Source organism: Hahella ganghwensis DSM 17046, from assembly GCF_000376785.1.
GTDB lineage: Bacteria > Pseudomonadota > Gammaproteobacteria > Pseudomonadales > Oleiphilaceae > Hahella > Hahella ganghwensis.
Window position 1 is genome coordinate 1 of record NZ_AQXX01000113.1, and the last position, 57231, is coordinate 57231.

59 protein-coding genes (1 of these 59 only partly in view) are annotated in these 57231 nt (G+C 48.7%); 24 read left to right on the forward strand and 35 right to left on the reverse strand.

Annotation, left to right across the window (positions count from 1 at the left end):
• From F566_RS0113165 to F566_RS0113175, 4 genes are all read right to left on the reverse strand, one after another.
• A partial coding sequence (locus tag F566_RS0113165; protein ID WP_020405679.1) for an IS5/IS1182 family transposase occupies positions 1-222 on the reverse strand: 222 nt, incomplete at its 3' end.
• Positions 223-477: 255 nt separating this feature from the next.
• Complete coding sequence (locus tag F566_RS36335; protein WP_083921082.1) at positions 478-765, reverse strand: helix-turn-helix domain-containing protein; 288 nt, start codon at positions 763-765, stop codon at positions 478-480.
• 31 nt (positions 766-796) lie between these two features.
• Complete coding sequence (locus F566_RS0113170; RefSeq protein ID WP_020407460.1) at positions 797-1039, reverse strand: hypothetical protein; 243 nt, start codon at positions 1037-1039, stop codon at positions 797-799.
• Between the two features lie 487 nt (positions 1040-1526).
• Entirely contained in the window at positions 1527-1967 is a 441-nt protein-coding gene (locus F566_RS0113175; protein WP_026179978.1) for a VOC family protein, read from the reverse strand.
• 387 nt (positions 1968-2354) lie between these two features.
• Here F566_RS0113175 and F566_RS35450 point away from each other — a divergent pair, with 387 nt between their 5' ends.
• Positions 2355-2621 carry a MerR family transcriptional regulator gene (locus F566_RS35450; protein ID WP_020407462.1) on the forward strand — a complete coding sequence of 89 codons (267 nt, stop codon included), beginning with the start codon at positions 2355-2357 and terminating at the stop codon, positions 2619-2621.
• A gap of 87 nt (positions 2622-2708) precedes the next feature.
• Positions 2709-3167 carry a GyrI-like domain-containing protein gene (locus F566_RS34865; protein ID WP_157496777.1) on the forward strand — a complete coding sequence of 153 codons (459 nt, stop codon included), beginning with the start codon at positions 2709-2711 and terminating at the stop codon, positions 3165-3167.
• Here F566_RS34865 and F566_RS0113185 read toward each other — a convergent pair.
• Positions 3159-3824, reverse strand: coding sequence for a hypothetical protein (locus tag F566_RS0113185; RefSeq protein ID WP_020407464.1), 666 nt, complete (start codon positions 3822-3824; stop codon positions 3159-3161). The two genes, F566_RS34865 and F566_RS0113185, sit on opposite strands and share 9 nt — an antisense overlap.
• Entirely contained in the window at positions 3821-4075 is a 255-nt protein-coding gene (locus F566_RS0113190; protein ID WP_020407465.1) for a transcriptional regulator, read from the reverse strand. The genes F566_RS0113185 and F566_RS0113190 overlap by 4 nt, the downstream gene beginning before the upstream one ends.
• 77 nt (positions 4076-4152) lie before the next feature.
• Here F566_RS0113190 and F566_RS35455 point away from each other — a divergent pair, with 77 nt between their 5' ends.
• Positions 4153-4803: a LexA family transcriptional regulator gene (locus tag F566_RS35455; RefSeq protein ID WP_157496778.1), complete on the forward strand. Its 651-nt coding sequence runs from the start codon at positions 4153-4155 to the stop codon at positions 4801-4803.
• A gap of 37 nt (positions 4804-4840) precedes the next feature.
• On the opposite strand, the gene F566_RS0113200 is transcribed toward F566_RS35455, so the two are convergent.
• Positions 4841-5746, reverse strand: coding sequence for a LysR family transcriptional regulator (locus F566_RS0113200; RefSeq protein WP_020407467.1), 906 nt, complete (start codon positions 5744-5746; stop codon positions 4841-4843).
• Positions 5747-5827: 81 nt separating this feature from the next.
• On the opposite strand from F566_RS0113200, the gene F566_RS0113205 reads away from it, so the two are divergent.
• On the forward strand, positions 5828-6739 hold the full coding sequence (locus F566_RS0113205; RefSeq protein WP_020407468.1) for an EamA family transporter: 912 nt from the start codon (positions 5828-5830) through the stop codon (positions 6737-6739).
• A gap of 56 nt (positions 6740-6795) precedes the next feature.
• Here F566_RS0113205 and F566_RS0113210 read toward each other — a convergent pair whose 3' ends face one another.
• The 13 genes from F566_RS0113210 to F566_RS0113265 form a co-directional block, all read right to left on the reverse strand.
• Positions 6796-8007, reverse strand: coding sequence for a hypothetical protein (locus F566_RS0113210; protein ID WP_020407469.1), 1212 nt, complete (start codon positions 8005-8007; stop codon positions 6796-6798).
• A 122-nt stretch (positions 8008-8129) separates the two neighbouring features.
• Positions 8130-8771: a hypothetical protein gene (locus F566_RS0113215; protein ID WP_020407470.1), complete on the reverse strand. Its 642-nt coding sequence runs from the start codon at positions 8769-8771 to the stop codon at positions 8130-8132.
• Positions 8772-8993: 222 nt separating this feature from the next.
• Positions 8994-9878 carry an SEL1-like repeat protein gene (locus tag F566_RS0113220; RefSeq protein WP_020407471.1) on the reverse strand — a complete coding sequence of 295 codons (885 nt, stop codon included), beginning with the start codon at positions 9876-9878 and terminating at the stop codon, positions 8994-8996.
• Between the two features lie 138 nt (positions 9879-10016).
• A complete protein-coding gene (locus F566_RS37730; RefSeq protein ID WP_020407472.1) occupies positions 10017-10307 on the reverse strand; it encodes an ion channel in 291 nt (96 codons plus the stop codon).
• On the reverse strand, positions 10304-10948 hold the full coding sequence (locus F566_RS34870) for a pentapeptide repeat-containing protein (RefSeq protein ID WP_245555244.1): 645 nt from the start codon (positions 10946-10948) through the stop codon (positions 10304-10306). Before F566_RS34870 ends, F566_RS37730 begins: the two co-directional genes overlap by 4 nt.
• A 354-nt stretch (positions 10949-11302) precedes the next feature.
• Positions 11303-11623, reverse strand: a complete 321-nt coding sequence (locus F566_RS0113230; protein WP_020407474.1) for a hypothetical protein — start codon at positions 11621-11623, stop codon at positions 11303-11305.
• Between the two features lie 206 nt (positions 11624-11829).
• Positions 11830-12495 carry a phytanoyl-CoA dioxygenase family protein gene (locus F566_RS0113235; RefSeq protein WP_020407475.1) on the reverse strand — a complete coding sequence of 222 codons (666 nt, stop codon included), beginning with the start codon at positions 12493-12495 and terminating at the stop codon, positions 11830-11832.
• Between the two features lie 27 nt (positions 12496-12522).
• Positions 12523-13038, reverse strand: a complete 516-nt coding sequence (locus tag F566_RS0113240; RefSeq protein ID WP_020407476.1) for an O-acetyl-ADP-ribose deacetylase — start codon at positions 13036-13038, stop codon at positions 12523-12525.
• Between the two features lie 20 nt (positions 13039-13058).
• Positions 13059-13766 (reverse strand): hypothetical protein, encoded by a 708-nt coding sequence (locus tag F566_RS0113245; RefSeq protein WP_020407477.1) that lies wholly within the window; start codon positions 13764-13766, stop codon positions 13059-13061.
• Positions 13767-13781: 15 nt separating this feature from the next.
• Positions 13782-14453 carry a hypothetical protein gene (locus F566_RS0113250; protein WP_020407478.1) on the reverse strand — a complete coding sequence of 224 codons (672 nt, stop codon included), beginning with the start codon at positions 14451-14453 and terminating at the stop codon, positions 13782-13784.
• Between the two features lie 35 nt (positions 14454-14488).
• Positions 14489-15103 (reverse strand): hypothetical protein, encoded by a 615-nt coding sequence (locus tag F566_RS0113255; protein ID WP_020407479.1) that lies wholly within the window; start codon positions 15101-15103, stop codon positions 14489-14491.
• Between the two features lie 170 nt (positions 15104-15273).
• A complete protein-coding gene (locus tag F566_RS0113260) occupies positions 15274-16704 on the reverse strand; it encodes a nicotinate phosphoribosyltransferase (protein WP_020407480.1) in 1431 nt (476 codons plus the stop codon).
• Between the two features lie 78 nt (positions 16705-16782).
• The gene (locus tag F566_RS0113265; RefSeq protein WP_026179983.1) at positions 16783-17823 is read right to left on the reverse strand and encodes a bifunctional nicotinamide-nucleotide adenylyltransferase/Nudix hydroxylase; all 1041 of its coding nucleotides are present in this window, start codon (positions 17821-17823) and stop codon (positions 16783-16785) included.
• Between the two features lie 343 nt (positions 17824-18166).
• Here F566_RS0113265 and F566_RS0113270 point away from each other — a divergent pair, with 343 nt between their 5' ends.
• From F566_RS0113270 to F566_RS0113290, 5 genes are all read left to right on the forward strand, one after another.
• A complete protein-coding gene (locus F566_RS0113270) occupies positions 18167-18901 on the forward strand; it encodes an NUDIX hydrolase (RefSeq protein ID WP_020407483.1) in 735 nt (244 codons plus the stop codon).
• 421 nt (positions 18902-19322) lie between these two features.
• The gene (locus F566_RS0113275) at positions 19323-21740 is read left to right on the forward strand and encodes a hypothetical protein (protein ID WP_020407484.1); all 2418 of its coding nucleotides are present in this window, start codon (positions 19323-19325) and stop codon (positions 21738-21740) included.
• 205 nt (positions 21741-21945) lie between these two features.
• Positions 21946-22923, forward strand: a complete 978-nt coding sequence (locus F566_RS0113280) for an omptin family outer membrane protease (protein WP_020407485.1) — start codon at positions 21946-21948, stop codon at positions 22921-22923.
• Positions 22924-23072: 149 nt separating this feature from the next.
• On the forward strand, positions 23073-23855 hold the full coding sequence (locus tag F566_RS0113285) for an SGNH/GDSL hydrolase family protein (protein ID WP_020407486.1): 783 nt from the start codon (positions 23073-23075) through the stop codon (positions 23853-23855).
• A gap of 66 nt (positions 23856-23921) precedes the next feature.
• Positions 23922-24989, forward strand: a complete 1068-nt coding sequence (locus tag F566_RS0113290) for a hypothetical protein (RefSeq protein WP_157496779.1) — start codon at positions 23922-23924, stop codon at positions 24987-24989.
• A 95-nt stretch (positions 24990-25084) separates the two neighbouring features.
• Here the strand turns inward: F566_RS0113290 and F566_RS0113295 are convergent, their stop codons facing one another.
• On the reverse strand, positions 25085-26098 hold the full coding sequence (locus F566_RS0113295) for a LacI family DNA-binding transcriptional regulator (RefSeq protein ID WP_033416242.1): 1014 nt from the start codon (positions 26096-26098) through the stop codon (positions 25085-25087).
• A gap of 572 nt (positions 26099-26670) precedes the next feature.
• Between F566_RS0113295 and F566_RS0113300 the strand changes: the two genes are divergently transcribed.
• The 8 genes from F566_RS0113300 to F566_RS0113335 all read left to right on the forward strand — a co-directional run bounded on the left by F566_RS0113300 (position 26671) and on the right by F566_RS0113335 (position 38072).
• Positions 26671-27591: an ABC transporter substrate-binding protein gene (locus F566_RS0113300; protein ID WP_020407489.1), complete on the forward strand. Its 921-nt coding sequence runs from the start codon at positions 26671-26673 to the stop codon at positions 27589-27591.
• Between the two features lie 101 nt (positions 27592-27692).
• On the forward strand, positions 27693-29204 hold the full coding sequence (locus F566_RS0113305) for a sugar ABC transporter ATP-binding protein (protein ID WP_020407490.1): 1512 nt from the start codon (positions 27693-27695) through the stop codon (positions 29202-29204).
• Positions 29188-30174: an ABC transporter permease gene (locus F566_RS0113310; RefSeq protein ID WP_020407491.1), complete on the forward strand. Its 987-nt coding sequence runs from the start codon at positions 29188-29190 to the stop codon at positions 30172-30174. Before F566_RS0113305 ends, F566_RS0113310 begins: the two co-directional genes overlap by 17 nt.
• Positions 30175-30360: 186 nt before the next feature.
• On the forward strand, positions 30361-31440 hold the full coding sequence (locus F566_RS0113315; RefSeq protein ID WP_245555246.1) for an alcohol dehydrogenase catalytic domain-containing protein: 1080 nt from the start codon (positions 30361-30363) through the stop codon (positions 31438-31440).
• An 11-nt stretch (positions 31441-31451) separates the two neighbouring features.
• Positions 31452-32987, forward strand: coding sequence for an FGGY-family carbohydrate kinase (locus tag F566_RS0113320; RefSeq protein WP_020407493.1), 1536 nt, complete (start codon positions 31452-31454; stop codon positions 32985-32987).
• Positions 32988-33035: 48 nt separating this feature from the next.
• Complete coding sequence (locus F566_RS35465; protein WP_020407494.1) at positions 33036-34106, forward strand: transaldolase family protein; 1071 nt, start codon at positions 33036-33038, stop codon at positions 34104-34106.
• 317 nt (positions 34107-34423) lie between these two features.
• Positions 34424-36712, forward strand: coding sequence for a PEP/pyruvate-binding domain-containing protein (locus tag F566_RS0113330; protein ID WP_020407495.1), 2289 nt, complete (start codon positions 34424-34426; stop codon positions 36710-36712).
• The gene (locus tag F566_RS0113335) at positions 36669-38072 is read left to right on the forward strand and encodes an outer membrane protein assembly factor BamB family protein (RefSeq protein WP_020407496.1); all 1404 of its coding nucleotides are present in this window, start codon (positions 36669-36671) and stop codon (positions 38070-38072) included. The genes F566_RS0113330 and F566_RS0113335 overlap by 44 nt, the downstream gene beginning before the upstream one ends.
• 104 nt (positions 38073-38176) lie before the next feature.
• Here the strand turns inward: F566_RS0113335 and F566_RS0113340 are convergent, their stop codons facing one another.
• Together F566_RS0113340 and F566_RS0113345 are read right to left on the reverse strand one after the other, a co-directional pair.
• Entirely contained in the window at positions 38177-38911 is a 735-nt protein-coding gene (locus F566_RS0113340) for a siderophore-interacting protein (RefSeq protein WP_026179988.1), read from the reverse strand.
• A 62-nt stretch (positions 38912-38973) separates the two neighbouring features.
• Complete coding sequence (locus F566_RS0113345) at positions 38974-39423, reverse strand: MarR family winged helix-turn-helix transcriptional regulator (protein ID WP_020407498.1); 450 nt, start codon at positions 39421-39423, stop codon at positions 38974-38976.
• A 263-nt stretch (positions 39424-39686) separates the two neighbouring features.
• Between F566_RS0113345 and F566_RS0113350 the strand changes: the two genes are divergently transcribed.
• On the forward strand, positions 39687-40391 hold the full coding sequence (locus F566_RS0113350; RefSeq protein WP_020407499.1) for an SGNH/GDSL hydrolase family protein: 705 nt from the start codon (positions 39687-39689) through the stop codon (positions 40389-40391).
• 72 nt (positions 40392-40463) lie between these two features.
• On the opposite strand, the gene F566_RS0113355 is transcribed toward F566_RS0113350, so the two are convergent.
• On the reverse strand, positions 40464-41570 hold the full coding sequence (locus tag F566_RS0113355; RefSeq protein ID WP_020407500.1) for a DUF2860 family protein: 1107 nt from the start codon (positions 41568-41570) through the stop codon (positions 40464-40466).
• Between the two features lie 81 nt (positions 41571-41651).
• On the opposite strand from F566_RS0113355, the gene F566_RS0113360 reads away from it, so the two are divergent.
• The 3 genes from F566_RS0113360 to F566_RS37930 all read left to right on the forward strand — a co-directional run bounded on the left by F566_RS0113360 (position 41652) and on the right by F566_RS37930 (position 42575).
• A complete protein-coding gene (locus tag F566_RS0113360; protein WP_026179989.1) occupies positions 41652-41900 on the forward strand; it encodes a hypothetical protein in 249 nt (82 codons plus the stop codon).
• Between the two features lie 58 nt (positions 41901-41958).
• Positions 41959-42291, forward strand: a complete 333-nt coding sequence (locus F566_RS0113365) for a hypothetical protein (RefSeq protein WP_020407502.1) — start codon at positions 41959-41961, stop codon at positions 42289-42291.
• 152 nt (positions 42292-42443) lie between these two features.
• Positions 42444-42575, forward strand: a complete 132-nt coding sequence (locus F566_RS37930; protein WP_020407503.1) for a hypothetical protein — start codon at positions 42444-42446, stop codon at positions 42573-42575.
• A gap of 84 nt (positions 42576-42659) precedes the next feature.
• Here F566_RS37930 and F566_RS0113375 read toward each other — a convergent pair whose 3' ends face one another.
• Entirely contained in the window at positions 42660-43508 is an 849-nt protein-coding gene (locus F566_RS0113375; RefSeq protein ID WP_033416245.1) for a DNA ligase, read from the reverse strand.
• A gap of 231 nt (positions 43509-43739) precedes the next feature.
• Between F566_RS0113375 and F566_RS32830 the strand changes: the two genes are divergently transcribed.
• Positions 43740-44735: a patatin-like phospholipase family protein gene (locus F566_RS32830; RefSeq protein WP_020407505.1), complete on the forward strand. Its 996-nt coding sequence runs from the start codon at positions 43740-43742 to the stop codon at positions 44733-44735.
• Between the two features lie 84 nt (positions 44736-44819).
• Here F566_RS32830 and F566_RS0113385 read toward each other — a convergent pair whose 3' ends face one another.
• From F566_RS0113385 to F566_RS32835, 5 genes are all read right to left on the reverse strand, one after another.
• Positions 44820-46742 (reverse strand): DEAD/DEAH box helicase, encoded by a 1923-nt coding sequence (locus F566_RS0113385; protein WP_020407506.1) that lies wholly within the window; start codon positions 46740-46742, stop codon positions 44820-44822.
• A 74-nt stretch (positions 46743-46816) separates the two neighbouring features.
• Positions 46817-47254 (reverse strand): hypothetical protein, encoded by a 438-nt coding sequence (locus tag F566_RS0113390; protein ID WP_020407507.1) that lies wholly within the window; start codon positions 47252-47254, stop codon positions 46817-46819.
• A gap of 17 nt (positions 47255-47271) precedes the next feature.
• Entirely contained in the window at positions 47272-48678 is a 1407-nt protein-coding gene (locus tag F566_RS0113395) for a hypothetical protein (RefSeq protein WP_020407508.1), read from the reverse strand.
• A 92-nt stretch (positions 48679-48770) separates the two neighbouring features.
• On the reverse strand, positions 48771-49562 hold the full coding sequence (locus tag F566_RS0113400; RefSeq protein WP_020407509.1) for a S1/P1 nuclease: 792 nt from the start codon (positions 49560-49562) through the stop codon (positions 48771-48773).
• Positions 49563-49639: 77 nt separating this feature from the next.
• Entirely contained in the window at positions 49640-51157 is a 1518-nt protein-coding gene (locus F566_RS32835) for a bifunctional metallophosphatase/5'-nucleotidase (protein ID WP_020407510.1), read from the reverse strand.
• Between the two features lie 356 nt (positions 51158-51513).
• Here F566_RS32835 and F566_RS0113410 point away from each other — a divergent pair, with 356 nt between their 5' ends.
• Entirely contained in the window at positions 51514-52314 is an 801-nt protein-coding gene (locus F566_RS0113410) for a substrate-binding periplasmic protein (protein WP_211210664.1), read from the forward strand.
• Positions 52315-52392: 78 nt separating this feature from the next.
• On the opposite strand, the gene F566_RS0113415 is transcribed toward F566_RS0113410, so the two are convergent.
• The gene (locus F566_RS0113415) at positions 52393-52899 is read right to left on the reverse strand and encodes a COG4315 family predicted lipoprotein (protein ID WP_020407512.1); all 507 of its coding nucleotides are present in this window, start codon (positions 52897-52899) and stop codon (positions 52393-52395) included.
• A 450-nt stretch (positions 52900-53349) separates the two neighbouring features.
• Here F566_RS0113415 and F566_RS0113420 point away from each other — a divergent pair, with 450 nt between their 5' ends.
• A complete protein-coding gene (locus F566_RS0113420) occupies positions 53350-53922 on the forward strand; it encodes a hypothetical protein (RefSeq protein WP_020407513.1) in 573 nt (190 codons plus the stop codon).
• Positions 53923-53998: 76 nt separating this feature from the next.
• On the opposite strand, the gene F566_RS0113425 is transcribed toward F566_RS0113420, so the two are convergent.
• From F566_RS0113425 to F566_RS0113445, 4 genes are all read right to left on the reverse strand, one after another.
• On the reverse strand, positions 53999-54526 hold the full coding sequence (locus F566_RS0113425) for a COG4315 family predicted lipoprotein (RefSeq protein ID WP_020407514.1): 528 nt from the start codon (positions 54524-54526) through the stop codon (positions 53999-54001).
• A gap of 183 nt (positions 54527-54709) precedes the next feature.
• The gene (locus tag F566_RS32840; RefSeq protein WP_020407515.1) at positions 54710-55267 is read right to left on the reverse strand and encodes a DUF2059 domain-containing protein; all 558 of its coding nucleotides are present in this window, start codon (positions 55265-55267) and stop codon (positions 54710-54712) included.
• 285 nt (positions 55268-55552) lie between these two features.
• Entirely contained in the window at positions 55553-56419 is an 867-nt protein-coding gene (locus tag F566_RS0113440; RefSeq protein WP_020407517.1) for a metallophosphoesterase family protein, read from the reverse strand.
• Positions 56420-56421: 2 nt separating this feature from the next.
• Positions 56422-57231: the 3' portion of a sodium:solute symporter family transporter gene (locus F566_RS0113445; protein WP_020407518.1), read on the reverse strand. It continues 609 nt past the right edge of the window; the window shows 810 of its 1419 coding nt (coding positions 610-1419); its start codon lies off the right edge, out of view — the gene reads right to left on this strand; it ends in the stop codon at positions 56422-56424.

The window sequence follows — 57231 nt, forward strand, 5'->3', positions numbered from 1 at the left end:
AGGATCGCTGAGGTTATAAAATAGCTGCATGCAGTGGACACGAAGCATGGTGGATAACGGATACGGAGGGCGGCCGTTCTCGCCCTTGGGGTAATAGCGGGCGATCTTCTTTTCCATGCGTTTCCATGGGATCAGCTTATCCATTCGCTCCAGAAAGATTTCCCGGCGGGTCTTACGCTTCTTATTCTGGTATTCAGCTTCGGAGAAAGTCATCTGATCCATGGATAGTATTCCTGATGAGTGAAGTTGGCCGTATTATGACTGATTTGGGGAGTTATTCAGAGCCTCCCTAGTTTTAGTATTGGCTTTGCATCGTGTGTAGGTCTTGGGTCACCGTTCTTTTTTTGTAATTTTTTTCCCGGTTTATAATATTTATCAATATTTTCAGTTAGGTAGCGCAGCTCATCTTCGCTGATTGATAGTATGGACGCTAGTGAGCTGGTATTGGAAAGAGGAGGGATTTTGATTATTGGGTATCTATCCCTTTGCATTGCTCATCAAATCCATAATGTTGTTTGATAATGAGTCTATGTAAGAAGAATTCAGGTCTGTTATTTCACCATCTTGTGCAGCTAGGAATACTAATACACTTAAAGGTAAGCCGAGTGCGTTTGCAATAGACTCCACTGCACCAATACTTGGCTCTCGCTTGTTTCGTTCCAGCAAACAAAGATGGGATACAGAAATACCGGAACTTACCGATAACTGGGCTAATGTTAATTTTCTAATTTTTCGGCATTGTTTGATTGTGCCGCCTAAATTCATAAAACCACCTAAAAATTAAGGGTTCGCTATATTATCCACAAAGCAACTCAATCAGCTTCACTATACTGGGTAAGTTATTTAAAAACTTGCCTAGCAATTCCAGTGCTTTCGCATGGGACGCTTCACTATTCTCGTTAGCTTCGATAATGTGCTGGAGTTCCGCTATAGCTTTATCCAACTCACGGTTAATATTGGGTTCCGCTGTATCACGTAATGCCACCTTCATCGCCAGAAGCGTTTCAAGCAACCTCTCATAAGACTCAACATTTTTCATGTCTAATATCCTCGTAAGTAGACTGGTTTCAATCGGTGCGCAATTGCACCCGTTGTCAACACAATTGGAGACCGAAAGAAACACAGCGGAACCCGCGAACCCTTTGATATAAACCGAATTTAAACCCGTTGTTTTTACCCGTTGCTCGTCGCATGCTGGCACTCGTACTACTGCTAAGTACATAGCAGCGATACGCATTGCAGCTAACGATTGGCGCAGAAGTGCAGCGGCTTATGTGCATCCGGCAAGATGCTATTTAAACAACAATAAGCATCGACCAAACCAAAAGGCGTAGGTCAGTGTCTGGTACACCAATTTTCTGAGGATGAGTCTGTTAAAGAACGTCTGGATGATTGCATCCAGTCGCTGGTTATAATACATGAATGTTTGCTGTGAGCAAATATATTTTTGCTCACAGCAAACATTTCTAAATTGGAATGGAGATAAAACCTGAGAGCCGAGAAAACTCTTGAGACGGAGTTTCTGGCTACATTTCTTTATCGTAATTGATCATCCAGGGAATGCCAAAGCGGTCGGTGAACATGGCAAAGCGTTTTGCCCAGAAGGTTTCGCCGAGCGGCATCATGATCTCAGCCCCTTGACTCATGGCGGCGTAAATACGCTCGGCCTCTTCAATACTATCCGCCTGAATGGCGACATGCATGCCCTGGGGTTTCTGGAAATTCTCCGGAGAGACATCGGAGGCCATTAGCTTCTCCCCTCCCAGATCCAGGCAAGCATGCATGATCAAATCTTCATGCCCGGTCATATCTCCGCCGCACCCTTCGTCGCTTTGTTCACTATCCGGTTCTGGTGGAGCTTCTGCATACGCCATCATGCCGTCAATTGTGCCGTTTAAGACCTCTGCGTAAAATGTGAAGGCCTCTCTGCATTGGCCGTTAAAAATCAGATACGAATTAAGTTTCATGGATTGGTCTCCTTCCAGGATATTTGTCATGAGGCATGATTTATTTGATTCAGTCGCGTTCCTGGCAGACTGTTGAAGCAACTATCTGCTGGAATCCTTCTGGCGGAAAAAGTTTAATCCTGCCTCTCATGAGTTTGTCGATTGGGTTTTAATAATATCGACAGATAATCATTTAAAAATTGTTAAATAATTCTGGAAAGAGCATTTAGGAGCTTGTTGTCGATTCTCCCAAGGCAGATTTCTGTGGCATTTTCATTGATGAACAGAGATTCTTGACCTTTCCCCTGGGGCAACCTTCATGCTGGTATCAGTGCCAACGATTCATTCATCAACTGTTTATTCAGGATGCACAACCATGTGCCAACGTAATAAAGCACAGGAATCCAAATGCTGACCATTGGACAAGTGGCCCGGCTTTTCGGGATTTCTACTAAAACGCTTCGTCATTATGAAGCGATAGGTGTTTTTCGGCCGGTTTGTTATGGGCGTGATAACGGGTACCGCTATTACGAACAGAAACAACTGGCGACGTTGGAGAACATATTGTGGCTGAGAAGTCTGGGGGTGTCCCTGGATTCCATTAAGTCGCTCAGCAATGCCAGAAAGATTGAAAGTGCTGGCGGGATGCGTTCGATTCTGGAGGAACATGCCTGACAACTGGCCAGTGATATGGCAAACATGCAGCGGGCACTGACGGAAATCCATAGCTATTTATGGCAGCAAACCAGGGAGAATCAATCAATGCTAAAACATAAAATCATAGAACGTCCGGCTTTTACTATCGTGGGAATGGTATACCACAGCAGAGATGAAAATGACTCTATTCCTGCATTATGGGGCCGCTATTTGCCGAGGGAGTGTGAAATAGACGACGTCGTGGAAAGAGGAGTCTCCTACGGCTTGTGCCTGCCAGCAGAGGAAGGGGATTTTCGTTATGTGGCAGGCGTGGAGGTAAAGCCAGGGTCGTCGATACCTGAAGGGATGGTGTCTGTAGATATTGCGGCGCATCGTTATGTGGTCGTCACTCATACTGGCCCGGTCATGGAAATTGCCAACACATTTCGGGTCGTCAATACACAAGTGCTGCCTGATAATGGTCTGGAGCACGACGGAAAAGTCGACTTTGAACGATATGATCATCGCTTTCGAGGCCCTGATAACCCGCAATCCGAAGTGGATATTTATATATCCCTAGCCTGAGCCTTCGATATCTCTGGGATAAGATGGCGGATGGTCAGAAGATCTCGCGGTACCCTGTTTTATGAATCTCAGGTGGTTTTCCAATTGCTCCTGATTATGCTTTACCGTCAGGACCGCCATCCAGTTTGCCGTCAGCGTGATGACGGCATCACTGACAATATCGATAATATCGCCGTGGTACATGGCACCGATTCCCAGGCCCAGAACAATGGCAATCAGACTGAGAAAACCGGCGGTCTGCAACGCCAGGCCGGAGAGGTTATAAACCCAGAACAGGTAAAGTATCAGTAAAGGGATCAGCGATGCATGATTCCAGGCTCCCAGCAAGGCTATTAGACTGGCGAGAAGGCCGGTGGTGGTAATCATCACCATATCGGTGTCTGGATAGAAAGCTCTGCGCGATGCGACGGCGTATATTGATCCCACCAGAAACATCAGTGCTGCAAATACCAGGAACCAGGTAGTATCCCGATAGGCTGTATCTGTAGGTAAGGTCAGCGCCACATACCCGGTACATGAAAGCGGCATGAGCAATGTATTGCCGATAGATCCCCTGACTTTGGTGTCATACAACAGATAGCTATCGGTGCTGTTACTGGAGATCGGAGTTGTTTTTTGTGTCCGGTCCGGGTCTTGCGGGGGAAGACAGATAGTCATTGTGATACTGCTCCGTGCTCGTCCTTGTTGCGTTCGCCAAAAATATCAGGACGTAGATCGTAACGGGTAACCTTACCGCCTGTGGCTTTTTCGGTCGTTATAACGGCTTCGAGAGTGCAGGGATGTCTGCGGATGCCGTTAGCCCAGGCTCTGACTGACACTTCACTGACGCCATGTCGTTTAGCCAGCTCCCTGCGAACACGCATCCGCTCACTGCGGGTAAATGTCTGAATATATTCTGCCAGCTTCATGGAGGGGTCCTGCTCACATTTTTATCGTAGCTGATGGTACAAATAGTATCCTTGTTGCGTAGCTTAAGATACGAAATGTGTCATTGCAAGAAGTGATACAAACCGTATCATTTAGCACCATGAACATGATATGGATTGAAAGAATCCGGGAACGCATGCAGGCGACCGGAGTTACCCAGAATGACCTTGCCAGAGCCCTGGGCTGTACGCGTGGGGCTGTGGGGCATTATCTGGCGGGACGCCGCAGGCCCAGCCTGGAACAGCTGGAAGTGATGGCGCAAACGTTGTCGGTCAGCCCGGCCTGGTTGCAGTTTGATGTGGGGCCTATGGAAGTGCAGGAGGCAGCAGGCATCTACCAGACCCAGGCTCAGGCGGTGCCGGTCATCGGCGATGTATTCTCAGGTCCGGATGAGCGCGCCTTAAAGTCTCAGGGGTCTGTGACTATACCTGCCGGTTGCTACGCTCTGGTTGTAAAGGGGGCAGAATTATCGCCACGTATGTACGAAGGCGATGTGCTATTGATCAATCCTGAGCAGGAGCCTGCTCCGGGTAGCCATGTCTATATTCGCTACCATTCCGGAGAAGCCATGGTGCTGACACTGGTCAGCCAGGGAGAAAAGGAGGTGGTATTGGAACCTTTGCTTTCCAAGCAATCCCGCATGGTCAGATCTCTGGATGACATTGAAATTCTCCACAGCATCATTGGTGTCGTGTACAGAAACGGATAATTCGAAGCGTTCACATGCAAAAGAGCTCTGGGCCCGATCAGAGGCCGCAACTGCAGAGAAGTCGAATGAGCCAGTTCAACCCGGGATCCGCCCGTTGGGTTTTACGGCGCAAAACTCTGACACTGTAACGACCCATATCAAAAGGAACAGGACATTGTTCCAGGTCCGAATTTTTACACAGAACTCTGGCTGCGTGATCCGGAATGGTCGAAATACTGGGAATTTCATTCAAAAAATGCGGTAGCGAAGAAAAGTGGGTCAGGGATGTGTGCACATGGCGGGACCGCTCCAGTGCCTTCAGATGGATGTCCACTTCTCCGGATGTGCCGGAATAACTGACCCTGATGTGTGGTAGTCGTAAAAATTCCTCAAGATCCAGCGGTGCCTGGATACGCCACTTGCGTCGGTTAAATACGCATGAATAGCCGGATTCCCCCAGCAAAGTTTCATCTATCCACGGTCGTGACATCTCTCCTGCTATAACCGCCAGTTCAATTTGGCCGGACTCCAGCATTTGTTCCACGCGATGACGGTTTGTTTGACTATAGATGAGTGATATTCCGGGTGCCTGCTGCGCGACGAATTTTGACAGTGCTGGCGCGAGAGCCAACTCGAAGTCATCTGACATGCCGATAAAAAACTGTCTGTCTGACTGCTTGGGATCAAACTCGATCGCTAGTGTCATGCTCTGGTGCAGCAAAGTAATGCTTTGCTCGAGGGCCGGTTGAATGGATTCAGCTCTGGATGTGGGTTCCATCCCTCCTCGAATACGGATAAACAGGGGATCCTGGCACAGATCTCTTAACCGGGTCAGTGCGGCGCTGGTAGCTGACTGGCTGAGGGCCAGTTTATCTGCCGCTTTGCTGACACTTCGCTCCTTCCATATTGCGAGAAAAACCACCGCCAGGTTGTAGTCGATTTTTCTAATATCTATGAAATTCATAGTGTCTATCCAAAATATTTGTTTGTTAGATGATACTGTTGGTCATCACAATGTCCAGATTCAATTCATCGGAGTCGAGTCATGGCTGTAAAGCACGTTATTGCGGCATTGTTGGTCTGTGTTATCTGGGGGACCAATTTCTCTGTCATCAAGATTGGCCTGGAGGAAATGCCGCCGCTGTTTTTCTCTGCCATGAGGTTTGCTGCTGTTGCTCTGGTCGCTGTCTGGTTTTTTCCCTTTCCCCGTCACCAGATTCGTAGCTTGATCGGCGTTGGCGTCATTCTGGGAATTGCCAAGTTCTCGCTGTTGTTTGGCGGGATGAGTCTTGGTGTTGGTGCGGGTGTGTCTTCGCTGTTACTGCAGAGTCAGGTGTTCTTTACGGTGATTCTTTGTCTCGTGGTGTTAAGGGAGCAGGTGTCGCCCATTCAGTGGGGCGGTATTTTTGCAGGCGCCTGCGGATTGCTCTTGTTTGCGATGGATAACGGGGCTGCCGGCACCTGGACCGGAAGTGCCATGATATTGCTGGCCGCCATGTGCTGGGCTACTGCCAATCTGATCATGAGGCGAATGGGGAAGGTTAACCAGCTTGGCTTTATGGTATGGGTCTGCGCTATCCCCCCTCTCCCTCTGCTGCTACTGTCTTATGTATTCGAGTCACCGGACCTGCCGGCGATGTTCGGACAGATGTCGGTGTCCGGATGGGGAAGTATATTCTATGTATCCTTTATTTCGACCCTGCTGGCATATGCGCTCTGGGGAAAATTGCTGAGTCAGTATGCGGCGATCCAGGTGACGCCATTTGCTTTGCTAATACCATTGATTGGCATACTGGTATCCAGTTGGTGGCTGGGGGAAGTGCTGACAGCAACTCAATGGGTGGGAGCTCTGGTCACTGTTCTTGGGCTGGGATTGTGTGTGGTGCGATTTGGCCCGGCTTATCAACGAATATTGCGATTGTTTGGGATGAAGGTCGTTGTGCGGTCAAATCCATGATGCGCTTCTGTGATGACCTGCTTCATTCACGCAGGTCATCACAACAAGGTGGTTTCTCAGGACCTTAAACCACAACCCAGTCTATAGGCAGTACCAACACCAAAAAGCAGGAAGAGCATATCTATAAGTCCGAAGTCTTCCTGCATGAGATCCCAAGTGGAAAGGTCTTTTATTTCCTGCTCAAAACTACTCTTCACCCATTCTTCAAAGCCGGGTTGTTCCAATGCCATTTTCTGAAGTTCCGGCTCATAGTATTCTCGGAATTCGGTGATTTCCTCATAAGTGACATCTCCTGTATCCATGGACTCACTGTATCCATAATCCACCATGAATTGTCTCAGGGTCTCATCGTCATGAACTTCAGACTGGTAAAGAACGGCCGCTTCCATTATTCCATCATAGATGGGCCGGAATTCTTCTGTGTCAAACTCCCCGGCTTCCGTTAAAATCTCGAACCATTGGGATTGAAGGCTTTGGGTGGCCATGTATTTACCACCAAAAATGGCCGCAACTGCCAGGACACCACAGGCAATTCCCATATTCTGCCCCTGACCGCCAAGGGCGATGGCGGCATAGCCTATGGCGCCTCCAATCAACCAGGCGATCAGGCCGAATTCATAACCAAATGCCACGGCAATGAACTTCCACAGTAATGCGCCCAGAAGGGCCGCACCTGCCGCAGCTGCCAGTGCTTTAAGATTAAACGGTGCCGGTTCATCGGAAGTTTCATCTGCACTATCGTTGGATGTAAATGTTTTACCCGGGGCACTGTTAGTAATATTCGCACCGGGTCTGGATGGTGTTTTTAGATCGGGAGGCGGGGCAGTAGGCTCTGCAGAGGCTGCCAGAACTTTATGCAGATAGACGCCACAACCGGCACACTGCTCGGCCATTTCCTGTACCAACTGGCATTTGGGGCAGGTAACGGTGTTTGTACTTTGCTCGGGGGAGCCGGGTTTTTCCTGAGGGGCGTTCAGCTCTTCTTCCGTTGGCTCCAATGCCAACGTTAAAGGAGCTTTAACCGGTTCCGCTTTTTGTTCTTTGACTGTGACAACCAGGCCGATGCCTTCCAGCTTTTGCACATAGGCCCGGGCAGTTTCCAGGTCGAGCCCTTTCTTAAGTACACGCGGTTTATTCAACAGAGCTTTTGCTTTCTCCGGTGTGGTTTTAAACAGCTTGGCGCACGACTCGATGACGTTGTCCGGATCAAAGCCCGGGTTCATTTCCCCGCTACTCACCACTTTATAAGTTGGTGATGACTCCCCCATTGCACTCACTCCCTACATTTCTTTTCAATGAAAGGAGAATAGACGTTTTGTTACATTTTCTCCAATAACATCAGGTATTTGGCGTGAATAATGGAAGAAAGAGAGAAAAAAGGTAGATTGGTTCAAAAACCGTTCATGATCTTAAGATATTGATTCACTTTCGATGAAGAGTGGTTCTCCTGGCCTAGTTTTTCTGTAATGGACAGAACTGTCTGCAGGTCTTCCAGGGTTTGGCGATCCTTTCCAGAGAAACTTATCTCACTGCTATTGAGGTGAAAGTCCAGGGCCGCAATGATGGAAGATTCAGTAAGATCGCTTCCTTGAGCATTAGGATTATCAAGATTTTCCAGGATCTCCATTGAACTTCCAATCAGCGTTTTCAGCCCACTGTTTTCCTCATCTGCGAGCCTGTCGAACAGCGACTGCAGGGACTCCTGAAGTTCTTCAACGCTTTGGGTGGTTTGCTCAACAGGGTTGCTTGAAGCAAGGTTTCCGCTGAGCTTTTCGGCCTCTTCTGATGAGAGAAAGCCCAACTCTGTTAGCCGGGTGATAAAGGTCTGGCTGACACGAAAGCCCGAGGAGGTAATATTGAATTCCTTGTTCAATTGCGCCAGTTTTTCTGCCCGCGTGCTGATACTGGATTCAGCGTTGTTGGCATTATCCGTGGCCGCACCTGTTTGAACCGCGTCTGTGTTCGCTGTGCCTGATACTCCATTATGCCGGTTATGTAGAAGATTAAGGGTGGTATCGCTGATTGAAATCATCGTGAGTCATTCCTTTGGGGCTGTGATGTTGGCATTGGAACTACCTGGAGTTGATCACAGCAAATCACATGCCTAAATCATCAAGGTGTGAAAAAGTGAGGTAGCAGGCCCGAAAAGGCGGGAGTTAGAGTGGATGGCAGCTGTTCTGGCGGCCAGGATTTGCATCACCGCCCCTTTGCAGAGGCAGTGATTTACCGGTGCGGAGATTCAGTGATACTGGGATCAGATTGTAGTGGCCTTCTCATTACGACAACGGTGGAAATTGAACCGATTAAATGGCGAGCTTCCCCATTCATAAAACCAGGGACTATGTTCCTGGTAGACTCTCAGTCGGCACTGCAGTGTTGGAATGAGCTCTTTGTAACGGGGAATTTGAGCAGAATCCTCTCGGAGCTTTTGCAAGGCTTTGCTTTGATACTCAATAGCCTCTTTGTATCTGCCATTTGCAGCATACACTGCTGCTTGGGTATCCCAAACCATTACCAGGCTCTGTTCTTTTGCCTCAGCTTCGATTACAGGTAATAAGTCCAGCGCCCGTTGACTGTCTCGGAACTGTTCGTCGGGGTGAACAGCCAACCACCAGGCAAACATGTGGTTAGAGTCGGGGGTATTGTCCAGCTCGATAGCTCTTTCGAAAAGTCGCTTGGATGTTGCCAGACTTTTCTCAACTCCTTTTCCAAAGCTATAGGTCAATGCGAGTAGGCGCAGTGAGGACGGGTATTCTGAATAGCGGCGGCCTCTGAGTATATCCGTGGCAGAACCGTCATTCTCGGAATTATCATCCATCAGCATAATGCGGGTTTTGACTTGCGGTATATAGTAATCCAGATACTGCTGCTGACCTCTGTCCCCGGATAATGCCAAGTGATAATAGTGTTTGGCTTTATCAATATTGATAGGGATCTGGTGGTCTGTCAGGTACAGAAAGCTTGCCATAATGGCAGCCGTAGTACTTCCTTCTAAAGCCGCTTCTTCAAAAACCGGTAGAGCTTTGAATTCTCCCTCGGATTCCAGCATTTCGAGCGCTTTGCCGGTCTTGGTTGTGGTGCACCCAACAAAACCGAAACAGATGAATATCAGGATGAGCACTTTTACCGCAGGTGACATGGATTCTCCAGAGGTTTTTTATTTCTCTTAAAAGTTCGATATAAACAGGCCCGGGAATATTACCCCTGAGGGAAGAGGAGATCTACTGGTAGGTGATTAACTGTAAATTTTTAGAACGGTTAGCCTCGATTCGGTAAATCAACGAGTCATTTTTTTCACAAAGACCACCACAAACAGGGCCAGGGTAAAGCTGCCGATAAAGGCTTCCAGGGCTGCAAACCCTCTGGCGATGCCAATAGGAGCCAAATCCCCGTAACCTAACGTCGTGAAAGTGACTACGCTGAAATAGAGGCTGCTGAAAAAAGCCTGAATGTTATCCGTCAGTGGCAGGCCTGCCTCGAATCCTAGTGATTCGCCACTGAACGAAAGGCCCGCAAAAAAATACAGAGTGGCAAAGGTCAGAATGACCAAAAGAGAGAATACGATCACTCTAAAGGTTGTTCCCCATACCCACAGAACAGATCCACCGTTTTGGAAATAATGCGTTTAAACGAAAATAGAGGGAGTTGCATGCGGCGCATGATCATCTCTCTTTGGAAAAAGCGACCGGCATTTTCAAACAGCCCCTGATCTTCACAGACCTTGCGCAGATGTCGGTATATTTCCTCCGCCTGTTGATAAAGGTCCAGCATCTGTTCCCGGGATGTTGCTTTTCTTGCCTGGGATTCCTGCAGAATTTCCTCTCCCCAGTTCACCTGTTCAATTTTGGCGTTCTTGAATTTGGTACCCAGAAGGTTGCAGCCTTCAAGGTTGGCATAGTGCAGGTTGGCATTCTCCAGATCTGCTTTCATGAGGGAGCTGCCGGAAAAATCCAGCATAAAGCAATGGGCATTCTTCAGATTGGCGCGATATAGATCAGCGTGAAGTAACTTGTATCCGTCTTTGGCATTGGCTTTTACAAGGTTGACGCCTTCCAGGTTGCTACGGCTGAGATTGAACCTTTCCATAGGGGCGCCTGTTCGGGCTCTTTGCTCCAGTGCGTGGCACAGGTTGGCCATTGTGCGGCAATCTCCGGATTGCCACATTGCTTCACTTATCACCATTTCGTCTGAATCGCTGTCGTCTGACAAGATGAACCCCCATGCCCTTTGCATACAGAGCAGTTTCCCCGTATTGAGAATAGTTCATCTTTTACTTGTGGGATAAATCACTTGGCAGGGAGGCGAAGATCTCTATTCTTAGAAAGTGGTGTGGAGAGTCGTGGAAATGAAGTTAAAGAGGGGAACTTTTCCCAGTCTTTGATAGTCATAGTGAGGTGGAAGCTGTGAAGAATTGTCAGGTGATTTCGTCTTACTGAAGGTTCTTCACAGTCTACACTGGCGGTTTTCCCCTTCGCGCTTTCCTTTGCTAAGTCTTCCCGTATAGCGCAATCCCGGCTTAAGCCGGGATTCTTTTAAACAGCATCTTCATTCTGCGTCAGATTATTAATTTTCCAGAATGTCGATGATCTCCAGAGTTTTCTCAATCAAAATGATGGTCTTGTCAGCGGTTTCAATGGTGACAGTGCCGGCATTCCCGTCTCTGTGAACAACTTCACATTGATCATAGACATCGTGATCCAGAGTTTCGCCCTTCTGCAGTTTCTTTTGCCATCCAGGAGGAAGGGTTTTGCCACGGGACTGCTGCTTTTCCAAGCCGGGAGGTAAGGATTTCTCATCCTGCTTATCGCCTTTGGCGAAGGTCACACCCGGTGATAGAAAAAGGCAGATGGTGATTATCAGAAAAGGGCTGAATATTTTTTTCATCTAAAACTCTTGAAAATAATTTAATGGGAATATTATCCCAAATATATCGGTGTGGGAGTCAAAATGAAACCACCATTGTGTAGTAAAAAGTATACAAGACAGCTGTCGTGTCGCTAGTTCTGAAGACATGAGATCTGAGGACAAAAAAGCTCTCTGATAACGCGGACAATCAGGCCCCTGATCCTATCGATTGGTATTGCTGCTCTTTAAGCCCAGGAGACGCCTTTTGGTAGGCTGTAATCGCTATACTCAACATGGATAACTTTTCTGCTGCTGGGATGGCTGGCTTTACTCGAGGCGTGTAGCAAATGTGGACGCATGACGAGTATTGAGCCCGCAGAGGCATGACATGTCACGGGTTGACACTGCTGACGCTGAATGTCGATTTCATGCTGTGTCAGGACGCCTAAACGGTGGCTGCCAGGTATGACTTTAAGGCAGCCGGTTGATTCATCTGCAGGGTCTAAATGAATTCGTAGGGTGACCATGCGATCCAGAGCCGCTACCGGTGCCTGAACGTGATGCACACCGTCTTTTATACTCCATGGCCCCCAACCATCCTGCTCAAAGGGCGCGGATACGGCAACGGTCTTGTCCTGATGCCAACTGACCAACCAATTGTTTTCTGGTGTTTTGTCAAACAAAATAGTGCGCACGACAGACGGCTGTCCGGTTAGATATTGATTCGCAAGCTGAATAATATGGGAAGAGTTAATCAGAGCGTTAAGAGTGGGAAAATGTTTTTCGGCATTTCGGATACCCCCTCTACAGGGGGCAATGAACTTCTCCGATATGTCTTTCTTTATAGCAACGATAGATTGCTCTGGAATGCAGTCTTTCAGGCTTTCAAAGCCATCTTCATTAAAGGGCACAGCATTGGATCTCTTTGAGAGGGGCTGCTAATCATTATTCTCAAGCAGACTTTGGTAGACGTTGAGGTCTTTGACAGAGAAACAGCAGAATATTATCTCGTGAAATTGTTCGTTCCCAGACAGAAAATCATGAACTGTATCAACGGCGATTTTTGCTGCCATTTCAATAGGGTAGCCATATATCCCAGTGCTGATAGAGGGAAACGCAATACTTCGTACATTGACGCTGGCAGCTATTTCCAGTGATCGTCTGTAGCAGGAAGCCAATAACTCGGGTTCACCAATCGTGCCGCCGCGCCAAACAGGACCTACAGTGTGAATAATATACTCTGCCGGTAGCTGATAACCTTTGGTGAGCTTTGCGTCGCCGGTTTTGCAGCCTCCCAGCAAACGACATTCATGAACAAGTTCCGGGCCTGCTGCTCTATGAATGGCACCATCTACGCCTCCTCCTCCCAAAAGCGAAGAGTTTGCAGCATTAACGATTGCCTCAATTTCTAATTTGGTGATGTCACTTTGCTGGGTGTGAACCAGAGCTGCCATTGTTCTGAACCTGTATTTGGCTAAAAATCAAAGATCCCAGGATTATGTTGCTTCCAAATACTCAGTTCAACTTCCCTTGGCAGAGTTCCATCAATGCTGTATTCCGGGTGGCTGACCCAATCTACACAGGTCGCCACCATGGTTTCAATGCTGTAGAAATGAACCTCTACGCCTTCATGAACAGAGATGACAGGACGAGGCAGTGAGCTGTCAAAAGCGTGTTTCCCGGTAGGTATGACATACCAGGCCCCGTTGAAGGCGGCAATGGGGAAGGAGGCGTTTAAGAGATCATGGTTCTCCGCGATCTGGCCATAGGAGGCCATCATGCTTTTATATTCCTGTTCTGCCCGGGCCAGGCTGGTAAATGTGTTATCGCGAAACCAAAACGGGTAATCCTCCTCCCAGGCTTCATTTTCCTGTCCGCCACGCCATTGATAGAGAGATATGATCTCTGGGCTTAAGTTGCCGGGAAACCAATGGCATTGTTCCCTGATTTCAGCATCAGTGAGTGGGGGCAACAATGTCTCGCTGACCCAGAAACCTTTGCTTTCGTAAGCAGCGAGCAGACGCTCAAGCAGTAGATGAAGATGGTCTGCAGAAAACGGAGGAACCGTGATGCCGAGGGCTGGTTTGGATGTCTTTTCATCAGAGCATCCTCCCAGGACTCCCAATCCGGTTATTGCCGCGGCACTACGGAGAAGCATACGGCGACTAATGGATAAATTCATCAGCGCCTCTCTTGCTCATTGGCAATTGGCTTCCCAGGAATCCAGTTGTTCTGAAAGGAAAGTCACCAGTGCCTCCTTCAGGTAGAGATTCTGTTCGGTCGTGTCGATTTTGACATGGTAACCGGCTACTGACACGGAGGTATTACAAGAGGAACTATTCCCACCGAACAAACTGCAACTACCAAGGTGAAAATCAGCAAGCCTCTCGGGGACAGAGGCGGATTGTCCCGGTTCGATACTTAACAATTCCCAGAAAAGTTGCTCAGGTGGAGCCTCAGTGCTGACCCGATAAGACTCCCTGTCCTCATTATAGGAAACATGAGCACCAGCGAACTCGCCCTGTAGCTTAAGAATATCCACATAGCTGCCAGGTGATAGCAGTGCATTAAGTTTGTCCTGGCTGACATAAGTAAATTTGGCAAACAGGAAAGACTCATATCCCGCATCCTCCGTCTCGTACTCTGATAACTGCGACGACACGGTTCCACTGTCGAAGGTGGCCATGAATGACTGGCCAAGAGATTTGTCTTCCGCATCGGCAGTGGCTTTATGGTTGGAGGTGATCTCGATTGTTTCTGGAACACAAAATGTGCGATCACCCAGAGAAACGGTTGTTTCCTGTGAATGAGTACAGGCGCTGAAAGTCAGCATGAAAACTGGCAAGGTATATAACTGTTTAGGTGTCATTCCTGATCCACAGATAAATTAATTGTCTACCGACCCTAGGGTGAAACCGAGCTGCCGATGCCTGTGCCGAGAAAATCGCACGAGTGACACCAGATCATCCTGTATAGGTCAGGAGGCAGGTTAAACAGTGTGCCCCCAAAAAGCCAGGAACCATCTGTAGATAGCAGGCCGGAGCCCACACCGTGTTTCTTGAAAACAATATGATGATACTCAGCCACTTGTTCCGGACTTAACACACCGGGGACATTTCCAATGCAGTTTCTCAGGTCGTAGGTCACGGCTTTGGCGTGCTCAATCATCAGATCCACACCCAACTGATTAAGCTTGCGAGGATCACCTTTGAAGGTTGTCAGCCAGTTGGCAACTCTTCCATTGATGCCGGAATCTTCAAGGATAGGAATCGCAACTTCTGCGATGGGATCACCAACCGAACGTCTGGAATACCAGAAACTTTTTCTGTCACCGGCTTTAATGAATTCTTTCTGTTGGGCGGTAATGGTCTGGTCGCCATAGCGGTGTAAATTGGCGTTTTGCTGTGTGAGTGCAATGGCTCCGCTGGAATCCAGGTAATATTCGACGATGCTGCTCATTCGTTGCAGCTCACCGGAATCGATTTTGGCTTTTTGGCACGCGTAGATAAAGTCTGTCATGGAGTGCTCCCTCGTCCCTTCGCTGATTGTGATCAGTCTGGTTTTCCGAAAAATGTGCTTAACAAAGGATAAGCGATAACCTGACGCGAAACCCGTCAAAAACTTTTATAAAGTAGTGAAAAGCTATCTCTGCATGGCAGAGATAGCTTGTTAATTTCACATTGTTGCGATTAGACACATTCCACCTGGGGCTGAAAAATCACTTCGGGTTCTGTACTGATTGCTCTTCGCCTGACGTCTTCAAATCCATAGTCCTCCAGCAACTCGCCATTTCGGAATACGGGAGTCAAAAGGTTTTCACGCTGTTCAATGTCTTCCCGGCGAATGGTTTTAATTTCACCGTTCATTCCACGAACTACTGCGAGTCGGCCTTTCTTGGAGCGTTTTCCCTGGTCGGTTACCGGGTCTTTGTATACGTCTCTCCACAGCCCCGCCACTTTGGCTGCAGAGGCTTTCATGGCGAACTTCATCGTATCTCGGTTGATTTTCTGAAGCAGTTCGCCGCCCATTCCGAACGCTACATTATCCGCGCTCTGTTTGCGCTGTTTCATTGCCTCCAGAATAGCCTCAATGGTTTGTTGAGAGATACCGTCGCCCTGAATGACCCGAATACAGTCCGGCAGCATCCTGTAACCTTTATTGTTAACTCGATATCCAAACTTTCTCATCAGGCGCTCAAGGGTTTCGGTGACGATGGACACTGGGTCGCCACTGTCCGGACGGACGACCAGAGTACCGCCGGTTGCTTCAACCTTGGCTTTCAACTCTTCACCCCAGATATTGTCGATGGCGTTCCAGAGATCGTAAGAGTCACTCACAACTGCCACCAGTTTGCCTGGGCCACTGAACTGATCCAGCATGTTGGCGTAGGCTTCGGCTTCATTATCGCGTCCCCAACTGGTGATGGTGCTGTGCTCGGCCGCAGGGATAGAGAAGCCCGCCATGTCGGCATTGTAATAGCGTTTGGCTGCCAAAACGCCGCTGATGGTATCTGAGCCGAGGAAGTTCACCAGGTGCGCAGCACCTCCTATGGCGGCGGCTTCTTCTGTTGTAGCACCACGAGCGCCGAAATCGTGTAATTTGAATCCAACGCCTTCACTGTTGTCAGCGGTATCTTCAAGATAACGCTGAATTATCTGGCGACAGTTCCAGGAAACGGTTGCTACAGTAGTGGGATACCAGACGGCTCTTAACAGGGCCGTTTCGACATAACTGGTTAACCAGGCGCAATTCGGATCGGTATTGATGACCTGAACCATCGCATTTTTAACGGGTAAAACGGTTCCCTCAGGTATGGCTTCAATTTCGATGGGAAGGTAACCATCGTGTTGTTCTACGATGTATCTCCAACCGGCTTCGTTAAAGGGAACGCCGTGGGCCTGCAGGATAGTTTTGGCTTCCTCGATGTCGGCGTTCGTGATGGGGCGGGTCAGGTATTCCTTGATGAACATCTGTAACCCGAAAAAAACAGCGTCTTTAAACTGACCGCCGCGAGCTTCAATATAACTGGAAACCTGCGTGGTATTGGGTGGATATTGCAGGTAGTGAGATGCTTTGTAGGAATCGACGTTTAAAATGATATTGCGGTTTGTGCTTGTCATGACGGAAATCCTCCTGTCATTTGATTGTTGGGGAGAGGGTCTATCCCTCTCCGTTTCTGCTCACGGTTAAAGCAGTTGTTAAACTGATCCAGACATTTCCTGGATAATAAAGTAGTGATCTTCAAATATTTGGTTCGGGTCCAGATCTGCCAGAGGAACCCAGCGGGCGTGCCGTGCGTCGTCTCCGCCTTTGACTCTGGGAAGTTCCTTGTTGGGTTCCAGTTCTATATAAAAAGCATGAGTGATTGTGCGTCCTCGTGCTGAACGATGAGGGTCATCGAACACCCTTTGTCCCTTAATAGAGCCCTTGAGTACTGGCGCTGGTACCTTCAGGCGGGTTTCCTCCCGCAGTTCTCTCAGGCAGGCGTCTACCAGTTTTTCACTCTGATCAACGAAACCTCCCGGTAATGCCAACAACCCTTTGCCTGGACGGGCTTTGCGCTCCACCATCAAGACATGGCCGCTCTGTATAACAACAGCATCCACTGTCACAAAGGTTGGAGAATAGGGGGCTGCTTGCCATGCCTGTTTGTAGTTTGCGACAAATTCATGCTCAGCTTTGACTTCAGCAAAACTCTCTGTCGTCCGAAACGATTTCAGCCACTCTCTGACGTTCTCCGGAAGATCATTTTCCAGCTCAATGTCATTCGAGCTGAAAATAGCCTCACGGATCGGAGTGGCGCTGATTCCCCGAAAGCTATCAACATTGACAGCTCCCCACTGAGGGAACAGATTCAAATAATATGAGCTGTGGTCTTTACTATGACCAATTAATCCTATTCTGGCAGGATTGTGCGGTGTGGCGTGATGTGCTGTCACCAGACCGTTGACGGTTGATTGCACATTTCTAACCCAGCACTCGTCGTTGTAAACGATGTCCATTAGTGGCGCTACATGTAAGCGATGTTGATGAGCTTCAGGCAGGGCATTTTTCATCATCGCTTCGCGTTCAGATACGGTCCAGGGATTTCTAACCGATCTTGGCTGATGGGCAGATCCGCAGAGAATAATCATTTGTTCGGCTTGTTCCAGGCCTGCTTTGATCACGGCCAGATGCCCATTGTGAAATGGCTGAAACCGTCCTATAAAGACGAGAAAATCGTATGGCTTTTTATCCATGGCAGCAAACCCCTTGCTGTAAAAAACAGAACCTGGTCTATCCTGGTTCTTGTGATGTCTGTGACCTCCCGGAATCGCTATCCCAGGGGTGAAACTTTTCCTGACTGGCGAGATGAATCCCATCCGCAAAATCAGCTTGAATAAATAGTGGCTTAAAGCCACTAATGTGTCAACCACTAATTTCAATAGTTACGACAGGGGGTAATAGGTGTTATTCAAGGCATTATTAAAATAGAAATGGTATTGGCAGGTTAATAATCTGGCACAAGAATGTGATAAAGTGGCGCTACGCCACTAAAGCCCTCTCTGAAATAATTCTTCCTGGAATGATGATTTAGCCGTTATGTCGACATATAAGACCGAAGAAGATTATCTGAAGCATTACGATCCTCGCCAGTATGAGCAGCCACTGGCCACAGTGGACATGGCCATTTTTACGATCATTGACCAGCAGCTCCAGGTTCTCCTGGTGAAGAGAGCGATGCATCCTGCTCAGGGAAAGTGGGCATTACCCGGCGGGTTTATCGATATGAAGCAAGACAAGACGCTTTCTGATACCGCTTACCGAAAGTTAAAGGAAAAAACCGGGGTGGACTCGCCCTACCTGGAACAGGTGGCGACTTTCGGTGACGCATCACGTGATCCTCGTGGCTGGTCGCTGACCGTCGCATACTTCGCGCTGATTGCCGGAGATCAGCTAGCGCTATGTGCAGATAACCGGTCGGAAGACATTTCCTGGGTGCCCCTGAGCAATGTGGATAACTTTAAACTGGCTTTTGATCACGCCCGGGTGTTGCAAGCCTGTCACGAGAGGATGAAAGCTAAGGTCCAATATACCTCTTTGCCGGTTAATCTGATGCCGGCAGAATTTACGCTGGGCGAGTTGCAGAAAACTTTTGAAATCCTTCTGGATTCTCCACTTGAAAAAAAGGCGTTCCGTCGGCGAATGTCGGACGCTGATATTCTTGAGGACACCGGTGAGTTGAAAACTGGTTCAAGTCGTCCCGCGAAACTTTACCGTGCGAAACTGCGCGGAGAAAATCATTATTTTTCCCGCCTGATGGAAGGACCTCGCTAACTTCATGAGGTCCAGTTGATCGGGGTTACTTCCTCCCGATAAGGAAGTCTCTGCTTATAAGAATTTTGAATAGCGATAGTACTTTTATGAAAAATCAATAAAAACAATAAATTGCGCTTGTTTTGTTGCCCTAATGTAACGTTGTGCGTAAGCGTGAAAAATTTGTGTTGGTTGAATTTCATACATCTTTATAAACGGAACAAGCTGATACATTTTTTATCTTAATCATTTTGTCCTTTAAAAACAGTCGTTTGTAAAGGCTGTTTTTGCCGGTGCCCAAAACTGCCTGTTTTCTGACAGCGACAACCTCTCAACTTACCACTAGATTAAGCGCACACCCGGATTGGCTGCACCAGCCAAGAATCTGGCCTGATAAACCTATTTCTCGATTTTCTTAAAGATCAGAGGGGAACATAGAACTATGGTTACCAATCTATCTTCATTCAAGCCAAAGCTCCTGACGGTAGCGATTTCCAGTGTCATTCTAACTGCATGTGGTGGAGGTGGTGGTAGCTCCTCGGGATCTTCCGGCTCAAATACAGTTGCTTCAACTTATGCATTGCCGGAGCAGCTGGAAATCGTATCCACGGAAGATGATAGTGGCGATTCTTCTGCACAGCTGGCACGTTCAATGAATTCTACGGCAAGATCTATGACGATCTCCCGGGCTTTCAATGATGCCGGTACCGATTATGAGAATGCCGAACAGAGAACTCATACCTGGATGGAAGCCCTTGAGCCTGTTGAGTTGGTGAATACGATTCTGTGTTTTACCGGGCAGATGAATGCAGATGATATGGTGGGAGAAGGCGCTTATACCGCTCTAATCGACATGGATGAGTGTGAATCCGGTAATGCTGACAACTCTACTCAATCCAGTGGCCAATCCTCTGCAGGCGGAAATACCACCAACTATGTTGAAGCCTATATTGTATCTACCCGCGATTCTTCGACAGGCAATGTGATTGTTCATGCCTGGGTACCTGAAATGGATGTGGGGGAAGGTGAGCCAACGCTCCTGAAAATGCGTGGCGTGATTGAGTCAGGAGCTACGGATGAGGATCCATTCGGATCATTCGTGCTGAACTGGGAAATGAAAGATCCCGCGAACCCTGATGGTGAAGCCTTCGGCTGGGGAGAGTTGGCAACGGTTGAAACTCTGGACGGCTATATCGGGTTCACACTCTATGACTACGGTGAGTATGAAGAAGACGCTTTTTCCGGTTCTTACCTGGCCAGAGCCAGTGTGGTAATGCGGGATGATCGAAGTGATGGTGTTGCATTGACTGCTCTGGAGGATTCCAGCGGCTGGGGTGACAGAAACATGGCATTTGCAGTGTCATTCAACAGTAATAATGTGCTGTTGCAGGAAGGAGGCTCTTTGAGTGAACTGCCTTTCCGCAACGGTGGCAGTAACAGCGATGGTATGTGTCTGGCGAAAGACGACTTTAAAGAAGCTGTGTGGCGCTATGGCATGTTTGATAAAGACACCGGAGAGGAAGTTCGGCTGAATGGTGGGTTCCCGATTCGCTATGACAGCGATAATGACGGTAATGTGGATTCTTTCGGCTATGCCAGTTATTGGGGAATCTGGACCGATGATGAAGGTGCTCTGGATACAGGGGACACAGTCGTTCGCGAATCTAATGGTCAGGGTGGAAGCGCTGAGAATTATACCGTCGTAAAAACCGAAGGAAGGCTGATCAAGAAAGAGATTGAATCTTTACCCTTAAGTGATGCAGCAGGGATTGATTTTTATTACTGGGATGATGCCTTGTTTGAATCTCAGTATGATCAATGGGTGGTACGTTATGTCGATGGGCAATTCAAAAAAGTGGCAGGCCTGAACTGGGGTGAACAGGGTCCTCAACGCACGACTCTGGATACGCCAATAGCGATCACACTGGAAGCTGGTCATCCGCTGTTTATGCACTCCGATCAGCTGGGGGGGGGCGTTCAATACAAACAGGGGGCCACCGCACTGTCCTTCTACAAAGAAACCATCATGAATGGATCTGAAGCAGAGTTCAGTGGTGGTGCATTGGATCTTGTCTGTGTCGATCGTTGTATCAAAACAGGGCTGACGGCGTCTGATCTGTCGACCTTTGACGGTGGGTACCTTGATACTGCCGCGACCATGGGCGATGCCTATGATTACAGCATCAGCAATTCAGGTATTAATACCATGTCATTGACTTCCGGCGGCAATGTCGTCGGCTTCCCGGATAATGTTCCCGAGAGTTCGCCCAATGCCTGGGGAGTTCAGAGCGGACCAATGGTGACCGCGGCGGTTGCTGGTACCCTGTCTGATCCATATGAAGTGTACGACGCAGAGCAGGTCAGCACTTTCTATGTCTGGGAAACCGGTCCCAATGACTGGAATAAAACGACCATGCTGTTGGATTCCCTGAATGAGGTGGTGACGTTCGACAAGCCAATCGAATTTTCCTATACCCATAGCGAAGCAAATCATCGGGATGGATCGGCTAACAGCTATGCAGAGGTCGGAGCACAAACCTTTATGCTCCACTACAGTGGCCCTGGTGATCTTCATGGTATTCCCCATGTACAGATCGGTGGAGAGGAGTCGGATCGCTGGTATCCGCTGTTCAATCTGAATGATGGCGCCATCATTGGGCCAGCAGGCGAATATGTGGTCAAGGCGCTTGATATTGAGCGTAAAATGAATGAAGACGAAGCTGGGTGTGGAGCTCTGGTTGTCAATGAACCTGCTGCGCCGGTGCCTTCAGAGGTTAGTGTCAATCTGGATGAATTGGGCGATGTTCCTGAGGTAGATGGATCTCCAAGCTTTGTGGGTGGAGAAGCGGCGGATTCCTAATACTGAATCTCACTGGCCCATCATCAGAAAAAGGCGAGAGTATCTCTCGCCTTTTTTGTTGTCTATTCCCTTTGTTCAGGTTCTTGAGGAGAAATCCGGAATAGAGTTCTCTTTTCGGTCAGTATTGGTCTATAACCTTATATGAGCCTACTGAAGTTTCTGGCTTTACCTGTGACAGCCATGGATTTTCAAAAGGGGGCATGGGGTGCCTGTAAAACTGATCGATCGTTTTAATGGTCGTAAGAGCCATAGAAATCTCCAACTGCTGATGTTTCTTCTGATCAATGCTGCCGGGTCCTGTGCGCAAGCTCGCTATGAAGGATATCTGGATGCCTATCTGAATGTAGGTTACGGAAGTGGTCAGTTGGACTGGAATATCGCTGATACCGATGGTAGTCCTGATGTCCTCTCAGAGCTTGTCTACAATATTGATGATGTCGTGATTCTGGAACTTGGTGGAAGATTGTTCGTCGAAAGTGGCCCCCTTGATCAGGCGTTTGGTGAAATGCGTGGTTGGGTAGGCTTGATAGAGGACGGCACGTCAGAGGATCGCGACTGGAATTCTGATAACCGTACGGATCTTTACAGCTTCTCCCGCGCAGAACTCTATGGCCATAACCTGAAGAAGTTCTCCCTGGCAGTGGGGTATCGCTTTTCTGTGACGGAATGGATGACACTCTCTCCCATGCTGGGCTACACCTATTCCTCTCAGAGCATGCGGGTAAGAAATGGTGTTCAGATTATTTCTGAGGCGCCATCGACGGTAGCACCAGGTTCATTCAGTGGTCTGGATAGTGCCTATGATGCATCCTGGAGTGGTGGCTGGTTAGGTGGGGAGGTTGTATTCAACTTCGCTGAGCATCACGAACTGGTTGTTCGTTTGGAATATCATGAGGCCGATTATGAGGCCGAGGCAAACTGGAACCTCCGGTCGGATCTGGCTCATCCTGTCAGCTTCAGGCACAACATTGAAGATCAGAAAGGATACTTGGCCGGAGTGAACTATCGTTATCCTCTGTATAAACAGTTTTCGATCATTGTCGCTGTCGAATATGAAAAGTTCAAAGGTAAAGACGGAATCGATACCATTTTCGGGTCTGATGGTAGCACAAGCGCTACTCGCCTGAATGAAGTGAATTGGGAGTTGACCAGGTTCAGTGTCGGTGCAAATTATCGGTTCTAGAAAGCCAATCCTCTTACAGCCCTCATAGGCGTATAAAGATAGTTTAATTAACGTTGTTTATTTTGTTAACCAGTCATCAGTTATTTTGAGAGGCGTTTTGGTAAAGTCTGGTCGCAGTCCACGAACAATTACAAAAAAAGGAAACGACAATGAAACTTCTCACTGTGCACTTCAGGCACTTGCTGCCTTCCCTCGGCCTAAAATCAGTTGCCAAATCTTCTGTCGCTCTTCTATTAGCCGCCGCTATGACCGGTTGTGGTGGGGTCGGAAGTCTCGCCAGTAATCCCCGGGTATCCGACGCGGATAATGATCAGGTGGTGACAATCGGCGATTCCATTTTTGCCCTTTCCGGCGACTTACAGGATTTTCTTGAAGACTATGCGGGTGAAACATTCCGCCGCTACACGCTGTCTGGTGCTGAGCTCACTGGTGGTGTGATTGCAACCTCTATCGCGGATCAATATGAAATTGCCCGCTCCGACAATAGTGACATTGAAACGATCGTCATGGATGGTGGCGGAAACGATATCCTGATTCCTGCCATTATGCTTGATCCTTATGACTGTAAGACTCAATGGTATGAATTCGGTAAGTTGAGCAGTACCTGTAAGAACTATATTAACGATATTTACATTGATGGCGTTAACTTGCTGAATGATATGCATGCAGACGGCGTTAGTAATGTTATTTATCTGGGCTACTACCACACCAAAAATGGTCTTTTCCTGCTGGACAGCATGGAAGAAGCAGTAGATTACGGTGATGCCAAACTGGCTCAGGCATGCAGTTATTCTGCGGTCAATTGCGAGTTTGTTGATCCGCGTTCCAGCATCAATGATGGGGATATCATTTTTGATGGTATTCACCCCAACACTGGCGGCTCGAAAAAACTGGCTGATCTGGTCTGGCCTAAGCTGCAACCTTTACTTTAATTCAATTAATCAGGCGACGCTGAAGTCGCCTGACATCCCTATTCTATTAACTTATTTCGAGTGGTTATGAAACGTGCTTTCGTTGTAGTAACGGCCGTGTTGACATGTGCCATGGCGGGAGCGGTTTACTGGGTAAACAGTGCAACAGGTGTTCATCAAAATGGAGGGTTGGTATCTTCCGATGACAGAACACTGAGTCGTGATGCAATTCCCGGGACCGGTCATGCAGTTGAAACATACTCCCCGACCGATGACAGTGCCAGCGGTGATATTTCTGTTGAACGCTTTATCCAGCAGATGGCATTGGATCTCGTGGAAAAATATGGTGATTCCATTCAGAGCAGATCCACCCAAGCCAGAATGTTGGAGATTCGAGACTACGTGTTTGGCCTTTACCCAGTGGATGGAGATGTCATCTTTGAGCGGATTCTTGACACCGCTTTCCCGGAATACAGTGCCCAAATACTGACAACGGTAAAATTGATGGCCGGGTATGAGTTGTGGTTGGAAGAAAACCAGGTGGTGCTCAATGAAATGGCATTTCTCGAAAGAGAAGGGGCTATATGGCACAAGCGTCGGCAATTGTTCGGTGAGGATGCTGAGCTGATTTGGGCTGAGGAAAAACAGGCCTGGGCGCAAAAGCAGCAAAAGGTACAGAAGGCCATTATGGCGCTGGATCAGGCGCAGACCAATTCACTGAATGAAACCCTGTTTCAGTTGCAGACAACCTTAAATGAGACCTACGGAGATGGTGTTGAGAGGTTAGTGCTGGATAACGGTGTCATTGCACAGGTTTACTTTGGATTCGAATCAGTGCAAAGCAGGCTCCGGAATCTTTCTCCAGAAGAGAGGCAGGTCCAGATTAATCAACTGAGAAAACAGCTTGGTTATTCAGACGAACAAATTCAGCGGCTTGAAGCAAGAGACCAAAAGCGTAATCAGCGGTGGGATAATGGTCTGGCCTACATGGCCGACAGAAATGCGCTGGCGACGAGGCTCAGCGGCCCCGAGCTCGAGCGGGAACTTGAGCAGTTGAGAGAGCGCTATTTCAAGCATGAAGCCAAAACAATTGCCCTGGAAGAGCGAGACGGGTTCTTCCGGTACGAGCGGCCAAGGTTGTATGGTCGTAACTGAACCTTTCCACCGCCGTTTATAGAGGAATGGCTGTTGTGAAAGATTAAGGCTGTTAGCTTTAAAAGCCGATAAGGCGAATGAGCTGCGCCGGGATACTAATAATTTGCCGGCGCTTGCAACATTCCCCTGACGATCCGATCTTTGCTCCTGGTGCCCGGATGATCGATCTGATGCAGCAGCATTTCGACAGCCATTTCCCCCAGTTGGGAAGCATCATGGTAGATGCAGGGAAAGCGAAGGTTGAATATGTCGGCGTTGGGTAGCTCATCGATGCCGAATACAGGAATATCATCCATGCTCAGATCAAGTTCTCGCATGGCTTTCATGATGCCAAGAGTGATCATGACGTTGAAAGCGAAGATGGCATCAGGTCGGTTACCCTCATCCAGGTAACGCTTTACTTCCTCGTATGCTGGTCCCTGAGTGTAGTCGCCATAGCGCACTTCTATATTGGTGGGCTCTGGAGAGTCTTCGAGGGCTTGGTGCAGGCCCTGATAGCGCAAGATCGAAATCTGGGATTTTTTGGGGCCAGCCACGGCGAGTACATGCCGGTGACCCTGAGACAACAGATACTGCCCACCCCGATACCCGCTGAGATAATTGTCCAGATAAACGCCGCTGAAAGGAGCAGAGTTTAACTGGCGGTCCACCTGAACGACAGGAATGTTGGATCGCTGCAACTGGTCCAGATAACCTGGCTTATAATCTTCATCGTCGGAAATCGCCGACAGAATAATGCCGTCCACCTGATAGCTCAATAATGTTTCAATGGCCTTGGCTTCTATAGACTCAGTGGCATCCGTATCGAAAAGCATAATGGTGTAGTGACGCTTTTTGGCTTCCCGTGAAATGGCTTTAATCATTTGGCCGTAAAAAGGGTGATACAAGCTGGAAGTGACAATGCCGATTAATCCACTATTGCTGTTTTTCAGGTTTCGTGCGAAGGCGTTGGGAACATAGTTAAGTTCGCGTGCCACAGCCTGGATGCGTTCCAGGGTTTCCTGTTTAACCAGTTCCGGTTTATTGAGTGCCCTGGACACCGTGGTGGTTGTCATGTTGACCCGGCGTGCGATGTCGGCAATAGTCGCTTTGGTGTTTTTTGTTGTCATAGTCTTTACTGGTGCTGTTTCGCTGGCAGAGCCGGGCGGTGGCAAAATTAAGTTATAAAAGTTAACGTTAACATAGCAGAATATTTTTGCACAGGGAATATACTGTCCTGAGCGTTTTTCGTTCCTTTCCTGCCGCAACTGATCGGTAATGAGATGAAAGGTGTGATAAACGAAAAGGAATAGTAAGTGGCTCATCTTTTTATTTTCAGGCGTTAACGACGCTATTCTTAACTCCCTGATTATTATCCAATAAAATTATTTAAGTGATTGCATTTTATCAGTATTTCCTTGTTGTTGAAGAATGGGAAATCCACAGTCTGAAACAAATTTCGGGTTGCAATCATAAAATCGAAGTGCTAAAACGAGAACATGCTGCATTTGATGGCATAAGTAGATGTCAAAATGTAAACGATTGCATTTACATTCTATGAGGAAATAATCTCAAGGAGTCAGTAGTTCTGAGAGATTGCTTGTAAGCCCGATTAATTTGGGCTTTTTAAGAAAAAGAAATGTAAACGTCAACATTTTGGTGTCAGGTGATTAATCCTCTAAAAATAACAAAGGATAACGCTATGTTTCCCTTAAAGAACAAAGTCCTTTCCGTCGTTACCGGCGTCGCTCTCACTCTGGGTTTTACAGCTCCTGCCCAGGCAGAAAAATTGAAAATTGGTATGTCATTTCAGGAACTTAACAACGCTTACTTCGTCACAATGAAGGAAGCGCTGGAAAGTGCCGCCAAATCGATGGATGCGGAAGTGATCATTACTGATGCCCGCCATGACGTCTCCAAGCAAATCAGTGATGTTGAAGACATGCTGCAGCGCGGCGTGGATATTCTGTTGCTGAATCCGACTGATTCTGTCGGTATTCAATCGGCTGTGATGACCGCTCATGAAGCTGGAGTGATTACCGTAGCGGTTGATGCCCAGGCAGAAGGTCCTCTGGACTCTTTTGTTGGGTCCAAAAACTATGACGCGGGTTATATGGCCGGTAAGTATCTGGCTGAACAACTGGGTGGCAAAGGGGAAGTTGCCATTCTTGATGGTATTCCTGTTGTCCCCATTCTGGAGCGTGTGCGCGGTTTCAATGATGCCATGAAGGAATTTCCAAACATCAAGATTGTCGGGAAGCAGAACGGCAAGCAGGAGCGTGACATGGCCATGAATGTCACAGAAAACATGTTACAGGCCAACCCTGGCCTGGACGGACTGTTCAGTGTCAACGACACCGGTGCACTGGGTGCCTTGACCGCTATCGAAGCCAGTGGCCAGGATGTGAAACTGGTGAGCGTGGATGGTCATCCCGAAGCCATTAAGGCCATGATGAAGCCTGGTTCGAAATTCATTGCGACCTCTGCTCAGTATCCTCGTGATCAGGTCCGCCTTGGATTGGCCATAGCGTTGGCCAAAAAGTGGGGCGCCAACGTCCCGGAAGTGGTACCGGTGGATGTCACCTTGATCGACAAAGACAAAGCTGCCGGATTCAGTTGGTAGTTTTGGTAGGAAAACCATTTTCCCTACCCGATGTCATGGTACTCGGCTACTCTTAAATTAAGGAGTGGCTGAGTACACGGAGTGATTCCAAAGGTGAACTTATGTCCACACTTCTTACACTTGAACATATATCCAAATCTTTTCCCGGTGTTAATGCACTGACGGATATCAGCCTGCAGTTGCAGGAAGGTGAAGTGCATGCGCTGTTAGGCGAAAACGGTGCCGGGAAATCCACACTGATGAAAATTCTGTGTGGCATCCATCGTCCTGATCAGGGCGATATTGTCATAAGGGGCAAATCCTGTGAGTTCCATAACTACCACGACGCCATTGCGGCCGGGGTAGGGATTATTTTCCAGGAATTCAGTCTGATTCCCTACCTGAATGCGGTTGAGAATATCTTTCTTGGTCGTGAGATCAGGCACTGGGGATTGCTGGATCGTTCGACTATGCGCAGCAAGGCGGCTGAACTGTTCAAGCGCCTTAATGTGGATATCGATCTCGATGTGCCGGTCGATCATCTCAGCGTCGCCGAGCAACAGTTCGTCGAAATTGCCAAAGCATTGGCCCTGAACGCGAATATCCTGGTTCTGGACGAGCCAACAGCCACATTGACCCCCTCCGAGGCTGACCATTTGTTCCGCATCATGAGGGAACTCAAATCCCAGGGTGTCGGCATGATCTTCATTTCACACCATATGGAAGAAATCTACGAAATCTGTGACCAGGTCACTGTGTTGAGAGATGGTTGCAAAGTGGGTGAGTGCGCTGTGAAAGATGTGGAAGTCGATGCGCTGGTCGAAATGATGGTTGGACGTAAGATCGAAAACAGCTTTCCGACGAAAGAAATCCGCCCGGCTGAGACCAAAGTGGTGATCGACGCTCGTTGTATCCAACTTCACAAGGAAGCGCCGGCAAATAGCTTTCAGTTGTATGAAGGTGAAATCCTGGGATTTGCCGGTCTGGTTGGATCCGGCAGGACTGAATTGGTATTGGGGTTGCTGGGGGCAACGCCGGTTTATCAGAAGGTAGTGTCCGTCAATGATGAGGCTGTTGCTCTCAAATCACCCGCCGATGCGCTTGGTCTTGGAATTGGCCTATTGCCGGAGAGCCGGAAAAAAGAAGGCCTGATACTGCCGTTTTCCATTCGTGAAAACATTACGCTCAATAACCTGAGAAAACATTCAGGCAAGGGGGGGCTGATCGACCGCAAGCATGAAAGCGAGTCGGTTAACGAGTTGATGGCCAAAGTCCGGGTGAAGGCTCCTGATGGTGAAACGCCGGTTCTAAACCTCAGTGGTGGTAATCAGCAGAAAGTAGTGATCGCCCGATGGCTCAACCATGAATGTCGGGTATTGATATTCGACGAGCCCACCCGTGGCATTGATGTTGGTGCCAAAGCAGAAATATATCGGCTGATGAAGCAACTCACTTCGCTGGGAGTGTCCATCATTATGATTTCCTCCGAGCTACCGGAGGTCGTGGGCGTTAGCGACAGAGTGGCTGTGTTCCGGCAGGGACGTATTGTTGCAACACTGGAAGGCGATGCCGTGAACTCAAACGAAATTATGCGTTATGCAACCGGAGGTACGAGTGATGAACAATATCACTGAATCCCAGATTCCGCACAGGAGCAATACTTCATTCGCGCTCCGGCTGAGTAAATGGCGTAAATCGCCAGTTTTTTACCCTTTGATTGGCTTTGTGGTGATATTTATCGCCATGGCTTTTATCAATGATAACTTCCTGACCACGACAAATCTGAGCAATGTGGCACGCCAGGTATCGATTAATGCCATCATTGCGGTGGGAATGACCTGCGCTATTCTGACCGGGGGGATTGATCTGTCTGTCGGTCCGGTCATGGCGTTGTCAGGCACGGCGGCTGCCGGATTGATGGTTGCTGGTTTCCCGCCGGAAGTGGCGATCCTGGGGGGCTTGATGGTCGGCGCGCTGTTTGGTGCAGGCAATGGAGTATTTGTCGCTTACGCCAAAATGCCGCCAATTATCGTTACCTTGGCAACCATGGGAATTGCCCGTGGATTGGCACTGATCTATACAGGAGGCTATCCCATTTCAGGGTTACCTGAGGGCTTTTCAGTGCTGGGGCGCGGTGAGTTTATGGGAATACAGTTGCCTATTCTCGTCATGCTGGTTGTGTATCTTCTGGCGTTTGTGGTGCTCAACCATACTGCCATCGGCCGCTATATTTACGCGATAGGCGGCAATGAAGAAGCTGCCAAGCTCAGTGGTATCCGCGTTTCCCGCTATAAATTATTGGTATACACGATCAGTGGTGTGACTGCCGCCCTTGCCGGCATTGTATTGACTTCCCGTCTGATGAGTGGCCAGCCCAATGCGGGCATTGGTTTCGAGCTGGATGCCATCGCCGCAGTCGTTCTGGGAGGCACAGCCATTGCCGGTGGTCGCGGGGCCATTATCGGAACCCTTATTGGCGCCATGATGCTGGGCGTATTGAACAATGGGCTCAATCTGATGGGAGTCTCCCCATACGTTCAAAATGTCATCAAAGGCGGGATTATACTGCTGGCGATATATATCAGTCGCAGCCGCGATAAATAAAACTTCCTGAAACTTTCATAACAGCTTTCCTGAGGGGAAGCTGGCAGCCTCGCTCGTTCTGCCGTCAGGAGAAGCAGGTTTGAAAGCCTGGCGGGAGGTGGGCGGAATGAAAGCAATATGAATTCAAATAAGTGTGAATCGACAGAATTTCGGATTAAAAAAGTACAGCAACATCATGGAGACGAAATGATGAGCAAATTACCTGAAACCATGACTGCGGTGGTCTGCCATGCGCCGAATGATTACCGGCTGGAGCAGTGCCAGCGTCCTGTGGCTAAACAAAATGAAGTGATCATCAAAATTGAAGCCTGCGGTATCTGCGGAAGTGACTGCAAAGCCAGTTCCGGTGCCGATATGTTCTGGTGTGGTGATGATCCTTGGTTGAAAGCACCGGTAATTCCTGGTCATGAGTTTTATGGCGTGGTGGCAGAACTGGGAGAAGGTGCTGCGGAGCACTTTGGTGTCACTGTTGGTGATAAAGTCATTGCAGAACAAATCGTTCCCTGTGGTAAATGCCGCTTCTGTGATACCGGGAAATACTGGATGTGTGAAGTGCACAATATCTTCGGCTTCCAGAAAGATGTGGCGGAAGGGGGAATGGCTGAATATATGCGGGTACCGGCAAATGCGCGGTTGCATAAGATACCTGACTCCGTATCTCTGGAAGACTCAGCCCTGATTGAACCCATGGCCTGTGCCATCCACACGGTCAATCGCGCGGACATTCAATTGGATGATGTGGTGGTTCTGGCAGGGCTTGGTCCCTTGGGGCTTTGCATGGTTCAGGTGGCTAAGTTGAAGACGCCGCGCAAAATAGTCGTTATCGACATGGTAGATGAGCGGTTGGAACTGGCCAAGGCTTTTGGCGCCGATGTCGTACTGAACCCCAGCCGCGACGATATCGATAAAGAAGTAAAAGGCATGACCGACGGATATGGTTGCGATGTCTACATCGAAGCGACTGGGCATCCGTCAGCGGTTACTCAGGGTCTGCAGATCATTCGCAAGCTGGGGCGTTTTATTGAGTTCAGTGTCTTTGGAGCAGAAACGACCACCGATTGGTCGGTGATCGGCGACCGTAAAGAGTTGGATATTCGTGGAGCTCACCTGGGGCCTTATACCTACCCGGTTGCCATTGATTTGCTTGAGCGTGGCCTGGTGACTTCCAGAGGAATAGTGACTCACGACTTCAGTCTGAATGACTGGGAAGAAGCCTTTAAGTTGGCCTCTTCGACCGATTCCATCAAGGTGTTGTTGAAACCCTGAGGAGTAATGACATGGCTTACATAATTGGTGTGGATATCGGTACTCAGAGTACCAAGGCCCTGTTGATGTCAGCATCAGGGGAACTCATTGCCCAGGCTTCAGCAGCCTATCAGGTGGAGCAACCCAAACCCCTATGGGCTCAGCAGTGGCCTGATGTCTGGCTGGATGCTGTTCACAAGACTCTCGGCCAGGTTGTTGCTCGTGGCAACGTGGTACCTGGCGATATCAAGGCGGTTTGTGTCAGCAGTCTTTATGGTGGATCAGGAATCCCAGTGGATGCTGGCATTAATGCCCTGCACCCCTGCCTGATCTGGATGGATCGTCGGGCCAATGATGAAGTGGACTGGGTGCGTGAGCACGTGGACCTGGACAAACTCTATGCCGTGACCGGTAATGGGGTGGACAGCTACTATGGGTTCACCAAAATGCTGTGGTTGAAACGCCATCAACCTGACGTATGGCGGCAGACCAAATACCTGATTCCACCCAACAGCTATGTCAATTATCACCTGACTGGCGAGCTGGCCGTTGACCACAGTTCCGCCGGTAATATTGGCGGGGTATACGACATTCAGGACCGTTGCTGGTCGCATGACATGCTGGAGACGCTGGGAATAGACCCGACGATGATGCCTGAGCGTCTGCTGGCGTCCGGCGATGTTGTGGGTGAATTGACGGCAGAAGCGGCGCGACTGACGGGCCTGGAAGCGGGGACTCCTATCGTGGCTGGCGGGGTGGATGCGGCCATGGCGACACTGGCCGCAGGTGTCATTGAGCCGGGTAACCATGTGGCGATGATTGGCACCAGCATGTGCTGGGGGTATATCAACAAATCCACCGATGCCCGCAATGGCCTGATCAGCATGCCCTATGTCCACAATGGTAACGAGGATATCTATATCTTCGGTGGCGCAATAACGGCAGGCGCTTCGATCAGTTGGTTCCGTGACCAGTTTTGTGCTGAGGACAAGCATGCAGCCCAGTTGCTCGAGAATGTGGACGTACATGAGTTGATGGAGTTGCAGGCGGCCAAAACGCCTGCAGGAGCAGAAGGACTGATATTTCTACCTTACCTGATGGGGGAGCGAAGCCCGGTCTGGGATGCCAAGGCGTCTGGTGCTTTTGTCGGTCTGACTCTTTCACACAGCAAATCACATCTGTATCGGGCGGTGTTGGAAGGATTATCGTTTGCTCTGCGTCACAATATGGAATGTGGTGCCAAAGGAGCAGTTTGTCTGGATCAGGAATTGATTGTGGTTGGTGGGGCCTCTCATTCAGATCTGTGGATGCAGATTATTGCCGATATCACCGGGTACCCTGTGTTGACCATTGAGCAAGAAGTTGAAGCCCCCTTAGGTGGCGCGTTATTGGCAGCCATGGTCTGTGGAATGGTGGAAGATATTGCAGAAATCCGGCGTTGGAGCAAGTTACGTGTACGTGCAACGCCGGACCAGACCCGCAAACAGCGGTATGACAAACTCTTTGCAGAGTATTGTGGTATCTATCACTCCCTCAAGCCTCATATGCATGCATTGGCCAAGCGCTGATCTGTCGAGTTTGTAAGTAATAAAAGTTGTAAGTAAAAGAGGCTAAGAATGAATTCTTTACTTGAACAGCTCAAAGCGTTCAGTACTGTCGTGGCTGACACGGGAGATATCGAGGCAATACGCTGTTATGAGCCGGAAGATGCGACCACAAATCCCTCGTTGATTCTCAAAGCAGTGCAATCCGGTAAATATGATGATCTTCTGCAGCAGCTGGTGGACAGCATTGACCATGCTATTCCCCGGGAAAAACTGGTAGAGGAGCTCTGTGACCGGTTGATTGTCGCCATGGGGACCAGAATTCTGGATGAGATACCCGGACGCGTATCAACAGAAGTGAATGCCAGATTGTCGTTTGATTATGAGGGCAGCCTGGCCAAGGCTCGTAAGCTGGTGCAGCTGTATGAACAAGCGGGAGTTGGACGCGAGCGTATTCTTATTAAACTGGCGGCCACTTGGGAAGGCATTCAAGCGGCCAGAATTTTGGAGTGTGAAGGTATTCAGTGCAATCTCACCCTGGGAATTGATCCGGGGATGGCGGACCTTCTCCATCGACCCAACGTGAAGGGTATCTGGAGTGTTGCGATGGTCAGACCCCTATATACAGATGGCAAGCGGGACGGACATCAGGTGTTCAGCGATTATGTCGATGGGTTTCAGGATGTCGTGCGGGTTCTGGGAACGATTCATAACCGCTACATTCCACGTTCCATGGAGGCTGAACAACCTGAGACTCTGATGTACGAATGTACTAATGGTCTGGCGGATGCGGGAACCGTCAACCATCCGAATGGTGGGTCTTTTACAGGTTTTGTTCATACCAAGTGTTATTACGATGATATCAATCGCAAGAAGTACTATTTTGGCGATGCGTTTACTGTCGGTGACGGTTTTGATTATGTGAAACTGGTAATGACAACCTGGAACAACTGTGATTACTGGCATCAGATTTCATCCACGGTAAAGCAGCACCAAAACAACATTCGTGTTGAGGATCCGGGATTGCTGGCAGGAACACCCTACTGCGGCAATAAATGGCTGACAAATGCGGCACATGGCGCCAAGAAGGGATCTGTTGTGATGTGGGACCATAACTCGTCCTGCGCAGGCTCCGGCTGCTGAGATTATTTCCTTCGGCGGTTCTCTCTCCTAAATGCATTGTTCTCCAAAATAATTGTTCTTCAAAAAAATAAGAGCGGCAGGCCAAAGGCCCGCCGCCTCTTTCGTTTCTGTAATAAGCCCCAAACGCCTGCTCCAAGTTATGTGTCAGGGTTCACTTCTTAACGGCATGAAGTGCTGAAAGCAGTTTGTGGCGTTTTGAAAACACGCTATCATGACGAAGCTGCACGGATTACGCCTTGTTTTTCAACGACTTGTCGCGTTTTTGTTACGCTGGTAATTCTACAACTACATCAATATTGCAATTAAAGGGAATTATTGTGATCTATTCATTTTCGTCTCTACCGAAAGACAAAACCGATGTGGGCGGCAAAGCCTATATGCTTGCGATGATGACGCAGTTGGGAGTTCGCGTTCCCAAAGGCTTCATCCTCGATGCTCGCCCGAATCATCAGGAACTCGAAACTATCTGTCAGGCTTTTGGGGAAAGATTCTGCGTCGCTGTGAGGAGTTCAGCGACAGGGGAAGACTCCAAAGAGCACAGTTTCGCCGGTCAAAATGCTTCATTTCTATTCATTGATACTCGGGAAGCATTGGAAAGCGCGATCGACCAGTGTTTCGATTCGATCCTGCAGGAATCATCAACCTCCTACCGACAACACTTTCTCGGATCAACCAAGGCCCTGCCCATGAATGTGGTGGTTCAGGCGATGGTGGATGCCAGATATGCCGGAGTATTCTTCAGCAAAGATCCCCGCAATGAAGAAAAAGGCTGGATACTGGAGTACATCGAGGGAGTCGGGGAAGATCTGGTATCGGGTAAGAGAACACCGGTACGGGTGCACGAAGGCAATGTCAGCTCGGAGATAACGCCTGAGCAAATGGAAGAAATCATTGACGTTTCCCGGTTATTGGAAACCAAATACAACCAGGATTTCGATATTGAATGGGCCATTGATATTTATGGTGCTGTGCATCTGCTACAGGCTCGCCCGATTACCGCAAAAAATTCCATTTCTCAAATCAAGAGTGTCGCCTCTGAAGAACTGGAGCGGTTGAAGCGGACCTATAGTAAAGACACGACCTGGGATGGTCAGACTTTTGCCGAGCTTTCTATCAATCCCAGTACTTTTTCGACTGAGCTTTGGAGTGATTCCTTTAAGAAGAATGCTGCATTTGATAAGGCTCTGCGTCGTATCGGTTATCTGGGGTACCGTGATATGGAAGAGAATGAATCCATACTGGATAACGTGTTTGGCAAGAACTATGTGAACCTGACCAAACTGGCGCCTCTGTTTTTCGGACCCATGCCATACTCCATCCAGCCGTTACCACGCCCTCATCTGAAATTTCGGTTTTCAAAAATCAATCTGAAAACGATTCTGTACACACCCAAAACGGTTTACAACATGATCGCTGCAGGCCTGAATGTGAACTCGCATCGGCAAGAGTTCATTAATATGGCGAGTAAAGATCTGATAGGTTTTTCTACGATCATGGACAGACCGAATGATCTGAACTGCTATCGATCCTGGAATGATGACGAGTTGAAAAGCCGTCTGTTGAAGGAAAAGACGGTATTTACCCGTGATACTCTTGTCTGGCCCTACGTGCTTATCTCGCTGACTGAAACAACGATCCAGACACTTCACTCCCTGCTGGCCAATATTTTTGATGATCACAAGGCGTCCGACCTGATTCGTCATTGGACCGGTTATGGTGTGAAAACTGAAACCTATGAAATGGGACGTTATTTCAGGAAAGCTTGTGCCCGGCCTGAATTACGGAGCATGTTTCTGGAAAAGTATGGCCATCGCGGACCTGGTGAACTGGACCTGATTTCCAGACGCTGGTCAGAACTGGGCGACGATGCTTTCTATGATATGAGTATTGAAGAGTATGAAAAGAGTAAGACTCATCATGCCTTTGTTGATGTAGAAGCGGAAATCCGGCAGTTCAACTCGTTCAAGAAAACCCTGGTTCTGGAAGAATGGCATCTGCTGAAAGACCTGATCGAGTTGAGAGAAAAGTGGAAAATGGCGATTCTGAAACCCTTCGCCCATTTTCGTTATATATTGATGGAATTCGGTCGGAGATATGAACTCAATACCGATGATGTCTTCTGGTTGAATGCGGAAGAAATCGTTCAGTTTAATAAATCTGTTCACCTGCCTCTCATCAGGGAGCGCAAACATCGATCAAAACTATTCAACAATTTCAATTTCTCAGCGGTCACTTCCATTCAGGAAATCGAACGCGCGCTGAACAGCCAGCACGCAGAAAACGACAATCTAAAAGGAGAAGGAATCTCTCCAGGATTGGTAAAAGGGGAAATCCTGGTCATTAGCGATCCAAACAAATGGAAGAGCATCAAGTGGCCCGCAAATCCGATTATCGTCGCAGAATCCACTGATCCGGGATGGACACCGGTTTTTACCAAGGCCAAAGGAATTATTGTTTCGAAAGGAGGCGTGTTGTCTCACTGCGCTATCGTTGCCAGAGAGATGGGAATTCCTGCCGTTAGCGGAATCATTAATTGCCATAACACATTCAAAGGAGGGGAAAATGTTTGGCTTGACGGAAATGATGGAACTATCCGTATCATCTGATTATTTAATCGAGGGGTATCAGCAGGCAATTGTGCCAACGGTTCTGTTGCCACTGGCATTTCTTGGGACAGCATTGAGTCTGATCGCCACATTTGTTGCTGGATTATTTGGAATCAAGCTAAAGGCGGAAGGGGCCAGAAAGCTTCTGGAGCTGTTGCTAAAGCCGAAGATCATTCTGTTTGCTGTGGGTTTGAATTTGCTGATTTATGCCGGCTTTCTGGGGTTCAATCATATTAAAAACGGTCCGGTTCCTCGGGTTGTGCAGAAGCTCGCCAATCAGGAAACGGAGTACTACCAGAAAGCAAGGCAGGGCGTTATGGCTCTCTGGGAGCAATCATTGCAGGATGAGGGAATTTTTGCCCGCGGCACGGTGGTGGGAGATGAACTCTTCTTTGGGACGAGCGAAGGTCATCTTTATGTGGCTGATGCCAATACCGGTAATATCAAAAACCGATTGTTCCTGGGCAAGTTTCTGACGCCCAGCCCAACCCTGTATAAAGGCCATCTATACTTTGGTGAGGGTTTGCACCAATCGCACAGTATGGGCATTTATAAGTTTGATCCGGAAAGCAAACAGGTTGTTTCTCGTTTTGAAACTAACGGCCATACGGAAATCTTTCCTGTGTTCGCCAGTCATGAAGGTGTCGACTATCTATTGCAGACTGCCGGGGAAGACGGGCTTTATGCCGTTGATCCGAACACCATGTCAAAGATCTGGCAATTCAAGGGCGGGCATATGGATGGTTTTGCTCTGGTGGTCGGTGAACATGTCTATATTGGTACTGGCATCCCCAGGGAAGGGTTTAGCCTCAGAAGGCCTTTTGCATTCAAACTGAACCTGAAAGACGGCTCTGTAGTGTGGAAAAGAGAATTGCCGCTTTCAGCCTGGTACGGGCCGATGCGAGTGGAAGACAATGTGTGTTTCATCCAGGGAGAAATCCACATTGATACCAATGTCGGAGGAATTTCCTGCATGACAGAGACAGGGGAAAGAACCCACTCGCTGGTGATTAACTATCCTGTGGTAGGCAAACCCATTGTAAAAGATGAAGTGATTTACCTGAATGATTTCTTCGGCAACCTATACGCATGGGACGCGATAAATAATGAGCTTAAATGGGAGGTCGAGTCTGAGATCAAGCAGGGATCTTATTCTTCTGTCCAGTTTTATAATGGCAAAGAAATCATTTATGCCAAACGGACTGGTGGGGTTTTGATTGTGGATATGGATAGTGGTCGTGTCAGGGAAGAAGTGGATTTCGTCCAGGATGAACTCATCTATGCGGATCCCCTAGTGATAGAGGATGCTTTCTACCTCTTCGGCATGAAGGGAAGTATTTTCAAGTCCACGAAAATCTAAGGCTGAAAGCCCGCGGTGCTGTGTCTGGGGGATGTCTGACATAGCAACGCGGGGACTGTTTCTAATTGATATTTTCTCTGGGGCCTAGGACGCCTCAATAAACGCTAGTTCAATTCCGCTCTCTTCAATACTTTGTGTTCTTCCTCACTGACGCCTAGTTTCCAATAACTGGAAATATAGAGGTCTTTTTTATCGAAGTTGGGTAGAGCTCGAAAATGAGCTCTTAATTTTCTCATACTGGTTAACTCGCAGGCACACCAGATGGATGGACGCCCTTTCAGCCAATCCAGCTGTCGGACTTTATCTAATAAAAACGTGTCTCTGGTGCCTGGGCGGGGATTGATTAGCCAGTGAATTTCGATGTTATCCGGAGTTTTCAGGGGCTGAATATCGGATTCATTGATGACTTCAATGATCACATACCCTCTGGCGTGCTTTGGAAGTAGCTCAAGATTAACACTGATAGCTGGTAGGGCTGTCATATCACCGACGATGAGGAACCAGTCTGCGCTGTCGTCTACCAGTTTCTTCGGACCTGGGCCTCCTACAGTAATCCGGTCTCCAGCCTTGGCACTTGTTGCCCATGTGGATGCCGGGCCACCGTCCTCATGAATGACAAAATCAATGTCAATTTCATCATGACGCTGAGCCCTGACTGTATAGGTTCGCAATATTGGTTTAACGCTGTCTGTGTTGGGAAACATCAATTTTACATAAGCACTTTCCTGTTCCTCCGGAAAGTCAGCCATGCCTTCACCCCCCAGGGTCAGGCGAAGCATATTCGGGGTCACCTGTTGTTTGCGAAGGAGGGTTAATTCTCTCGGGCTGGGTTTGCTCATTGATACACTCTCATACTTTGCTCCAGGACTCAGCGGCACTGGTTCCTGCTTGAAGTTTTCCGTCAATCTGTATTCGGGTTCAGGTTATCCATCATGATTCTGGCCAGACGGACGAACTCTTCGATTTCGTCCTGTTGCAGGCCCTCAGACATTCGTTTCCCGGCCAGATCTTCGGCCTCTTTGATCCGTTTTATTGTTTCAACTCCCTTATTGGTAAGTCGCAGAATCTGACTGCGACGATCTTTGGGGTTGTCACTTTTCTCAATCAGGTTTTCAGCAAGTAAGTCTTTTATCACCCGGGTAATCTGCGCTTTATCCAGTTTCAGGCGTGTTGAAATGGTTTGAGCTGTACAGATTTCGTCGGTATTTTTTTGATAGTGATTGATCACTTTTAAAGATCGGATATGAGAGACAGCAAGGGAAAGACCAACTTCTTGGTGACCTTGTCTCATTGCTCGTTTGTAGGTATGTAATAACTGGTGAAGAGATTCACCAATATTTATCTCAATCATAGTGATTTGTGGTATTTGGTTGATTTTGTCAACTATATAGAGATAAGGTTGATAGTGTCAACTATGTTTTGGTTGTGAATTGGGAGGAGTGGTATCGACATTTAGCCAGCTCCAATGCTGCTCACTTGTCACGACTCTTTTGTCATAACTCATTTGTCACGACTTAGCTATCAGGTCCCAGTATTTGAGGTGGCGGAGTAGGTTAGAGACGTGATCTAATTCCCGATTATTCCTTCTCAAAACAAGATAACGCTGAGTTCAAGATGATTTATCAACTGGCTACAGTGGGGCTGGCTCCCTTGCTGATCTATCAGGGTAAAAAGGTACGTCGGGAGACCCCCAGGCTGCCGGAACCCTTGGGGGCCAGGTGTGGGAAAACCGGCACCGGCGAGCCTCTCAGACTATTGATTGCCGGAGACTCGGCGGCAGCAGGAGTTGGGGTTGAGGCACAGGATCAGGCGCTGGCAGGAAGACTCTGTCGTCAGCTCGCTGAGCGTTATCGGTTGTCATGGAAATTGGTTGCCCAGACGGGCTATACCGCGGCGGATGTCGTAACACGATTGCAAGCTGAGCCTGAGCAACGCTTTGATGTGGCCTTGCTCTCGGTAGGAGTCAATGATGTGACAGGGAGGACGTCGATAAAGGCCTGGAATCAACATCTTTGGGGACTTTCTGATCTTTTGAGGCAGCGGTTCTCTGTGGAGACAATCCTGTTTACCAGCGTGCCACCCATGCATTTATTTCCAGCCCTGCCACAACCCCTGAGATGGTATCTCGGGTATAGAGCTGACATGCTGGATCAAAGCATGAGAAATCTATTTCGTGATCAACCTGACATCAAGGTTATTGAATCCTTTTCTGAGCCGAATCCCTCATTTATAGCCGCTGATGGGTTCCACCCCGGTGCAGCAGGATATGAGGAATGGGCTACGGCGGTGTTTGGCGCACTGAGTGCTGAGACACGGTGAAGCTTAGATGCGCAGGGCAAGAACTGCTTGCTTATCCTGCCCTGCGTCCAAAATTAAACGTGTCAACAGGCCCTAGAAACTATAACCCACAATCGCACCAAGAATGGCTTCTTCGGAATCATAGAATTCGATGTTGGAGTCAGCTTCGCTGTAGCTGGCAAACCAAGTTAAGTGAGTGTTTTTAAATGCCAGAGGTTCGCCGATGGTAAATGAAACATTGGCCGAAAGACGGTCATCTTCGCGAACTTTGTCGAATACCGGGTGACTGGCGTCAAATTCAAAGCTGTCGTAGTTTAGTCCACCTGTCAGTACATACTTGCCAAACATGTAGTTGAGCTTAACCCCGGCGCCATAGCCGCCAAAACTCTGAGCTTCTCCTTCGGCATCAAGAGCGGTATAGCTGATCTGGGAGGATAAAAACAGCGAGTCAGTGAGAGGGACTGACCCTCCCAGGGATACCTGATAAAAATCGCCGGCCCGTTTCAGTAACTTCATTTCGTTGGAAGTGATACCACCGGGTTCGTCCAGGAGCGATGTTCCCGAGGCTTCGTTTTCAATTTCGATCTCTCCGACGATATATTCGAATGAAATAGGAAGCTGCAGAATATTCTCGGCGGCAAATCGGAATGCATTGGTCTCCTGGTCTGTTTCTTTCCTGTCGTTACCGGTTAAGAAGGGGTCTTCCCAGACTTCACTGCCGGCACCGCTGATAAACGGTATAAACGAGAGACTGAGCTTGGTGTCGGATGCCAGACGATGACTGACGCCCAGTTCCAGCATACTTTCACCGAACATGGCTGGTAATTCGGGGGAAGTGAGAAATATCTGGGTTTGAAGATTGTCGAAGGTGTAGGTGACATCGGCCCCTAATCCAAATATTCCGGAACTTTCTTCTTTATGTTCTGAGGAGAGGGAATCGATGCTCTTGTTGTCGTCACTGGTTGTCGCATGAGAGGGTTTTGATTGGCTGGCACCCAATATGACGGAAAGAGAAGTCTGAAAGCCTGGTTTGATATCATCCTCGCCTGATGCCCTCGGCTCGGCGGCACCTGCTGCGGAGGAAAGGGTTATCAATACAATTGATGTTTCAATTAGACATGGCCGGTTAGCTTGGCTGATAGCGGGGGATCTTTTTGATTCTAAATTTGTCGGGCAATATTGGGTGGCTTGTGGTTTCATTTTCAATCCTGATGTACGGCTGGGTTTCCTGAAAGGTAAAACGAAATATCCTTCCTGCATTAAACCTTGTCGCACATTAAGATGGTATTAACAGAACATGTCGGTTTTAGTCGTTTTGAGACAGTTCTGGACGACCTGGCTGCCTATTTCTCGACACATATTTCTTTCCATTTGGCCATCATTCGCCATATTCCCATCCCCGGATTGACAGAATCACTTGTCAGAGTGAAGTCATTGACAGTTAATCAGTTTGGCTGTCGGAGAGTGAGCACTGCAGGTGAGTCTTCGAACGCAGTGGCCAGTGTCTCACTCCTGCAAATGGAGCGTTAGTGAGCTTGATTTAAATAGCTCTTGAATTAATTAACAAAAGTAAGAATAGGGGATTCATATGTTCGATGCGGTTTCAGGTGATGACGGCAGTGGCATTGTATACGTGCGCGCTATTGAAACAGAAAACCCATCAGTCTCTAACACCATACATCTGGGAGACACCGTCGAGCTCTTTGTTAACGGAGAAGGTGTTTTCGTCATCGTGACTGACTTTTTGTCGGGAGAAAGGCTTCCAGGGAAGGAAGGCGAGGAGCCGGGTCAAGTGCTGACAGGCGCTTTGGAAGGGGTCGTCACGGATATTCCGGCGGCTTCGATCAATACCGGTCTGGAAATCGCCGAGGTGATACGTTTCGGTCTTGCAAATATTTCCCGGTGCTTTCAATCCTTCTGAGCTTTCCATTAAGGCAGATATGGAGGTTCAAGGGAGTTACAGACCGAATAAGGGAAAACCGACATGAAGAGAAACATGCTGACGTGTTTTCCTTTTTACCATCGCATATACAGACAAGAGTGATCAAAAAGTGAACTTTTAAGGTGAAGAAAATGGAACAGAGAGTACACAGACAGATCAGAGCCATTCGCAAATATGCCAAATCACGTAATCTTGCGCTGGAAACGGCTGCCAGAGAGTGGTGTGCCTGCGGACTGGCCGCAAGGTGGGCGGAGGCTAATTAGACCTAAGACACCCTGGTACACACTAACCTCCACCCTGTTTATTACGTTCCTTCGTTTGTTATTTCCTTGCCCCTGAATTTTCTGTCATATCTGTTCCTTTAAGCGCAAGTAACTCGCAAATCTCGGGATATTGTTTTTAGTCGTTCCCCGGTAACGGTAGGTAATGACACTGCCGACAGGTGGTGGCTGAAGCCTGTCTGTCATATCAAAACCACTTCCAATTCTGAAGCGTATGCCGTTCTCTGTTTCTACCAGAAGAGACCCCATCATCCCCTTATATTTCCCCTTTGCTGGCAAGTGGGCCAAAACCCTGGCCTCAGCATCCTGTGCCTTTTTCAGTTTCTGCAGATCGTAGGAGCGTTGTGCCTGATAGAGAGAGCTACCCCGATGCAACATCAGACCTTCGCCACCTTTGGCGGTGATGACGGACAGGTGATCGCTGAGGGCTGTCTGGCTGGCGACTTTGAATTGTTTGACGGCTTGTACGTGGTTGGGGTTGAGGGGCTTGATTAAACTCTGTAGTGCCTGTTTCCGCTCATCAAAGGTTCCAAGATGAGAGGGGAGATCGAATACCATGTATTTCACCGACTGCCACTCGCTGTCGATGGGAGAGTCTTTACTGACAGTACTTAATAATCTGGCGAACTGGCCCCTTCCAGCCCATAGCTCACCGTCCAAGGGTGATACCGGTAAGTTTTTCAGGAACCAGTCTGGAGCATGAATGACATTTCCATTGCGAGTTATCAGATTCTGGCCATCCCAGTATGCCCGTATACCGTCCAGTTTTTCACTGATCCAAAAGTCGGCTAAGTGGCTGGCGGCCTGAAAATTTTCAGCAAGAATGAGCCCGGGTTTATCAACGGCACCGGCAGATACCGGCATTAAAGGAAGAGTGAGTAGCGCGAGGGCGATACCCGTGTGTTTCTGAAGCATGATACGTCCTTGTTTCAATTGTTCATCCATGAAGCTTCATTATGCTGATAAGCGGTCATCGACAATATAAGAGTCTGTCCAGTCTTTTTGTCAGAGATTTCTCAATGGTGATGCTGTGTTTTCTTTTTTTGGCCGGTTAAGCCTTGCCGAATAAATTTGGAAAGCAGTATCCTACCCCGCGCGAAGCGATACCGAAGTGGTTGCTGCCAATTCTTAGACAGGAAATTTTTTATGCGAATCTCTATACCGCGTCGATGGTTAAATATAGCCGGAGCGATACTGACCTTTATCTTGGTGGCTGGATGCGCTAGCCGTCCGCAGTATAACGATCTGTATCCTCTGACTGTCGATTCGGTTCAGAAACAGGATGTCTCTGCCAAAAACGTCAGCAGTGCAGATCAGGCACCGGTGATCGGGATCGCATTTGGCGGTGGTGGGGTCCGGGGGTTTATGCACCTGGGGGTGATTAAAGCGTTGGAAGAAGCTGGGATCCGGGCACAAATAGTTACCGGTTCCTCTGCCGGATCAATTGCGGCCACATTTTATGCCTCTGGTAAAAGTTATGAGGAAATGGCCTCTATCGTTGAGAACGTCAAAGAATGGGATGTTGCTGATCTCAGGCTGGCGTCCAATGGTTTTGTCAAAGGCGAGGCGCTCGCTGAGTGGATCAATGGGCATCTGGTTCAGGAGGATATCAGTGATTTTCCTATCGGCCTTGGTATTGCGGTCACTGATCTGACTGAGCGGGAAAGCAAACTCATTCAGTCAGGAAACCCTGGTAAAGCTGTGCAGATTTCCTCCAGTATTCCCGGAGCCTTTATTCCTGTAACCGTCAATGATCATGTCTACGTGGATGGGGGAGTATTAACTTTAATTCCCGTCCGATATGCCAGGGCCATGGGGGCGGACTTTGTCATAGCGGTAGATATCTATTGCGGAAACCAGAAGACTGATACCGACACTTCCGGACGGATTCTTCTGAGCACTTTCAGAATGCAGAGTTGTAAACTGGGTGAAGCGGATCTGGCCGCGGCGGATATTGTGATCCAGCCGGAGTTTGAACCGGAAAACTATGGAAGTTTCAGCTCGAAAGCCGATGCGATTGAAGCGGGTTATCAAGCCACAATGAAACAGCTGGAAAAAATTCAGGGAATGAAAACGGCTCTTAACCAGCAGAGAATCCTTAGTCCCTGGAGCTTGCAGTCTAAAGAAGAGCCCTCAGCCTGAAGAAGAGCCCTCAGGTTGAAGAAAGCTCCCAGTCTGAAGAAGGGCTCGCAACAGCTTGTAAAGGTCGTCGGTGAAATACAATGCTCAATGCTTGTTTTGTTTCACCGAGTCGGCCTGATCCTGCAGCCAACCTTCAAGATATCCCGGTACGATGAGCTCGCTTTTCGCCCGGGAAATACCCGTATATAGCTGGTTGATGGTTTCAGCCAGGGCCTGGCGATCACTGTTCTGAATCGTAATGGCGCTGCGGATAATCATTACCCGCTCAAATTCCTGGTTGCGGGCATCATCAATTCTTCCCAACAAATATCTTGTTTCTGGAGAACCGGTGCCAGCTTTGGCGAGGGAGTTCTGGAAGTGTTTTTCCTCGTACCCTGCATCAAACAGTTTATGGACTTTCATCACCACCGGATCTGACTGTTTCTGCACATAATCTTCCCAACTTCGACAGTTTTGTAGTTCTCGATGGCTGGGCCTGGTGTGAAAGCGGTAAAAGGCAATGGCATCCTCTACCAGCCACTTCAGGTCTCCCAATGCCCCCGGCAGAATATCAAAAGAACTTTGGCTGACCGCCAACTGTTGCATGACACTGAGAATATGCCAATTGGTAGGAGCAAGAATGGCACAGGGTCTGTCCGGAATTTTGAATGTGTCATAGTAGGTAATGTTGGTGGACTTTTCGTTAGAGCCGATAAACTCTGCCTGGGGTGTCACCGGATGGTGCCGGATAATACCGTTGTAAAGACGATTGGCATTTTGTCCGGCCCTCAGGGAATGGTTCATGGTGCGTTGCCTGATCTGATGGCTTCGGTGCTGGGAGAAGCTGGCCATCATGCGGGCCTGGTAACGGTCGCCTAAGGTGATGACTGCCTGAGGACTTCTTTCCAGAATTTCGATAACGGGGGCCGGTAGGTCGTGACTCTCATCCATGATGATATGCGTAAAGCGCCGGGGGATTTTTTCCCGGAGCAAGGCCAGTCTTTTGATGCGGTGGTAGCCCTTGATCGGTAATTCCGGCCCAACGCTGGCGCCCGTGATGGTGTCCCATAACTCCGCAGCCAATTGTACGATAACCTGCTGCATGCCCTGGAGTTTTCCCAAGGTGTATTGGGGAATGTGATGTAACTGTATCTGGGTGTCTTTGGAATAGCAGAAGGCATTCACCGTTTTATTTACGACATCCGCGACCTGAGCTGGAGTGAGCATCCCGATGGGGCGGTATCCCATTTGTGTCGCGAGTTCGGAATGACTGATCGTAAACTTCCTTTTTTTACGACCACCGACACGTCTCGTGGGGTCCAGCAGATTGGATTCAAGAATCTCATCAGCCATTACGCCGAAGGTTTTACCGGTGATGTTGTGATGGTTGGGGAGCCGTGACATAAGCCCCTGTAGTTGCGGCCGGTTCATGGCCAGCAGCATGATATTTCCTTTCTGCAGTAGCTCTGTCAATTTGACGATCAGCCGGGTTTTACCGGTGCCTGCATATCCCTGAATATCGACGGATTCCTCCGGATCGGACATGATCTGGTTCAGAATTCTATCCTGGTCATCAGAGAGGTAAATTCCCCTGTCAGTGCGAGCAGCCAGGTAAACGTTGGGTTTTCTTTCAGTTGTTTTTTTCGATTGGGTCCAGCGATATTCACCGCTTTTATCAAGATAACTCCGTCTCTTGACATCCTCCTGACTCATCAGAGAGACGCCGTTGTGCAGGAAGCTAATGCCTGCTTTCAGTTCTTTCCTGCCAATGACACTGGATATCTGTGACCTGAACTCGCTCTCACCCATGATATTGGCTTCACTGATAAGTTGAGCCAGAGCCTGTTCTGCTACCTTGGCTTTTGCCGATGTCGTCATAACCGGAAGTCTGGTGATGATATAGCATGCCGCCAGCTCGTAAACGGACAGTGTCTCGAGGACGTTGGGGAGCGCTTCGAGATTGGCAGTTGTTCCGTTTTCCAGGATTCTCTGCAGCGTGCCTTTGGAGACGGGAAGATGCAATGTCATTCTGTGGGGAGGCTCGTGTCAGGGCTTCTAACTTCCGGAGTCGTCACGATTCCGGTAACTTTACTTGGACAGCTCTATTCAGACAGCTCTGCACGTGATGCCTCGATTCTGGTGATCACTTCGTTGAATTCCATATCCAGCAGGTAGCGGTCATTCACCGAGGTGATCGGCACTCCGTCGAGATCATAGACCAGGTGAGTTGTATCGAGGGTGACAATGGCTTTACCGTTATCAGAGCGCTCAGCCCGGCGAATGGAAGATGGCACGATGGCAAGATCGCTGTAGCTGACAGGAAAACTCTCCAGGCTGCCACCCCGGCAGTAAATCAATGTTGCGTTGCTATCTTCTGCCATGAACTCTAACTCGTGGATACTGGTAAATGAACGCTGATTATAAAGGCCGAAGGGGCTCACTAACACCGCTTTATCAAAATTACCGGCCAGGAGGAAACGATACAAGCTGATCTCGCTGCAGCAGACTGATCCGTCCACCGTGAAACGGGATAGGGGCATATCGCATGAACAGGCTTCTAGGGCGCGGGAGAATCCTGCTGCCGTTCTGCATAGCCTTTGGCTGAGGTCATAAAGGCATCCATGATGTCTTTGGGTTTTGCTGATTCCTCTGCTGAGGGCAAGGAAGCAACCTCTTCAGGGTTGGCCTGCTGAGGTTTGGTGCCAACACCGAAGGCACGCAACACCTGTAGAACTTGAGACAGACTGGAAAAGGCCTTAAACCAGAAAGGCCCCCCCAGCCCGATCAATATACCGGTGAAAATGGAAGCTACCATCCAGACAATGAAAGTCGGTATCTCTTTGAGCAGCGCGATGAAGTTTTTATCCGTGGTACCCCATAAGCTTCCTTCCTGGGGGCAACTCGGATCACCTTTAGGTCCGGTTGAGCAATAGGGGTAATAAATGTAGCCGACAGGGAGACCTGAAGTTTCCAGCTTGTTCAGGCTGTCCCTGGAAGAATTTGCCAGGTCGGTCAGGTTACCGGAAATTTCTTCAAACTGGTCACCGGTTAACTGGCCTTTGGCGACCATTGCCTGAAGACTTTCTAGTGATTCCGCTGCCTGTTGGTTGGCGTTCATGGCGGATTGAGCCTCAGCAATCATGGATTCTCTGATGTCAGGGCTTTTCATCAGAGTGGACATGATACGGCCGGCGTGAATATTCACCGCCAGGGCCAACAGAATGCCGATGATAATAGATAACAAATGGGTTCTTTTACGAAACAGTTCACTGGAAGCTCTGCCAAAACGGTCGTAAGTTCTGACAAAGTCATTCACGATGGTTTCAACTTTTTCTTCTGTTTCTTTCAGGATTGCCTGACCTACGTCGCTTCTTCCCAGTCTCTGGGCAAATGAAAGAGGACTGAGCTGGCTGATGGAGGTTTCGCAGCCGGTGAATTTATCGAACAGACGCTGCCACCATTTTTTTTTCTTTTTGCCGGTGTTTTCTTTGTCAGAGCTCTCCGATTGCGTTTCAAGGCTGATCATCGCGGGATTGTTTGTCATTGTCCTGACGAACTTACGGCATACATCCTCTTTGGTCTTCCCTGGTTTCTGAGTTGTCGTATTGTCATTAATGGCTTGGGTATTATTTGTGGTGGACTGGGAATCTGTGGGCGATTGGGTATCTGTGGTGGACAGGGCGGCGGTAGTGTTGCTTGTCGGTTCAGATGTCGTTTTATGGCTGTCAGTCTCTGGCGACTTGTCATCATCCGGAGAATTGTTTTCGCCTGTAGGCTGGTCATCAGTAAGATACTTGCCGAGCCGGGGATGAATAACTGTCTGATAGAAAGAGGTCATGGCGATCTGCAGATTTTTTTCGCGCAAGCCTGCTACACGAACGCAAAACTCAACGATGCCTGTGACGATGGTGGAGAAAATAATCATGACTACGGCAAAAGCCATAGCTGATTCAAGTAGGGCCATCTCTTCTCCTCCCAGAATTCGTTAGAGAGCGTCGGAAAAACTACCTACGTTGCCATTGCTGCGTCTGTCAGGTAGCTCGTTTGGGCTCCAGATTACTCGAACAATGAATTCAGTTTTCCTGCGAGCCGGATTCCGTCTTTGACCAGACAGTCATCAATCAGTGCCTTGTTCTTATAGGCATATTCGTAGGAAAGGCTGGGATCCTCTGAGCTGCTATTCCCCAGATCGTATACCTGCTTTCGAACGGATTTGGATTCAGTCGCCCAGTCTCGATAAGTTGAACTTTGCCATTCCCTGATCTGTGAGCTCGTGACATTATCCAGAAAGCTGGCATATTCACGGAAACTCAATTGCTCATTTTCGATCAGACTGCTGTCCCAGACAGAGTGGAGGTTGGTTTTTCTGCCGAACCATTTGACCCGAACTTTATTTCCCCCGTAGTCATCGCGGCGCCCGACGTGAAGAGGCTGATGAATGTCACCAACAAAGTGGATGTAGAAGGCCAATGCACGCCACATTTCTGTCTGGTTGACCTTCTTTTCTGCCAGGATGCTTTCAAACTTCTGCAGCGCAATCAGGATGTCTCCCTTATCACTGTGTTCGTAGTCGTCGAAAGATTCATCGTCATCTATGGACACAAAATGCCAGGGCTTGGCGAAATCCCAGCCGGAATCCGAGCGGATTTCGTCAGGCCAGGTGGCTGACTGGGCCAGATGCCGGCCTTCGGTAATTTTGAAAATGGCCGCTTTGGCTTCCGGTGACAGATGATCTTCGGCAATGCGGGCAACAATACGGTGACCGTTAGGACCGAAAGACAAGGCCGGCAGGGACAGCAGCAACATTCCGGCGAATGTGATCAGAGGAAGAAATAGACGCAATTTCATTGGCTGAATTCCTCGTCGAAACTGAGTTTCTTATCCATTATCAGGCTCTTTGGTGTGGTGACGGGTTATCGCCAGACCTACTCTGCGTATATGTAGGGTGACCTGGCGGAATTCTTGGTCACGTCAGTGCTTTGAGCCGGATAGGTGGACTTGAGTTCATCGATCAACGCGAAGCGTGAATCCACAAGACCGTCCGAGATTCGTTTGATTCGATGATTATCGACGAGAAACTCAAGACCGGAATCCCCCCGATCAATCAGAAAATTGGCGATCGATACGGTGTACTCTGAACTGGTATTCAAAGGCACCCCATTGATGCTCCAGCCGGAACTGGTCATCTCTACTTTCGCGTGATGTAGAAAACCGCCTTTTCCCCGATTGGCTTCTCCGACATTCAGTGCCTGTTCCAGAATGTCGCCAGGCATCCGTACTTGGCTGTAATCTCCGCCAAAAGGCAGAATACGTATGACATCATATTGAGTCACATCCCCGGGTGGCAGAATGTCATCAATGCGGATGCTGCCAGCATTGAGCAATGACAGATCCGAGCCTGGATAAGCGGCCAAAGCACTCTCTGCCACTAATGAGGTCAAGCGGGTTTCGCCGTTGCGAACACTGGCTTCCAGTCCATCCAATGGTTCACTGGTTATGGCCACCAGTTGTTCAGGTTCGAATCCATCATTTCGAAAAGCCGTAAAGGCCTTGTTAATCCATTTATCCACAACTTCCGCAATGACTGGATCTTCGTCGAAACGTGCGTCGATAATCTGCAGTCGTGAATTAATGGAGAGACTTTTGCTTAGGGTGTCGTAGGCGAGGTGATGGATATACACGGAGCGTGCATTGGCATCTGCCTTGGCGATGGGGGTGAACTCTATGCCGCGACGCAGATAGGCATTTTCATGTTCGTGTCCGCCGAGTATCAGGTCCACATTGGTCAGCTTTTCTGCGAATTTGATGTCTTCAGCCAGGTCCTGATGGGTGATCAGCACCAGGATATCCGCTTTATCCTGATTTTTCAGTTGGTTCACCGCCCTTTGAGCTTCTTTCAGAGGATCCTCTATGGTGACAAAATCTTTGGCCAAAGACCGCAAGGTAATGCCAGCCAGTCCCACTTTAATACCCTCGACCTTCAGAACCAGGGTCTCCTGGGTGTTGGGAAAGAGCTTGCCGTTTGAGGCATCGAGCACATTGCTGGTGATGATCTTGAATTGTGCTTCATCCAGCCGGTCCAGCATGGGCTCCAGACCATTGTCGAATTCGTGATTGCCCAGTGTCATAAAGTCCCAATCCATGGCGTTCAGTACGGCAACCATCTGTTTGCCATTAAGACGTTCGCCATCCACTTTGGCCGTACCGATCGCCGAAGGGCTAAAAAGATCGCCGGCGAGTACTGTGAAAGTGTTGGGATTCTCCCGTTTCAGTTGATTGATCAAAGACTGCAATCGGGCCAGGCCACCATAGAGGCCTCCGTTAACAGGTGTCATTTCATAAACATCATTGGCTTGTACCAGTGTGATATTGACCACTTTGGCACTGACAGGAAGAGCAAATAGAATAGTGAAAAACAGCCACAGACCAGATTTCTTCGGCATGGCGCCCTCCTTGGAATATCCCTGCAGGAGTCTCCAATACTTCCTTGAGGCTCCATGATTAACAAACCTTGGGACAAACAATCACAAAGCCTGTTTGTTGAGTCCCTTAGTTATAGGTCAGGAATTGGTGGTGTGCAATTTTTGATCGAGTAGAGGGCAATGAGAATGCTCCATATGAAGCCATATAAGTCATTGTGTGTATCCAGAGGGATACTGACGCTCCTGGCAACGTGTAATCACTCAAATTGGCAAGGTTGGTACTTTGGTATCTCATCAAGAGCTGTATACCAGGTAACAGACTATACTCTCAGTTGAAGCCCAGTTAAGCATCATCTACTCCGGATAAGGAGCGCAAAGTGATTCTTTCTACCTCGATGGTTGTATTGGTTGTTGCCTTGTCTGCAATACCTGTTGTGGATTCGAATCGCACTGTTCATTTGACCAATGGAGAGTGGCCGCCCTATACCTCAGAGAAACTGAAACACGGGGGCGTCTTTACCCATATTGTGACCGAGGCATTTAAGCATTCCGGCTATACCGTTACGTACGAATATCATCCCTGGAATCGAAGCTACCAAATCGCTCAGGAAGGTGATGCTGACGGCTCCCTCACATGGGCTCCGACGCCTGAGCGGGAGTTGGACTTTATTTTTTCTGACCCGGTGACTTTTAATAAAAAAGTGATTTTCCATCTGAAAAGCTTCAGTTTTGACTGGAAAAATATCCGAGATCTGGAAGGGCTGAGAATTGGGGCCACAGATAACTACACTTATGGTAGTGAATTTGATGCTGCTGCCAGTAATGGACAGCTGTCTGTGGAATTTGTCAGTGCGGACGAACTGAATATTCGTAAGTTATTAGCAGGCAGGATAGAAATTTTTCCCATGGAAATAGAGGTGGGATATGCGTTGATTGACCGAGAGCTGACTTCGTCCCAGGCTCGCCTGATAACCAACCATCCCCGTCCAATCCAGACCACACCGATATGTGTCGCTTTCTCCCGCAAGATAAAACCTGAGCGAGTGGATGTCCTACTGAAAGACTTTAATAAAGGCCTGGACTATCTCAGGGCCTCAGGCAGATATGAAGAGCTGATGTGGGACTCCCGAACCGGAAAATACAGAAACGACTCGGCAAAGCCGCATATCAATCAGTGAATCTTGAAAGTCTGCCGGGTTTTCCCGGTTATTGAGGAGCCAGGCTTAACAGGCCTGACTCCGAACATATGCTGCGGCTTATGGCTGCGCGGCATACCACACGCTGCCCACGCCATGACCGGTGGTATCTCCCTGCTGACGGTCACCAACCCAAGTGTAAAGTGGCTGATTCTTATAGGCCCACTGGTAAGTTCCGTCTTTACGTTCAATGACGGTGAAATCCCCCCAGACTTTGGCATTGGCCTTCGCGAAAAATGGAGGCCAACTGCCGGTGCAACCGTCATAGCAGTTAGAAACACCTTCAGCGTCTTTGGTGAAGGTATACAGAGTCATTCCTTGAGCGTTCGCGAAAACGGTCCCGATGGACGTGCTTACTTTGGTCACGACCTTTTTGCTGGGGCTTGGTGTACTGGTGTTTGCTGTTTGGTAATAGCCGTCACCATAACTGTTGCTGACGCTGTAGGAAGAATGCTTGTCCTTGGCGAAGTAATCGACGGTGTCGGCTTTGCCCTCTGCATAAACATTAACGCTTCCTAAAGCGATGGTAGACAAGGTGGCGATGGCTGCCAGGGTAGTTAATTTCACGTTGATCTCCTATGGGGCTCTATGTTGATTGACTGTTTCTCTTTATGACGACACAGGAGATGTATTTGGATGCAATGAAAAAATATTTTTTTGGAATTTCCATACATGCATTAGGTAAAGGCTGGTGGAGACTGGTGAAAGCCAGATGACTCAGAAGATGTTTTTGTCTCGGTAGGCATTATCCGAAGCTTTCCTGTTTTTCGTTTTAGTTGAGGCCTAAATGGCAATAACAGAAATGAAATTTAGTGTGCGGCTAAGATTGGGCGTTATTGGTAAATATCTGTATTGGCGAAATGCAAGGTTACGTATAAGCAACAGTATTCCTGCCAGATCCAGATAAAATCCCCGGTCCAGACAGAGGACTCTTATTCTCGATTCCGGAGATCACTTTCCCGGAAGCTGGACTATTGATCTGGATGGATTTTGGAAAAAGTAAAAGGAGTATTAACTATGTATGATCTTGATAATCCACCGGCTCCCGCGAATGGGGTTTTGACTCAGATTTCGGGTACATTGTTCAAACGCTGGATGACCTCCTGTAATGCGGTCAGTGTTGATGGAACCAATGCATTTCAAATGGTCGCCATTTTGTGCCAAAGTGAGCCGGAAACGCTTGGTAACGCAATCATCACGCCAAACTGGCATCTCACGATGATGGGTAATCGCGATTCAACCATTTCTGTGAATTTTCATTTTAAAGTCGAAATAGGAAAACCATACTCACACTACTGGCATTACGAGCTGTATCGCGTCGCCGCGTCGAGAACCTGGCATTGGGTGGGACACGCCAACCCCCTGATACCTGAAACCAATCAGGGCGGGGGAGGTGCTGGGAGTGATATTCAGGCCTTGAGGAGTAACCTGACGCTTGTGCAACTTGAAGCGCGGAGACGTCGAGCTATTGAAAAAGGAATGTCAAAGTCGATTCGGGACAAGTTGTTACAGAAACTGAATAAATGGGATCGTGATGGCATCATTCACGATGACGGGACTGGGGTATTCACGGGCGGTACCACGGTCTAGAAATATTTTATCCGGGGGGAAACTATTCTTGCGGATAGTGTCACTTCCCCCCGGTAACCTAAATTAAGTCCTGACCTTATGGCTGTGCGGCATACCAGACGCTGTCCACGCCATGACCGGTGGTATCTCCTTGCTGACGGTCACCGACCCAAGTGTAAAGTGGCTGATTCTTATAAGCCCACTGGTAAGTTCCGTCTTTACGTTCAATGACGGTGAAATCCCCCCAGATTTTGGCATTGGCTTTCGCGAAAAATGGAGGCCAACTGCCGGTGCAGCCGTCATAGCAGTTAGAAACTCCTTCAGCGTCTTTGGTGAAGGTGTACAGAGTCATGCCCTGAGCATTCGCAAACACCGTTCCCATGGAAGTATTTACCTTGGTGACCACGCGCTTGGTCGAAGGGCTTTGTGTATCGTTGCTTGCAACCTGGTTATAGCTGGCGCCGTAGTTGTTGTTATAAGAGCTGCTGTGGCTATTGCTGTAGGAAGAGTGTCTGTCTTTGGCGAAGTAATCGACGCTGTCGGCAATACCATCTGCATAGGTGTTTGCACTTCCAAACGCGATGGCAGAAAGAGTGGCGATAGCAGTCAGAGTAGCGAATTTCATATTGATCTCCTGTGGGGACACATTGTGTGTTTAAGTGTTTCTCTTTATGACGACACGGGAGATGCATTTGGATGCAAAGATAGTAAAAAAAATATCTTTTGAATTTGGCTGGCGATCACCGGCAGGTCTGGAGCATCATGTAGACCTGCCGGGGCTTTATTTCTCTTACTTCTTTTTCAGATCTTAGCTTTCTGTTTCCGGACTGTTGTTTTCCAGATTTTCTGAATCAGCACCTTCTGTCTGGCTCTGTGCTGTCCGGGCTTGTTGTAGATCGCTTTGTAAAGATTGGGCGAGTTGCTTTAACTGAGGCAGGATTTCCTGCAGCATCTGTTGCGAAACCTGGGTTGAGTCAGCAACAACCAGGGGCATCTTTTTCAGAACAGACTGGCCGGTGTCACTTTTATAGAAGTCCAGCATGCCTTGAATTTCTTCCTGGGTGTAGTGCTTGAGATAAACATCAATAATGGGGTCTTTCATTTTCTCCCAATTCATTTGCTCTTGCATGAGGGAATAGACATTACCCATATAGTCATCAAATATCTCTTGCTCGTCTTTTTTAACACCCAGTCTTTGGCCCAGTCCTACCGCCATTTGTTTCATTTGGGAATAAATAATATCGACCATGGCGTCTGCTTTCATCACTTCAAGCAGTTCTTCTACGGTCTCCCTCTTGGAAGTGTCGCTGGCTGTTGCTGATAGAGAAAAGGTGATCAGGAACAGGGCGGTTAATAAATACTTCATTAGATTTCCTTGTTTGGTGTTTTCCAGTTGTTAAGTGCCTGTTTGCAGGTAACAGAGGTCGTGATTTGCGACCATGCCAATCATTGCGATAGAAATGCGGGCAATTCTCTGCACCAAAATCGGCAAGAGGAGCAGTGTAAACTAAATTCCAATGAATTAAATGAACGGCGGCTAGGGTCTGTTGAGGTTTTTGATGACGCTCGTGTAGAGTCTGCCCCCTCAACAGACCCTGGTGAAGCTTTTGATAAAGGCGGAAAGACTGGTCACGGGGAAGGTCGTGTTACCTTAAGAGGTTATTGATGGGGTTAATTGCCCTGGCATGGTCAATGAAGCGACTGATAAGGGAATGCCCGTCTGGTTTTTCTCAGCATCGGGGAGAATATCCACACTGGGCCATCGCCCTGTTGCCAGGGCTTTGGCATAGGGAGTATCCAGCCCTTTTTCCTTCATGGAAGCTTGCGCTCCGGCGGTATCGTAGTTTAACCGGTGCCAACTGATGTGAATATCATGGCTGATTTCATTCAGCGTCATGTACCAGCCATTCGGAGTGCCGTCATTGGCTGGCATCCCGATAACTCCGGCATTCAGCCAAAGACCAGATTCCAGCTTTTGACCGAAGGGTATACCGCAATGTCCCCCAATCATCACATCGGCCTCAGCCTCAATGAGTTGCTTCTGTTTAATGTCCTCAGGGGTGGACTGGAAGATAAACTGGTTAATCTGTTGGAATCCGCCATGCACACAGACAAACCGCCTTCCTGCAAATTGAAACCTGATTTGTCTGGGGAGGGAGGCCATCCAGTGACGTGAATCCATACTGGTATATTGTTGCGCAAACGCGTACCAGCCTGAAGATAAAAGAGAGCAGGTAGAACCTTCTTCAAACCCACACCCGCAATCGCTCGCGTCTTGTGCAAGGGATTCTTCACAATTCCCCATCGCCACAGGTATCCCCCATTGTTTCAGGAAGTTGACGGTTGCCTCAGGATCACCACAATAGGCCACCAAATCACCTGTACAGATAATGTGACTGGCGGGGACGCCCATCTTTTGCGCTTCTGAGTACATGGCTTGGGTGGCCTGAAAGTTACTGTACGGTCCTCCGAAGATAATGACCGTATCAGACATAAGGCCCAGATCCTGCTGAATCATACTTAGGCACCATCTTTCACTAATTGAGGCTGGGGCTGAAAGATCTGGCCGATGAAGAACAGAGCGCAGCCTCCTGCCAGAACAGTCGCAGAAATCCAGAGCAGCTTGGTATATTTATGGGCTTCGCCCAGCATGGCGCTATAGCCGGATGATTCGGTGAAATACAACACAGCACCTCCGATAGCTAACGCAAAGGAGCCAACATAGCTCCACACAGGAATATCCTGACGCCCTGCCCAAAGTGAGAAAAATATCACCGGGGCCAGGTACATAGAGGCCGTGCCGCTGACTGCAACAGCGCTGAACAGGTCCTTGTTGCCGAAGAAGACCATGGCAAGACCTAACAACATAAATGCGGCCATGACCAGTCGGCCGTTCAATAAGGTTGGCGAGACGGCTTTCATATCCACAGCGACCAATTTGGCTGAGCTGGAGAGAGTGCTGTCTAGCGTTGACATCGCAGACACCAGCAATGCAATGTTGAAGAGGAGCATTGGAGTGTCCCCCAGCAATCGGGTAAGCACCGTATTCATGGTATCTCCGTCAATGGCGTTGGCGCCGGCAATAACGCCCAGTGAACCAAATAAGGTGATGCACAGAATACTGATCCAGCCGGCATGGAGAAAGCTGCGTCGGGTGGTTTGGCGATCGGCGAGGAATCCCCGGTCCATCATGACCGGGTCGTGCATCGGATAGCTCCAAACCTGGAGGAGGGCGACTATGAGTAAGATTGGTCCAGGTTCCGTGATCTCGAATGGCTTGCCGAATACGGCCTCAATCGTGGCATTCCCGGAAGCCAGTGTGAGAACTGT

What these genes read in the sequence shown, in the direction of transcription:
- F566_RS36335 (WP_083921082.1), bottom strand. Translation starts at nt 765, where the DNA reads ATGAATTTAGGCGGCACAATCAAACAATGCCGAAAAATTAGAAAATTA.
- F566_RS0113170 (WP_020407460.1), bottom strand. Translation starts at nt 1,039, where the DNA reads ATGAAAAATGTTGAGTCTTATGAGAGGTTGCTTGAAACGCTTCTGGCG.
- F566_RS0113175 (WP_026179978.1), bottom strand. Translation starts at nt 1,967, where the DNA reads ATGAAACTTAATTCGTATCTGATTTTTAACGGCCAATGCAGAGAGGCC.
- F566_RS35450 (WP_020407462.1), top strand. Translation starts at nt 2,355, where the DNA reads ATGCTGACCATTGGACAAGTGGCCCGGCTTTTCGGGATTTCTACTAAA.
- F566_RS34865 (WP_157496777.1), top strand. Translation starts at nt 2,709, where the DNA reads ATGCTAAAACATAAAATCATAGAACGTCCGGCTTTTACTATCGTGGGA.
- F566_RS0113185 (WP_020407464.1), bottom strand. Translation starts at nt 3,824, where the DNA reads ATGACTATCTGTCTTCCCCCGCAAGACCCGGACCGGACACAAAAAACA.
- F566_RS0113190 (WP_020407465.1), bottom strand. Translation starts at nt 4,075, where the DNA reads ATGAAGCTGGCAGAATATATTCAGACATTTACCCGCAGTGAGCGGATG.
- F566_RS0113200 (WP_020407467.1), bottom strand. Translation starts at nt 5,746, where the DNA reads ATGAATTTCATAGATATTAGAAAAATCGACTACAACCTGGCGGTGGTT.
- F566_RS0113205 (WP_020407468.1), top strand. Translation starts at nt 5,828, where the DNA reads ATGGCTGTAAAGCACGTTATTGCGGCATTGTTGGTCTGTGTTATCTGG.
- F566_RS0113210 (WP_020407469.1), bottom strand. Translation starts at nt 8,007, where the DNA reads ATGGGGGAGTCATCACCAACTTATAAAGTGGTGAGTAGCGGGGAAATG.
- F566_RS0113215 (WP_020407470.1), bottom strand. Translation starts at nt 8,771, where the DNA reads ATGATTTCAATCAGCGATACCACCCTTAATCTTCTACATAACCGGCAT.
- F566_RS0113220 (WP_020407471.1), bottom strand. Translation starts at nt 9,878, where the DNA reads ATGTCACCTGCGGTAAAAGTGCTCATCCTGATATTCATCTGTTTCGGT.
- F566_RS0113230 (WP_020407474.1), bottom strand. Translation starts at nt 11,623, where the DNA reads ATGAAAAAAATATTCAGCCCTTTTCTGATAATCACCATCTGCCTTTTT.
- F566_RS0113240 (WP_020407476.1), bottom strand. Translation starts at nt 13,038, where the DNA reads ATGGCAGCTCTGGTTCACACCCAGCAAAGTGACATCACCAAATTAGAA.
- F566_RS0113245 (WP_020407477.1), bottom strand. Translation starts at nt 13,766, where the DNA reads ATGAATTTATCCATTAGTCGCCGTATGCTTCTCCGTAGTGCCGCGGCA.
- F566_RS0113250 (WP_020407478.1), bottom strand. Translation starts at nt 14,453, where the DNA reads ATGACACCTAAACAGTTATATACCTTGCCAGTTTTCATGCTGACTTTC.
- F566_RS0113255 (WP_020407479.1), bottom strand. Translation starts at nt 15,103, where the DNA reads ATGACAGACTTTATCTACGCGTGCCAAAAAGCCAAAATCGATTCCGGT.
- F566_RS0113260 (WP_020407480.1), bottom strand. Translation starts at nt 16,704, where the DNA reads ATGACAAGCACAAACCGCAATATCATTTTAAACGTCGATTCCTACAAA.
- F566_RS0113265 (WP_026179983.1), bottom strand. Translation starts at nt 17,823, where the DNA reads ATGGATAAAAAGCCATACGATTTTCTCGTCTTTATAGGACGGTTTCAG.
- F566_RS0113270 (WP_020407483.1), top strand. Translation starts at nt 18,167, where the DNA reads ATGTCGACATATAAGACCGAAGAAGATTATCTGAAGCATTACGATCCT.
- F566_RS0113275 (WP_020407484.1), top strand. Translation starts at nt 19,323, where the DNA reads ATGGTTACCAATCTATCTTCATTCAAGCCAAAGCTCCTGACGGTAGCG.
- F566_RS0113285 (WP_020407486.1), top strand. Translation starts at nt 23,073, where the DNA reads ATGAAACTTCTCACTGTGCACTTCAGGCACTTGCTGCCTTCCCTCGGC.
- F566_RS0113290 (WP_157496779.1), top strand. Translation starts at nt 23,922, where the DNA reads ATGAAACGTGCTTTCGTTGTAGTAACGGCCGTGTTGACATGTGCCATG.
- F566_RS0113295 (WP_033416242.1), bottom strand. Translation starts at nt 26,098, where the DNA reads ATGACAACAAAAAACACCAAAGCGACTATTGCCGACATCGCACGCCGG.
- F566_RS0113300 (WP_020407489.1), top strand. Translation starts at nt 26,671, where the DNA reads ATGTTTCCCTTAAAGAACAAAGTCCTTTCCGTCGTTACCGGCGTCGCT.
- F566_RS0113305 (WP_020407490.1), top strand. Translation starts at nt 27,693, where the DNA reads ATGTCCACACTTCTTACACTTGAACATATATCCAAATCTTTTCCCGGT.
- F566_RS0113310 (WP_020407491.1), top strand. Translation starts at nt 29,188, where the DNA reads ATGAACAATATCACTGAATCCCAGATTCCGCACAGGAGCAATACTTCA.
- F566_RS0113315 (WP_245555246.1), top strand. Translation starts at nt 30,361, where the DNA reads ATGATGAGCAAATTACCTGAAACCATGACTGCGGTGGTCTGCCATGCG.
- F566_RS0113320 (WP_020407493.1), top strand. Translation starts at nt 31,452, where the DNA reads ATGGCTTACATAATTGGTGTGGATATCGGTACTCAGAGTACCAAGGCC.
- F566_RS35465 (WP_020407494.1), top strand. Translation starts at nt 33,036, where the DNA reads ATGAATTCTTTACTTGAACAGCTCAAAGCGTTCAGTACTGTCGTGGCT.
- F566_RS0113335 (WP_020407496.1), top strand. Translation starts at nt 36,669, where the DNA reads ATGTTTGGCTTGACGGAAATGATGGAACTATCCGTATCATCTGATTAT.
- F566_RS0113340 (WP_026179988.1), bottom strand. Translation starts at nt 38,911, where the DNA reads ATGAGCAAACCCAGCCCGAGAGAATTAACCCTCCTTCGCAAACAACAG.
- F566_RS0113345 (WP_020407498.1), bottom strand. Translation starts at nt 39,423, where the DNA reads ATGATTGAGATAAATATTGGTGAATCTCTTCACCAGTTATTACATACC.
- F566_RS0113350 (WP_020407499.1), top strand. Translation starts at nt 39,687, where the DNA reads ATGATTTATCAACTGGCTACAGTGGGGCTGGCTCCCTTGCTGATCTAT.
- F566_RS0113355 (WP_020407500.1), bottom strand. Translation starts at nt 41,570, where the DNA reads ATGAAACCACAAGCCACCCAATATTGCCCGACAAATTTAGAATCAAAA.
- F566_RS0113360 (WP_026179989.1), top strand. Translation starts at nt 41,652, where the DNA reads ATGGTATTAACAGAACATGTCGGTTTTAGTCGTTTTGAGACAGTTCTG.
- F566_RS0113365 (WP_020407502.1), top strand. Translation starts at nt 41,959, where the DNA reads ATGTTCGATGCGGTTTCAGGTGATGACGGCAGTGGCATTGTATACGTG.
- F566_RS37930 (WP_020407503.1), top strand. Translation starts at nt 42,444, where the DNA reads ATGGAACAGAGAGTACACAGACAGATCAGAGCCATTCGCAAATATGCC.
- F566_RS0113375 (WP_033416245.1), bottom strand. Translation starts at nt 43,508, where the DNA reads ATGCTTCAGAAACACACGGGTATCGCCCTCGCGCTACTCACTCTTCCT.
- F566_RS32830 (WP_020407505.1), top strand. Translation starts at nt 43,740, where the DNA reads ATGCGAATCTCTATACCGCGTCGATGGTTAAATATAGCCGGAGCGATA.
- F566_RS0113385 (WP_020407506.1), bottom strand. Translation starts at nt 46,742, where the DNA reads ATGACATTGCATCTTCCCGTCTCCAAAGGCACGCTGCAGAGAATCCTG.
- F566_RS0113390 (WP_020407507.1), bottom strand. Translation starts at nt 47,254, where the DNA reads ATGCCCCTATCCCGTTTCACGGTGGACGGATCAGTCTGCTGCAGCGAG.
- F566_RS0113395 (WP_020407508.1), bottom strand. Translation starts at nt 48,678, where the DNA reads ATGGCCCTACTTGAATCAGCTATGGCTTTTGCCGTAGTCATGATTATT.
- F566_RS0113400 (WP_020407509.1), bottom strand. Translation starts at nt 49,562, where the DNA reads ATGAAATTGCGTCTATTTCTTCCTCTGATCACATTCGCCGGAATGTTG.
- F566_RS32835 (WP_020407510.1), bottom strand. Translation starts at nt 51,157, where the DNA reads ATGCCGAAGAAATCTGGTCTGTGGCTGTTTTTCACTATTCTATTTGCT.
- F566_RS0113420 (WP_020407513.1), top strand. Translation starts at nt 53,350, where the DNA reads ATGTATGATCTTGATAATCCACCGGCTCCCGCGAATGGGGTTTTGACT.
- F566_RS0113425 (WP_020407514.1), bottom strand. Translation starts at nt 54,526, where the DNA reads ATGAAATTCGCTACTCTGACTGCTATCGCCACTCTTTCTGCCATCGCG.
- F566_RS32840 (WP_020407515.1), bottom strand. Translation starts at nt 55,267, where the DNA reads ATGAAGTATTTATTAACCGCCCTGTTCCTGATCACCTTTTCTCTATCA.
- F566_RS0113440 (WP_020407517.1), bottom strand. Translation starts at nt 56,419, where the DNA reads ATGATTCAGCAGGATCTGGGCCTTATGTCTGATACGGTCATTATCTTC.